53 protein-coding genes (2 of these 53 only partly in view) are annotated in these 57,365 nt (G+C 70.0%); 28 read left to right on the top strand and 25 right to left on the bottom strand.

The features are described from left to right. Positions 1 to 340: the beginning of an LLM class flavin-dependent oxidoreductase gene (locus tag AB0I12_RS04475; protein WP_359924435.1), read on the bottom strand. The gene continues 791 nt to the left of window position 1, outside the view; only the first 340 of its 1,131 coding nucleotides appear in the window; it begins with the start codon at positions 338 to 340; its stop codon lies off the left edge, out of view. Positions 341 to 357: 17 nt separating this feature from the next. On the opposite strand from AB0I12_RS04475, the gene AB0I12_RS04470 reads away from it, so the two are divergent. Next, positions 358 to 1,113, top strand: coding sequence for a 4'-phosphopantetheinyl transferase superfamily protein (locus AB0I12_RS04470; RefSeq protein ID WP_359924433.1), 756 nt, complete (start codon positions 358 to 360; stop codon positions 1,111 to 1,113). A 2-nt stretch (positions 1,114 to 1,115) separates the two neighbouring features. Here AB0I12_RS04470 and AB0I12_RS04465 read toward each other — a convergent pair whose 3' ends face one another. Both AB0I12_RS04465 and AB0I12_RS04460 read right to left on the bottom strand, forming a co-directional pair. After that, positions 1,116 to 2,030 (bottom strand): SDR family NAD(P)-dependent oxidoreductase, encoded by a 915-nt coding sequence (locus AB0I12_RS04465; protein WP_359924431.1) that lies wholly within the window; start codon positions 2,028 to 2,030, stop codon positions 1,116 to 1,118. 38 nt (positions 2,031 to 2,068) lie between these two features. Continuing rightward, positions 2,069 to 2,293: a helix-turn-helix transcriptional regulator gene (locus AB0I12_RS04460; protein ID WP_359925126.1), complete on the bottom strand. Its 225-nt coding sequence runs from the start codon at positions 2,291 to 2,293 to the stop codon at positions 2,069 to 2,071. A 68-nt stretch (positions 2,294 to 2,361) separates the two neighbouring features. On the opposite strand from AB0I12_RS04460, the gene AB0I12_RS04455 reads away from it, so the two are divergent. Continuing rightward, complete coding sequence (locus tag AB0I12_RS04455; protein WP_359924429.1) at positions 2,362 to 2,508, top strand: hypothetical protein; 147 nt, start codon at positions 2,362 to 2,364, stop codon at positions 2,506 to 2,508. Here the strand turns inward: AB0I12_RS04455 and AB0I12_RS04450 are convergent. From AB0I12_RS04450 to AB0I12_RS04440, 3 genes are all read right to left on the bottom strand, one after another. After that, on the bottom strand, positions 2,495 to 3,898 hold the full coding sequence (locus AB0I12_RS04450; RefSeq protein ID WP_359924427.1) for a PLP-dependent aminotransferase family protein: 1,404 nt from the start codon (positions 3,896 to 3,898) through the stop codon (positions 2,495 to 2,497). The genes AB0I12_RS04455 and AB0I12_RS04450 overlap by 14 nt on opposite strands. A gap of 63 nt (positions 3,899 to 3,961) precedes the next feature. Then, positions 3,962 to 4,954 (bottom strand): aldo/keto reductase, encoded by a 993-nt coding sequence (locus tag AB0I12_RS04445; RefSeq protein ID WP_359924424.1) that lies wholly within the window; start codon positions 4,952 to 4,954, stop codon positions 3,962 to 3,964. 103 nt (positions 4,955 to 5,057) lie between these two features. After that, complete coding sequence (locus AB0I12_RS04440; protein WP_359924421.1) at positions 5,058 to 5,264, bottom strand: ATP-binding protein; 207 nt, start codon at positions 5,262 to 5,264, stop codon at positions 5,058 to 5,060. Here AB0I12_RS04440 and AB0I12_RS04435 point away from each other — a divergent pair. Then, the gene (locus tag AB0I12_RS04435; RefSeq protein ID WP_359924418.1) at positions 5,244 to 6,890 is read left to right on the top strand and encodes a YfhO family protein; all 1,647 of its coding nucleotides are present in this window, start codon (positions 5,244 to 5,246) and stop codon (positions 6,888 to 6,890) included. The genes AB0I12_RS04440 and AB0I12_RS04435 overlap by 21 nt on opposite strands. Here the strand turns inward: AB0I12_RS04435 and AB0I12_RS04430 are convergent. Next, positions 6,842 to 10,333 carry an indolepyruvate ferredoxin oxidoreductase family protein gene (locus AB0I12_RS04430; RefSeq protein WP_359924415.1) on the bottom strand — a complete coding sequence of 1,164 codons (3,492 nt, stop codon included), beginning with the start codon at positions 10,331 to 10,333 and terminating at the stop codon, positions 6,842 to 6,844. The genes AB0I12_RS04435 and AB0I12_RS04430 overlap by 49 nt on opposite strands. A 157-nt stretch (positions 10,334 to 10,490) precedes the next feature. Between AB0I12_RS04430 and AB0I12_RS04425 the strand changes: the two genes are divergently transcribed. After that, complete coding sequence (locus AB0I12_RS04425) at positions 10,491 to 10,940, top strand: Lrp/AsnC family transcriptional regulator (protein WP_359924412.1); 450 nt, start codon at positions 10,491 to 10,493, stop codon at positions 10,938 to 10,940. Positions 10,941 to 10,962: 22 nt separating this feature from the next. Here the strand turns inward: AB0I12_RS04425 and AB0I12_RS04420 are convergent, their stop codons facing one another. Beyond that, a complete protein-coding gene (locus tag AB0I12_RS04420) occupies positions 10,963 to 11,547 on the bottom strand; it encodes an HD domain-containing protein (protein ID WP_359924409.1) in 585 nt (194 codons plus the stop codon). 175 nt (positions 11,548 to 11,722) lie between these two features. Between AB0I12_RS04420 and AB0I12_RS04415 the strand changes: the two genes are divergently transcribed. The 3 genes from AB0I12_RS04415 to AB0I12_RS04405 all read left to right on the top strand — a co-directional run bounded on the left by AB0I12_RS04415 (position 11,723) and on the right by AB0I12_RS04405 (position 13,767). Beyond that, positions 11,723 to 12,631: an NADP-dependent oxidoreductase gene (locus AB0I12_RS04415; protein ID WP_359924406.1), complete on the top strand. Its 909-nt coding sequence runs from the start codon at positions 11,723 to 11,725 to the stop codon at positions 12,629 to 12,631. Between the two features lie 89 nt (positions 12,632 to 12,720). Further along, positions 12,721 to 12,945, top strand: coding sequence for a hypothetical protein (locus AB0I12_RS04410; RefSeq protein ID WP_359924403.1), 225 nt, complete (start codon positions 12,721 to 12,723; stop codon positions 12,943 to 12,945). A 102-nt stretch (positions 12,946 to 13,047) separates the two neighbouring features. After that, positions 13,048 to 13,767: a GAF and ANTAR domain-containing protein gene (locus AB0I12_RS04405; RefSeq protein ID WP_359924400.1), complete on the top strand. Its 720-nt coding sequence runs from the start codon at positions 13,048 to 13,050 to the stop codon at positions 13,765 to 13,767. On the opposite strand, the gene AB0I12_RS04400 is transcribed toward AB0I12_RS04405, so the two are convergent. The 3 genes from AB0I12_RS04400 to AB0I12_RS04390 all read right to left on the bottom strand — a co-directional run bounded on the left by AB0I12_RS04400 (position 13,768) and on the right by AB0I12_RS04390 (position 18,205). Continuing rightward, complete coding sequence (locus AB0I12_RS04400; protein ID WP_359924397.1) at positions 13,768 to 14,556, bottom strand: SDR family oxidoreductase; 789 nt, start codon at positions 14,554 to 14,556, stop codon at positions 13,768 to 13,770. Beyond that, the gene (locus AB0I12_RS04395; protein WP_359924394.1) at positions 14,553 to 15,344 is read right to left on the bottom strand and encodes an alpha/beta hydrolase; all 792 of its coding nucleotides are present in this window, start codon (positions 15,342 to 15,344) and stop codon (positions 14,553 to 14,555) included. The genes AB0I12_RS04400 and AB0I12_RS04395 overlap by 4 nt, the downstream gene beginning before the upstream one ends. 80 nt (positions 15,345 to 15,424) lie before the next feature. Then, entirely contained in the window at positions 15,425 to 18,205 is a 2,781-nt protein-coding gene (locus AB0I12_RS04390) for an AAA family ATPase (RefSeq protein WP_359924391.1), read from the bottom strand. A 79-nt stretch (positions 18,206 to 18,284) separates the two neighbouring features. Here AB0I12_RS04390 and AB0I12_RS04385 point away from each other — a divergent pair, with 79 nt between their 5' ends. Genes AB0I12_RS04385 through AB0I12_RS04375 form a run of 3 tightly spaced genes read left to right on the top strand, consistent with a single transcriptional unit; the run spans position 18,285 to position 20,811 of the window. Continuing rightward, positions 18,285 to 18,959 (top strand): response regulator transcription factor, encoded by a 675-nt coding sequence (locus tag AB0I12_RS04385; protein WP_359924388.1) that lies wholly within the window; start codon positions 18,285 to 18,287, stop codon positions 18,957 to 18,959. 39 nt (positions 18,960 to 18,998) lie between these two features. Then, positions 18,999 to 20,408, top strand: a complete 1,410-nt coding sequence (locus tag AB0I12_RS04380) for a CHASE3 domain-containing protein (protein ID WP_359924385.1) — start codon at positions 18,999 to 19,001, stop codon at positions 20,406 to 20,408. A gap of 40 nt (positions 20,409 to 20,448) precedes the next feature. Beyond that, a complete protein-coding gene (locus AB0I12_RS04375) occupies positions 20,449 to 20,811 on the top strand; it encodes a response regulator (RefSeq protein ID WP_359924382.1) in 363 nt (120 codons plus the stop codon). Between the two features lie 49 nt (positions 20,812 to 20,860). Here AB0I12_RS04375 and AB0I12_RS04370 read toward each other — a convergent pair whose 3' ends face one another. The 4 genes from AB0I12_RS04370 to AB0I12_RS04355 all read right to left on the bottom strand — a co-directional run bounded on the left by AB0I12_RS04370 (position 20,861) and on the right by AB0I12_RS04355 (position 25,713). Further along, positions 20,861 to 22,138, bottom strand: coding sequence for an ABC transporter permease (locus tag AB0I12_RS04370; protein WP_359924379.1), 1,278 nt, complete (start codon positions 22,136 to 22,138; stop codon positions 20,861 to 20,863). Then, positions 22,135 to 22,917 (bottom strand): ATP-binding cassette domain-containing protein, encoded by a 783-nt coding sequence (locus AB0I12_RS04365; protein WP_359924376.1) that lies wholly within the window; start codon positions 22,915 to 22,917, stop codon positions 22,135 to 22,137. The genes AB0I12_RS04370 and AB0I12_RS04365 overlap by 4 nt, the downstream gene beginning before the upstream one ends. 21 nt (positions 22,918 to 22,938) lie before the next feature. Continuing rightward, positions 22,939 to 24,033, bottom strand: coding sequence for a substrate-binding domain-containing protein (locus AB0I12_RS04360; protein ID WP_359924373.1), 1,095 nt, complete (start codon positions 24,031 to 24,033; stop codon positions 22,939 to 22,941). A 189-nt stretch (positions 24,034 to 24,222) separates the two neighbouring features. After that, a complete protein-coding gene (locus tag AB0I12_RS04355; RefSeq protein WP_359924371.1) occupies positions 24,223 to 25,713 on the bottom strand; it encodes a carboxylesterase family protein in 1,491 nt (496 codons plus the stop codon). Between the two features lie 192 nt (positions 25,714 to 25,905). Between AB0I12_RS04355 and AB0I12_RS04350 the strand changes: the two genes are divergently transcribed. Next, positions 25,906 to 26,664: a peptidoglycan-binding domain-containing protein gene (locus tag AB0I12_RS04350; RefSeq protein WP_359924369.1), complete on the top strand. Its 759-nt coding sequence runs from the start codon at positions 25,906 to 25,908 to the stop codon at positions 26,662 to 26,664. On the opposite strand, the gene AB0I12_RS04345 is transcribed toward AB0I12_RS04350, so the two are convergent. Further along, positions 26,657 to 27,412 (bottom strand): alpha/beta hydrolase, encoded by a 756-nt coding sequence (locus AB0I12_RS04345; protein ID WP_359924366.1) that lies wholly within the window; start codon positions 27,410 to 27,412, stop codon positions 26,657 to 26,659. The genes AB0I12_RS04350 and AB0I12_RS04345 overlap by 8 nt on opposite strands. Before the next feature lie 83 nt (positions 27,413 to 27,495). On the opposite strand from AB0I12_RS04345, the gene AB0I12_RS04340 reads away from it, so the two are divergent. After that, positions 27,496 to 28,545: a LacI family DNA-binding transcriptional regulator gene (locus AB0I12_RS04340; RefSeq protein ID WP_359924363.1), complete on the top strand. Its 1,050-nt coding sequence runs from the start codon at positions 27,496 to 27,498 to the stop codon at positions 28,543 to 28,545. After that, complete coding sequence (locus tag AB0I12_RS04335) at positions 28,542 to 29,651, top strand: LacI family DNA-binding transcriptional regulator (protein ID WP_359924360.1); 1,110 nt, start codon at positions 28,542 to 28,544, stop codon at positions 29,649 to 29,651. Before AB0I12_RS04340 ends, AB0I12_RS04335 begins: the two co-directional genes overlap by 4 nt. On the opposite strand, the gene AB0I12_RS04330 is transcribed toward AB0I12_RS04335, so the two are convergent. From AB0I12_RS04330 to AB0I12_RS04310, 5 genes are all read right to left on the bottom strand, one after another. After that, positions 29,619 to 30,149: a LacI family DNA-binding transcriptional regulator gene (locus AB0I12_RS04330; RefSeq protein WP_359924358.1), complete on the bottom strand. Its 531-nt coding sequence runs from the start codon at positions 30,147 to 30,149 to the stop codon at positions 29,619 to 29,621. The two genes, AB0I12_RS04335 and AB0I12_RS04330, sit on opposite strands and share 33 nt — an antisense overlap. Before the next feature lie 6 nt (positions 30,150 to 30,155). Then, positions 30,156 to 31,712, bottom strand: a complete 1,557-nt coding sequence (locus AB0I12_RS04325; protein WP_359924356.1) for a DUF3502 domain-containing protein — start codon at positions 31,710 to 31,712, stop codon at positions 30,156 to 30,158. A 43-nt stretch (positions 31,713 to 31,755) separates the two neighbouring features. After that, positions 31,756 to 32,676 (bottom strand): carbohydrate ABC transporter permease, encoded by a 921-nt coding sequence (locus tag AB0I12_RS04320; protein WP_359924353.1) that lies wholly within the window; start codon positions 32,674 to 32,676, stop codon positions 31,756 to 31,758. Further along, complete coding sequence (locus AB0I12_RS04315) at positions 32,673 to 33,611, bottom strand: ABC transporter permease subunit (protein WP_359924351.1); 939 nt, start codon at positions 33,609 to 33,611, stop codon at positions 32,673 to 32,675. Before AB0I12_RS04315 ends, AB0I12_RS04320 begins: the two co-directional genes overlap by 4 nt. A gap of 109 nt (positions 33,612 to 33,720) precedes the next feature. Further along, positions 33,721 to 34,713 (bottom strand): hydroxyacid dehydrogenase, encoded by a 993-nt coding sequence (locus tag AB0I12_RS04310; protein ID WP_359924349.1) that lies wholly within the window; start codon positions 34,711 to 34,713, stop codon positions 33,721 to 33,723. Positions 34,714 to 34,903: 190 nt separating this feature from the next. On the opposite strand from AB0I12_RS04310, the gene AB0I12_RS04305 reads away from it, so the two are divergent. The 5 genes from AB0I12_RS04305 to AB0I12_RS04285 are packed head-to-tail and all read left to right on the top strand — an operon-like array spanning position 34,904 to position 45,686. Further along, entirely contained in the window at positions 34,904 to 38,374 is a 3,471-nt protein-coding gene (locus tag AB0I12_RS04305) for a putative Ig domain-containing protein (protein WP_359924346.1), read from the top strand. Positions 38,375 to 38,389: 15 nt separating this feature from the next. Beyond that, the gene (locus tag AB0I12_RS04300) at positions 38,390 to 41,650 is read left to right on the top strand and encodes an alginate lyase family protein (protein WP_359924343.1); all 3,261 of its coding nucleotides are present in this window, start codon (positions 38,390 to 38,392) and stop codon (positions 41,648 to 41,650) included. A gap of 26 nt (positions 41,651 to 41,676) precedes the next feature. Further along, positions 41,677 to 43,431, top strand: coding sequence for a glycosyl hydrolase family 28 protein (locus AB0I12_RS04295; protein WP_359924340.1), 1,755 nt, complete (start codon positions 41,677 to 41,679; stop codon positions 43,429 to 43,431). A 27-nt stretch (positions 43,432 to 43,458) separates the two neighbouring features. Continuing rightward, complete coding sequence (locus AB0I12_RS04290; protein ID WP_359924338.1) at positions 43,459 to 44,667, top strand: alginate lyase family protein; 1,209 nt, start codon at positions 43,459 to 43,461, stop codon at positions 44,665 to 44,667. A gap of 32 nt (positions 44,668 to 44,699) precedes the next feature. Then, a complete protein-coding gene (locus AB0I12_RS04285; RefSeq protein WP_359924336.1) occupies positions 44,700 to 45,686 on the top strand; it encodes an NAD-dependent epimerase/dehydratase family protein in 987 nt (328 codons plus the stop codon). 18 nt (positions 45,687 to 45,704) lie between these two features. Here the strand turns inward: AB0I12_RS04285 and AB0I12_RS04280 are convergent, their stop codons facing one another. Then, positions 45,705 to 47,351 carry a DUF4091 domain-containing protein gene (locus tag AB0I12_RS04280; protein WP_359924333.1) on the bottom strand — a complete coding sequence of 549 codons (1,647 nt, stop codon included), beginning with the start codon at positions 47,349 to 47,351 and terminating at the stop codon, positions 45,705 to 45,707. Between the two features lie 168 nt (positions 47,352 to 47,519). Between AB0I12_RS04280 and AB0I12_RS04275 the strand changes: the two genes are divergently transcribed. From AB0I12_RS04275 to AB0I12_RS04250, 6 genes are all read left to right on the top strand, one after another. After that, positions 47,520 to 48,095 (top strand): hemerythrin domain-containing protein, encoded by a 576-nt coding sequence (locus AB0I12_RS04275; RefSeq protein ID WP_359924330.1) that lies wholly within the window; start codon positions 47,520 to 47,522, stop codon positions 48,093 to 48,095. 122 nt (positions 48,096 to 48,217) lie between these two features. Continuing rightward, complete coding sequence (locus tag AB0I12_RS04270) at positions 48,218 to 48,859, top strand: GAF and ANTAR domain-containing protein (protein WP_359925123.1); 642 nt, start codon at positions 48,218 to 48,220, stop codon at positions 48,857 to 48,859. Positions 48,860 to 48,885: 26 nt separating this feature from the next. Further along, a complete protein-coding gene (locus AB0I12_RS04265; RefSeq protein WP_359924327.1) occupies positions 48,886 to 49,785 on the top strand; it encodes a PfkB family carbohydrate kinase in 900 nt (299 codons plus the stop codon). Next, a complete protein-coding gene (locus AB0I12_RS04260; protein ID WP_359924324.1) occupies positions 49,778 to 50,677 on the top strand; it encodes a pseudouridine-5'-phosphate glycosidase in 900 nt (299 codons plus the stop codon). The genes AB0I12_RS04265 and AB0I12_RS04260 overlap by 8 nt, the downstream gene beginning before the upstream one ends. Before the next feature lie 88 nt (positions 50,678 to 50,765). Next, the gene (locus tag AB0I12_RS04255; RefSeq protein WP_359924322.1) at positions 50,766 to 51,245 is read left to right on the top strand and encodes a DUF6328 family protein; all 480 of its coding nucleotides are present in this window, start codon (positions 50,766 to 50,768) and stop codon (positions 51,243 to 51,245) included. 15 nt (positions 51,246 to 51,260) lie between these two features. After that, positions 51,261 to 51,938, top strand: coding sequence for a GAF and ANTAR domain-containing protein (locus AB0I12_RS04250; protein WP_359924320.1), 678 nt, complete (start codon positions 51,261 to 51,263; stop codon positions 51,936 to 51,938). Between the two features lie 170 nt (positions 51,939 to 52,108). Here AB0I12_RS04250 and AB0I12_RS04245 read toward each other — a convergent pair whose 3' ends face one another. Then, positions 52,109 to 52,252, bottom strand: coding sequence for a GPGG-motif small membrane protein (locus tag AB0I12_RS04245; RefSeq protein ID WP_355692203.1), 144 nt, complete (start codon positions 52,250 to 52,252; stop codon positions 52,109 to 52,111). A 125-nt stretch (positions 52,253 to 52,377) separates the two neighbouring features. On the opposite strand from AB0I12_RS04245, the gene AB0I12_RS04240 reads away from it, so the two are divergent. The 4 genes from AB0I12_RS04240 to AB0I12_RS04225 all read left to right on the top strand — a co-directional run bounded on the left by AB0I12_RS04240 (position 52,378) and on the right by AB0I12_RS04225 (position 56,165). After that, on the top strand, positions 52,378 to 53,685 hold the full coding sequence (locus tag AB0I12_RS04240) for a cytochrome P450 (RefSeq protein WP_359924316.1): 1,308 nt from the start codon (positions 52,378 to 52,380) through the stop codon (positions 53,683 to 53,685). Between the two features lie 10 nt (positions 53,686 to 53,695). Then, on the top strand, positions 53,696 to 54,688 hold the full coding sequence (locus AB0I12_RS04235; RefSeq protein WP_359924313.1) for an SDR family oxidoreductase: 993 nt from the start codon (positions 53,696 to 53,698) through the stop codon (positions 54,686 to 54,688). 63 nt (positions 54,689 to 54,751) lie between these two features. After that, positions 54,752 to 55,729, top strand: coding sequence for a TIGR03557 family F420-dependent LLM class oxidoreductase (locus AB0I12_RS04230; RefSeq protein ID WP_359924310.1), 978 nt, complete (start codon positions 54,752 to 54,754; stop codon positions 55,727 to 55,729). Beyond that, positions 55,722 to 56,165, top strand: a complete 444-nt coding sequence (locus AB0I12_RS04225; RefSeq protein ID WP_359924307.1) for an SRPBCC family protein — start codon at positions 55,722 to 55,724, stop codon at positions 56,163 to 56,165. Before AB0I12_RS04230 ends, AB0I12_RS04225 begins: the two co-directional genes overlap by 8 nt. On the opposite strand, the gene AB0I12_RS04220 is transcribed toward AB0I12_RS04225, so the two are convergent. Next, complete coding sequence (locus AB0I12_RS04220) at positions 56,122 to 56,976, bottom strand: amidohydrolase family protein (protein ID WP_359924304.1); 855 nt, start codon at positions 56,974 to 56,976, stop codon at positions 56,122 to 56,124. The genes AB0I12_RS04225 and AB0I12_RS04220 overlap by 44 nt on opposite strands. After that, positions 56,973 to 57,365 carry the 3' portion of a MaoC/PaaZ C-terminal domain-containing protein gene (locus AB0I12_RS04215; protein WP_359924301.1) on the bottom strand. It continues 63 nt past the right edge of the window, so 393 of the gene's 456 nt are visible here — the last part of the coding sequence; its start codon lies beyond the right edge, outside the window — the gene reads right to left on this strand; its stop codon occupies positions 56,973 to 56,975. The genes AB0I12_RS04220 and AB0I12_RS04215 overlap by 4 nt, the downstream gene beginning before the upstream one ends.

Below are 57,365 nucleotides of genomic sequence, written 5' to 3'. Positions count from 1 at the left end.
GTCCGCCGGACATCCGCTGCAGCGTCGCGGCCATCTGCGCCAGCAACGTCGGGCTGACCAGCCCGGTCCGGAACGCGACCATCAGTCCCAGGCGCTCGGTCGCCTGGCTCACTGCGGCGGCGACGAGCCAGGGATCCTCACAGAACAGGCCGAACGGAATGAGCGCGCCGTCGAAGCCCACCTGGTCGGCGGCCCGGGCCACATCCACCAGGTAGCGGATGTCCGGATCACGTCGCTGGTGACCGACCGGGCCCTGCCCGTTCGCGCCGGCGGCCGAGGGACGGGCGACTTCACGCCCGTCTCCGTGGGACGGGATGAACCAATGCAAACGGATGGACACCCGTTTACGTTATGGCGGTGTCGTCCGATGCGGGTACCGCGCTCAACCGCTCCCGAGGCGACGGCCAGGTCGACGTTCACTGGCTCGACGTACACGACCAGTCGGACGCGTGCGCGCTGTCGATGACCTGCCTGCTCGACGCGAACGAGAAGGTCCGGTTGGCGGGCTTCCGGCACGCCGCGGACGCGAAGCGCTACCTGTTCGGAGCGGTCATGGTCCGCCAGCTCGCGGGCCGGCGACTGGGGATCCCGGGCTCGCAGCTCACTGTCGATCGGCGCTGCCCGAGCTGCGATCGCCACCACGGGCGGCCGTCCGTGCGCGGATCGGACCTCCGGATCTCGGTCACTCATTCGGGCGACCTGGTCGGAGTCGCATTGTCGCTGCGCGATCGGGTCGGCCTCGACGTCGAGCAGGTCGGTGCACGCATCGACCCCGCGCAGCTCGCAGCACGGATCCTGCATCCTGACGACGCTACCGTCCTGCGCTCGGCAGAGCTCTCCGACGACCAACTCCGGGACGCCTTCTTCGACCATTGGACTGCGAAGGAAGCCGCGCTCAAGGCCGTCGGCTCCGGCCTACGGATCGATCCGCGGGCGGTCGCGATCAGCGCGCATCCAGACAGCGGCATCCGGACGGCTTCGGTGCCCGGGCATCGGCAGCTGCACCTGCGCCGCTGGGCACCCAAACCTGGTCACCTCGCCACGGTTGCCACCGAACCGTCGGCCGAGGTGCACCACCATGTGATCCACCAGCTCGCCTTGGAGGTCACCTGAGGTCAGGCGGGGTCCGGCCGTACACCGGTCAGCTCGGCAGTGCGGTCCCAGAGGCGGGCTCGGAGGTTCTCGTTCTGGGCTCGTGGGTCGATGCGGGCCGGGCCGACGCCGCGGAAGAACTCGCCGAACTTCCGTGGGCCGTAGTAGTCACCGCCCCGGACGTCGGGTGCGGTCGCGGCGTACAGCAAGGGCAATGTGCCCTCGGGTACGGACTGGGACAGAGCCTTCGTCACTACATTCAACGGTCGTGCGAACGCGCCGAGGCCCTGGTTGCGGGCGCCGGCGGCGCCCATCTCCGTGCCGGTGAATCCGGGGTGCGCGGCGACGCTGAGCACCGGGGAACCCTCGGCGTGCAGGCGCTTCTGGAGCTCCGGTGCGAACATCAGCCCGGCCAGCTTGGACTGCGAGTACGCGTGCGCCATCCGGAACCGCCGGTGCTCGAAGTCGGGGTCCTCGACGTCGAAACCCTTGCCGCGCTGGGCGATGCTGGACACGGTCAGGACGCGGGCCGACTTCCCGGCGCGGAGTGCGGGCATCAGCAGCCAGGTCAGCGCGGCATGGCCCAGGTAGTTGGTGGCGAAGATCGATTCGTGTCCCTGGGCGGTACGCCGGAGCCGGCCCGCCGGGATGCCCGCGTTGTTGATCAGCAGGTCGACGCGCTCTCCGGTACGGTCCCGGATCTCCGCGGCGGCTGTTCGCACCGAGTCCAGGTCCGCGAGGTCCGACAGCACGAGCTCGCCACCGACTGCCGCCGCGGCGCGCTCACCGCGCTCGCGGGACCTGCAGGCGAGGATCACCCGGGCTCCTTTGGCCGCGAGCACAGTCGCCGCGCGCAACCCCAGACCCGAGTTCGCGCCGGTGACCACCACCGTCCGGCCTTCTTGGTCGAGGATGTCGGCGTCGCCCCACGTCAGCATCGCTGCATGCTAGCGCCGGCAAGGCCCACCCAGTTGCTCTAGGCAGACGTGGCCGCGCCCTCGGCCAGTCTGGTCGCGATCTCTCTTCGAGAGGCGATGCCGAGTTTCGAGAAGACCTTGCGCAGGTGCCAGTCGATGGTGTGCGGACTGAGGAACAGCCTTGCGGCGATCTCGTGATTGGTCAGGCCGTCGCCGGCGAGGCGGGCGATCTGGGACTCCTGAGCGGTGAGTGCCGTCCGCCGCGCGACGGTGGGCTCGCGGATGGTCGCGCCCGTCGCCTGCAGTTCGCGGCGCGCGCGCTCGGCGAACGCGTCGGCGCCGAAGTGGCTGAGTGCGGCGGTGCGGCAGATCGCCCACCGCGCCCGGCGGCGTCGTCGCGCTGCGGATCGAGGACCGGCAGGTCACCGGCGTCTACTACGTCCGCAACCCGGAGAAGCTGTCCCGGCTCGAGCGGGAGACCGCGCTCACCTTGCGGTGAGGGATTCGAAGGCCGTCGCCAGGCTTCGGATGGCCGGGGCGACCTCGTTGTCGGCGATGTTGCCGTAGCCGAGGACTATGCCGTCGTCGCTGCCGTTGGCGTGAATGCGGTACGCGGCGAGCGGGACGATCCGGGTGCCGGCGTCGCGGGCGGCGATCGTGAGCCGGGCAGTGTCGAGGCTCGCGGGATGGGTCAGCGTCAGATGCAGGCCGGCCGCTGCCCCGCCGATCGTCCACGTCGGCAACTCCCGGCGTACCGCGGCCAGAAGCTGATCCCGGCGGCGCTTGTAGCGGCGCTGCATGGCGCGCAGATGACGGTCGTACGCACCGGCCGCCATCAGTTCCGCGAATGTCGCCTGGTCGAGCGTCGACGGTCCGTGGCCGGACGATCGTTCCAGCAGCTCCCGCCAGCGTCCCTGGGCGACGAGCCAGCCGATCCCGATCGCGGGGCTCAGCGTCTTGCTGACCGAGCCGAGCAGTACGACGTGCTCCGGCGCCATCCCCTGCAGCGTGCCGACCGGGCTGCGGTCGTACCGGAACTCGGCGTCGTAGTCGTCCTCCAGGATCACGCCGCCGTTCCGCCGCGCCCACTCGATCAGCTCCAGCCGTCGCTGCGGCGCGAGGACGACGCCGGTCGGGAACTGATGGGCCGCGGTGACGAGCACGGCGCGCAGATCGTCCCGCCGGGCGAGTCGCTCGACGTCGAGACCGTGCTGATCGACCGGCACCGGCTCGGTCCGCACACCTGCCGACTCGATCACGGCACGCAGGCGCGTCCAGCCCGGGTCCTCGACGGCGATCCGGTCGATGCCCATCGCGCGCAGGCCCGCGCAGAGTTGGCGGACGCTCGCGCTGACACCACTGCGGATGACGACGTCGTCGGCCGTCACGACCGCTCCGCGACTGCGCTGCAGGTAGTCGGACATCAGCTCGCGCAACGGCAGATACCCCTGCTCGTCCGGATACCCGAGGCCGGCGGTCGGTACCGTCCGCGCGGCCGCCCGCGCCGCCTCCGCCCACCGCGTGCGCGGGAACGCGCGCAGGTCGGGTGCGCCCGGCGACAGATCGAACCTGTACGTCGGCACGCCGGCCGTGGTCGTACGGCGAACCGGCGGCCGGCTGGAGCCGGACCAGCTGACCCAGGTCCCGGACCCGACTCGCGTGGCCAGGTAGCCCTCGGTCACGAGCTGGCCGTACGCCTGGGTGACGGCCCACCGCGAGCAGCCGAGCTGCGCTGCCAGCTCACGGCTGGGCGGCAACACCGTGCCGCTCGACACGCGTCCCGATCGGACGGCCTCCCGCAACGCGCGCTCGACCTGCTGGTGGAGCTTGCCGAGACCGTCCAGGGTCAGGACCACAGTCCAGGCCGCGCGCGTGGACTGCCTCGCCATGACCACAGATCCTAGTCACGACGTCCGAGGGCCGGTACGGCGCGTCGCCGCACCGGCCCCAGGTCAGCGCTGGAAGTTGCGGAGCAGGTCGTACGGGTAGACCGGCTGCTTCTCGCTGACTGCCGTCAGGCGGTCGAGCTGCTCCTCGGTGAGGGACCAGCCGACGGCGCCGATGTTGTCGACGTAGTGCTCGAGCGTGCGCGGTCCGATGATCGGAGCGGTGACAGGCTCGGTCTCGATCAGCCACCGCAGCGCGATCTGAGACACGCTCCGACCGGTCGCGGCCGCGATGTCGTGCAGCGCGTCGAGAACGCTCCAGGTCCGCTCGTTGTCGTAGTAGTCCCACGCCTCCAGCAGCCCACGCTCCGCCGCGGCCGCCACCCGGCTGTCCGCCGGCGGCGCCTCCATGCCGCGATGGAACCGGCCCGCCAGCCACCCCGCGCGCAACGGGCTCCACGGCATGACACCGAGACCTTCGTTGCGGCAGATCGCCAGGAGCTCCCACTCGGCCTCACGGTCGAGCAGGTTGTACAGCGGCTGCAAAGCGCTGTACCGGTTCGGCCCCGCGAGGTCGATGGCCTTCTGCAGCTGCCAGCCGGTGACATTGCTCGCTCCGAGGTACCGGACCTTGCCCGACGTGACGAGGGTGTCGAGCGTCGCCAGCGTCTCCTCGATCGGCGTCGCCGTGTCCCAGACATGGGTGTAGTACAGGTCGATGTAGTCGGTGCCGAGGCGCCGCAGGCTCGCTTCGACGGCGGACAGGATGTGCTTGCGGCTCAGCCCGTCGTCGTTCGGTCCGTCGCCCATCGCGCCGTACACCTTGGTCGCGATCACGAACGCGTCGCGGTCCCGGCCCTTGAGCCAGCGGCCGAGAACCGCCTCGGACTCCCCCGCGTTGTACACGTCGGCCGTGTCGACGAAGGTGCCGCCGGCGTCGGCGAACTCGTCGAGGATCCGGACGCTGGTCTGCTCGTCCGTCGGTCCGCCGAAGTGCATCGCGCCGAGGCAGACCTCACTGACCTTCAGTCCCGTCCTACCCAGATTGCGGTACTCCATGTATCGATCCAGTTCCTTTGCACCGTTGGTCACTCGCACAGCCAATCTAGGTGCGGGTCCGGCGGTATCCACGCCCAATCGGCCCGCGGAATCGCGGACCAATTCAGCCCGCGACCATGCTCAGCGTGAACCGGGAGCCGCCGGACTCCGGCGCGGAGGCGGTGAGCGTGCCGTGGTGGCGATGGGCGATCTCCCGCGCGATGGCCAGGCCGAGCCCGGCTCCCCCGGCATCGCGGGTGCGGGCCTCGTCCAGGCGGGTGAACCGCTCGTCGCGCGGCCCAGCCCGGATGTGGTCTTCCAGCCGGTCCACCCGCTCACCTTCCTCGCCCGGCTGCTGCCCGGCAGCGAAGGAGTCGGCACGACCCCGGGACTCGCGGTCGGCACGGTCATGCTGCTGCTGGCGGTCAGCCTGCCGTTCAACCGGCTCGTCCCGGCCCGCGAACGGATCGTGTGGACCGCCACCATCGTGCTCACGATGCTCAGCCTGCAGATCCGGATCACCCACGAGATCTGGCACGGCTTCGACGCGCCGAACGGCAGTCCGTACCGGCAGGCGTTCGTCGTGGCCGGATTGCTGGTCATCGTCGGCTGGATCTCCTGGTCCGCCGGGATCCGCACCGTACTGACGGTCGCTGCCCCGATGGGCGCTGTGCTGGTGCTGTACGTCTTGTCCTGGGACGTCCGCAGTACGACGCGGGCCACGCATCTCGTCGTACCAGTGCTGGTCGTCGTCGCGCTCGGGGCGTGGTTCCTGAGCCGGTCGCCGCGATGGGTACGGCGCGGAGCGGCGGCGGTGCTCGTCGCCGCCGTGTTCGTGGAGGTCTCGTTGTCGTCGGTGGCGATCGACGAGCGGCGGAGCAAGATCCTGAGCGCGAAGGCGCCGTGGGGCGCGGAGCACACCGCGCTGCGCTCGCTGGTCACCTCGGCGGCGGACTGGCCGACGTACCGAACGGCGCCCGGCGCAGAGCAGACCGTCAACGATCCGATGCTGATCGGCGGACAGGGGCCGCAGTACTACTCGAGCACGATGCCCGACCGGGTGTCGCAACAGCTGCTCGATCTCGGGTTCGGGTACAGCTCGTACGGACGGGCGCTGGTCGACCCGCGGAACCCGGTCGTCGACGCGATCTTCGCGATCCGGTCGCGCGTCGTGGGCCGGCTGGAGAGGTACGACGTACCGCCGCTGGTCACCGTTCGACCGGCGACGGCCTGGTCGTCGAGCGATCCCGGGCCGTTCGGTGCGCAGGAGTCGGCGCTCGGCGCGGACGTCTACACCGTGCCGCGTGTGCGCACCGAGAACGGACACGTGCTGCTCGCGTCCTGCGCACCCGGCTCGGAGATCTGGTTCGCGGCGCCGGAGTTCGTCGGCTCGGTCCTGGTCGCCGGCCGCGGCTGGGTCGTCAACCTGTCCGCGAAGGTGAAGTCCCCCGGCGTCTACGCGGGCGCGCCGATGCTCCGGGTCGGCACCGTGGGCGCGGACGGCGTCGCCGCCGTACCCATCCGCCTCAGCCCCCGCGCGACACTCCCCTCATCCCCCATCGGCTGCCTCGACCGATCGCGCCTCGCCACCGCCGTCCACACTCTCACTCCACCCAGCCCGCCGGCAGTCGACGTCAGCGGCCACGCAATCCGCATCCGCCTCCACCCGAGCGATACCTCTGCCTCGCTCGTCATCGCAACCATCCGAATCGAGGGCTGGCGCTGCTCCGTCGACAACGGCCCCGCCCATACCCCCGACAACCGAGCAGGCCTCCTCGCCGTACCCCTACCGGCAGGCGCGTCCACGGTCTCCTGCACCTACCACCCGCCCGGCCTGATCCCAGGCCTGGCAAGCGGCGCGCTCACCGTACTGGTCCTCGTGGCAGCCGCCGCACTGTCCCTAGTCCGTCATACCGCGGGTGGAGCGACGTCCAGTTCGCGGAGGGCGGTGGCGTAGCGGTCGACGTTGCGGAGTTTGACGGACTCGTAGCCTCGGACGAGGTCTGGGAGTTCGGCGAGCTGTACTGCGCGGTCGTACGACGTGGGGCTGAGGTCGGCGGCCAGGCCGGTCATCAGGGTGCGGTAGTGGTCGCGCAGGGTACGCTCGACCTTGCGGAGGTGCGCGTAGCCGAAGAGGTCCGCGCGGGTGCCGCGGAGTGACTTGAGCCTGGCGAGGACGCGCAGCGTGCCGTGCGACTTGGGGCCGAACGAGATCTTCTTCTTGCGGCCCAGCGCACGCAGCACGGGCGGGTGCAGCTTGAACGACATCACCCCGCCCGGGAAGGACTCGCCGGTGGAGTCGAGGAACGCCGGGTCGGTGAGAAGCCGCGCGACCTCGTACTCGTCCTTGTACGCCGTCAGCTTGAACAGGTTGCGGGCGACCGCCTCGCTGAGCCGCGTCTCCGTGGTGACGGCTCTCTCGGCGGCAGCGATCCGCGCCACGAAGTCGACGTACGAGTCCGCGAGCGTCACGTTCTGGTAGGCGACCAAGTCGGCGGCGCGCCGCGCGACGAGGCGCAGCACCTCGCCCTCGAGCCCGGAGGCCGCGACCGACGCAGGTACGTCGGGACTAGCGACCGCGGCCGACTGCTTCCCGGCGGCGCGGAACGCGGCCGGGTCGGCGACCGCCACACGCCCCCAGGTGAAAGCGGCGATGTTCGCGGCAACCGCGGTGCCGTTGATCTTGATGGCTTCCTCGATCGCCGCGGCCGGCAGACGGAGAGCACCGGTCTGGTAGGCGGCGCCGACGAGCAGGAAGTTCGCCGCGATCGTGTTGCCGAAGATCCGGTCCGCGGCCTCGAGCGCGTCGAAGTCGAACGTCTCCGCGCTCGCGGTCCGGACCCGCTCCAGCAGCCCGGCCTCGTCGGGGTGCTGGACGGCAGGGTCGTACACCATCGCGCCGGTCGCGGTGCGGCTGGTCGAGACCACGGTCCGGCTCACAGCACCGTTGCCGTAGGCAAGGTTCCGGTCCTCCGCGAGGGTCAGCAGGTCGAACCCGAGCAGGCAGTCCGCGGACCCGGGAGTGAGCCGGTTGGCCGGCTCGAGCTCGCCGTCGGCGAACCGCAGATGACCGGTGACAGGGCCGGCCTTCTGGCTCAGCCCGGTCTGGTCGAGCGACTCGACGGCGTACCCGGCGCGATGCGCGGCGGTCGCGAGCACCTGGTTGACCGTGACGATGCCGGTGCCGCCGATGCCGGCCAGGAAGACGTTCTGGGTACCGGCGACGCGGTCCTCGGCGCCGCTCGGCGCGACCGGCGGCGGCGCCGGAAACGCCGCCTTCTTCCGGGCTGCCGTCCGGGTGGACCGCGGCGCCGTCTCGACGACCACGAACGACGGGCAGTCGCCGTCGAGGCAGCTGTAGTCGGTATTGCAGGAGGTCTGCTCGATGCGGGTCTTGCGACCGTACTCGGTCTCGACCGGCTGCACCGACAGGCAGTTGCTCTTCACACCGCAGTCGCCACAGCCCTCGCACACGGCCTCGTTGATGACGACGCGCTGCGTGCGCGCCGGCAGGCTGCCGCGCTTGCGCTGCCGCCGTGCGTCGGCGGCGCAGTGCTGGTCGTAGATCAGCACCGTGACGCCGGGGGTTTCGCGCAGCATCCGCTGGGCTTCGTCGAGACGGTCACGGCTCCACAGCAGCGTGCCGGGCGCGAGGTCGCGACGACGGTGCCGTTCCGGCTCGTCGGCGCAGACCACGATCTTCCGCACGCCCTCGACGGACAGCTTGTGGGTCAGCTGCGGCACGCTGAGCGCGCCCTCGGCGTCCTGCGCGCCGGTCATCGCGACGACGTCGTTGTAGAGCACCTTGTAGGTGATGTTCACGCCGGCGGCGATGCAGGCCTGGACGGCGAGCTGCCCGGAGTGGAAGAAGGTGCCGTCGCCGACGTTCTGGAAGATGTGGCCGGCGTCGGTGAACCACGCCTGGCCGATCCACTGGGCTCCCTCACCGCCCATCTGGGTGACGCCGGTGACGGCGCTGTCCTGCCGGTCGGAGATCGTCACCATGGCGTGGCAGCCGATCCCGCCGCCGCCCATCGACCCCTCGGGAAGCGCGGTCGAGCGGTTGTGCGGGCAGCCGCTGCAGAAGTACGCCGAGCGGCTGGTCGAGAGCAACGGCAGCGAGATCCGCCGCGGCGGGGGCGGCGTGACAGCGACCAGGTCCTGCAGCAGGGACCGCAGCGGCGCGAGCAGCCGGCCCGCCGTGAGCTCACCGTCGGCGGGAATCAGCAGCCGGCCGGCGGTGTCGCGTTTGCCGACGATCTGCGGCGCGTCCGGCGTACCGTAGAGGATCTCCCGAATCTGGGTCTCGACGAACGCGGTCTTGTCCTCGACCACGACGATCCGGTCCAGACCCTCGGCGAACGAGCGCACGGTGCCGGGCGCGACAGGGCTCATCAGCCCGAGCCGCAGCACCCGGACGCCCGCCCGCGCGAGCGCCTCGTCCGTGATGCCGAGGTCCTTCATCGCCTGCCGCATCGAGTCGTAGCAGCTGCCGGAGGCAACGAATCCGACTCGGGCGTGCGCCGGGTCGACGTCGACCACGTCGAGGCCGTTCTCGACGGCGTACGCGCGCACCAGCTCGGTGCGCGGCCCGACCAGGTCCGCCTCGGCACGCACGATCGCGTCGGGCCGGACGACCATCGGGCGCTGCTCGTACCGGTAGGGCTTGCCGTCCCACTCGATCGCGGGGACGACCGGCAGTACGTCGCCCGCGGCGGCGTCGACCGCCCAGGCGCCGTCGGCGACGTCCGCGACGATCTTCAGCGCGACGACGCAGCCGGTCACCCGCGACAGCTCGATCGCATGCAGGCCGAGCGTCACGATCTCGGCCGCGTTGCGCGGGAAGAGGACCGGGATCCCCAGCGCAGCCAAGGACCGCTCGCTGACCGCCGGTACGGTCGACGACTTCGAGGCAGGGTCGTCACCGACCAGGAGCACGGCGCCGCCGCGCGGGTTCACGCCGTACATGTTGGCGTGCCGCAGCGCGTCGGTCGCGCGGTCCACACCGGGGCCCTTGCCGTACCAGAAGCCGGTGACGCCGTCGTGGGTGCCGGTGCCGAGCGGCAGGTCGATCTGGCTGCCCCACACCGAGGTCGCGGCGAGTTCCTCGTTGAGCCCAGGCACGAACCGGATGTCGTTCTCGTCGAGCACGTCCCGCAGGCCCGCCAGCAGCCGGTCGAGGCCGCCGAGCGGGCTGCCCTGGTAGCCGGAGACGAACGAGGCGGTCCGCAGCCCACGGCGCCGGTCGAGCGCGCGGTGCTCGACCAGGAGTCGCGCGATCGCCTGGACGCCGGTCAGCAGCGTCGGCGGACCGGCGTGCCGAAACCGGTCGTCGAGGTCGTACGGCGGAGCAGCGGCGAGTCGCTCCGCGCTGATCTCGGCGGGGGCGATGGCGGTCATCGGCTCTCCAGGGGTCCGCGGCAGTTCCCCAGAGCGTGCGGGCTGGGTGGGCCGAGTCACAAGAGTTGTCGTCGAGTTTGGCGACGATCCGCAATCCTGGCCGCGACGATCGCCGTCCAGACGCAACAAAGGACGCCTCAGGAGTAGAGTTCGTTGCGTGCCTGAGCAAGCCAGCCTGGACGACACCGATCGCGCGATCCTCGACCTGCTGCGCGACAACGCCCGCCGCCCGCTGCGCGAGATCGCGACCGCGGTCGGCCTCACCGTCGCGCCCGTCCAGCGCCGGATCACCCGGCTGGAGAAACTCGGCGTCATCGAGCGCTACACGGTGCAGATCAACCACGGCCGGATCGCGGGCGGCATCGAGGCGATGACCGAGCTGCACTTCGCCGACGACCTCGACCTCGCGCAGATCATGGAGTTCGTCGCCCAGGTCCCCGAGGTCAAGGAGGTCCTCACCCTGGCCGGTGACCCGGACGCGCTGGTCCGCATCCAGGTCGAGGGCGTGGAGGATCTGCGCCGCGTCGTCAGCTCACTACGCTCCGCCGAAGCGATCGCCGGCACCAAGACGCTTGTCGTCCTCGAGCAATGGACCCGCCGGGGCTGAGGAACTCGCCGGACGGCTGCGGTCAGCGGTCGAGAGGGTTCGCCGCCATCCGGTCCACGAGGCCGGAGTGTACGGCGCGGGCCGCGGAGCTGTCGGGCTTGCGGTCCGCCTGCGCCCGGAAGCAGGCGAGGAACTCGGCGGCGAGCCCCGAGCGCGGGAACTGCTCGAGGACCTCGGCGCGGAAGGCCGGGGTGAAGTCGTCGAGGTCCCTGCCCACGATGTCGACCGCCGCGGCCCGCGACAGCAGATGTCCCTCGACGTCCGCAGCCGGGTCCACCTCCGGCCACATGTGCCGGACGATGACTTCCCCCAGGCGTTCGCGGCGCTCGTCCGGCCACCCCGCACCGGCCGCGAACACCCGCGCGACGTGCCCGCTGGTCTCCTCGAAGGAGACGGTGTGGCTGTCGAACACCGGCGCCAGGCTGACGTCGTGGAACATCGCCGCGACGAACAGCAGCTCGGCGTCGTACCGCAGGCCGTGCTCATCGCCGTACGTCGCTCCCCAGAGGTAGACGCGGTGCGAGTGACTGAGCATGGCGGCGGACAGGTAGGTGCCGGCCACGTCGAGGGCCGCCGAAGAGGCAGCAGTGTCGGGAATCGTGATCATGCCTCGACGGTACGGCGCGAAAGGCCCGCGCGGCTGGTCCATTCCGACGGCGGGATGCTGGGCCACCGGCCGCCGAAATGGCCCATCGACACAGGCCGCGAATGGCGTCCCCGCAGCGGTCCACCAGCGCGTAGCGTCGAAAGTGAACCAGCAGCTGTCTACCCCGAGGATCATCATGCGTGCCATCACCGTTCGGGACCCCGAGGCCGAGGACTTCGGGCTGTCCCTCACCGAGCTCCCCCATCCCCATGCCGCCGAGAACGACGTCGTCGTGCAGGTCCACGCCGCGAGCTTCATCCGCACCGAACCGCAGTGGCCGTCGACCTGGGTCGACCGCGCCGGTCGCGACCGCACGCCGAGCGTCGTCGGCCACGAACTGTCCGGCGTGGTCGTCGAGCTCGGCTACGGTACGACGGGCCTCTCGATCGGTCAGCGGGTCTTCGGGCTGACCGACTGGGCCCGCAACGGAACGCTCGCCGAGTACACCGCCGTCGAGGCCCGCAACCTGGCGCCACTCCCCGCCGACGTCGACCACGTCACCGCGGCCGCCCTGCCGATGCCCGGTCTGACGGCCTGGCAGGCCCTCTACGACCACGCTCACCTGCAGACGGGTCAGACCGTCCTCATCCACGGAACCGGCGGTTCCGTCGGCTCACTCGCCGTACAGCTCGCCCGTGAGACCGGCGCCCACATCATCGGCACCGGCCGGGCCGCCGACCGGAAGCTCGCCGAGAGCCTGGGCGCCCACGAGTTCGTCGACCTGGACAACGACCGCCTCGAGGACGCCGGTGAGGTGGACGTGGTGTTCGACGTGATCGGCGGCGAGATCCTCAACCGCTCCACCGCACTGTTGCGGCCGGGCGGCACACTCGTGACCGTCGCCGAGCCGCCGACCGTCCAACCCCGCGACGGCAGGGCGATCTTCTTCGTCGTCGAGCCCGATCGTGCACAGACGGCCCAGCTGGCCGCCCGGTTGCGCGACGGCCGGCTCGTCCCCCTCGTGACCGCGGTCCGCGACCTGGCCGACGTCCCGGCCACGTTCGGCAGCCGCGGCAAGACGATCGTCAAGGTCACCGCGGACTGAAGGATTGCGATTGCGGGCCCGTCCCCCTCCCCTGTGCTGCGACGGACCCGCAATCGGATTGTGGGTTGCGGTCACGCGACGGCGGACCGATGCCGGCGACGGCAGGCCAGCACCGTGAGAATCCGGCGTTTGCGCTCGATCACGGCCGTCAGCTGCTCGCGGTTGGCCTGTCGGCGCGCCGTCCGCAACTCGTCCTCGACGGCCTGCAGGGCATGCAGCAGTTCACGAACGGTACGGGGATCGGAATCGCGCATGACGGCCTCGGCAAGCTCGAAGAATTCGGCGCCCGGCTGTCTGAGGCTGAACCACTATGACCGGACGAACGTGTTCTGGGCAAGCCCCGTCCGGAAGATTCTTTTCCTGCTGGACGACCCCGGACGGTCGGTGCTATCCAGAAATGGTCCGAGGGAATTGCCATGACCGATTCCGGCTCGCCGCCGAACACCAGGCACGACCAGCTCGCCCGCGACCTCAGCGAACTGGCTCGTGACCTGCACCGCGCCGACGCGCCGGACGACGTACTGCGGGAGGCGGTGCAGGCGGCGCTCGAGCTGGTGCCCGGCGCCCAGGACGGCTCGATGACCACGATCGTGGTCGGCAAACTCGTGTCCCACAAGGCCGAGTCCGGCACCCTGCCGATGCGCGTCGACGCCCTGGTGTCGGAGCTCGGCGAAGGCCCGTGCCTGGACGCGCTGCGCGATCACAAGGCGGTGGTTCGCGTCGACGACATGCGCACCGAGTCCCGGTGGCCGCAACTGGCCCCACGGGCCGCCGAACTGGGCGCGCTCAGTGTGCTGACGTTCCCGCTGTTCTCCAGGGACGACAACCTCTGTTCGCTCAACCTGTACGCCGGCACCGCGCACGCGTTCTCCGAGGAGTCCGAGCAGATCGGCTGCCTGATCGCCGTCCACGCCGCGGTGGCCTACGCGGGCGCCCAGCGCACGGAGAACCTCCTGGCCGCCCTGGAGACCCGCGACCAGATCGGCCAGGCGGTCGGCCTGCTGATGGAGCGCTACTCGATCACCTCCGAGCGCGCCTTCAGCACCCTGGTCCGCTTCAGCCGCCAGACCAACCGCAAACTCCGCGACGTAGCTGCTGAACTCATCTTCGACGCCGAGGCCGGCGCCCACCGGTAGTCAGATCGTGGTGACCATGCCACCGTCGATCAGCACGTCACAGCCGGTCATGTTGCCTCCGGCTCCGGAGGCGAGGACCAGCACCAGCTGCGCCACCTCCTCCGGACGAGTGAATCGTCCGGTCGGTGTACCGGCGACTGCCGCGTCCCGGACCGCGGTGGGATCGAGTCCCTGGGCCCGGCCGACGGTCTCCGCGACGCCGCCGGGGCCCAGCCAGAGCGCGGTTTCGACCGGTCCCGGACTGATGGTGTTCACCCGGACACCAGCGGGCCCGAGCTCCTTGGACAGCGACTTGGAGAAGCTGCGCAGCGCGGCCTTCGCCGCGCTGTAGTCGATGACGCCGGGATCGGGCAGCGTGGCGTTCACCGAGCAGATCGTGACGATGGCGGACGGCGCACTCGCCACCAGGTGCGGCACCGCGGCCCGCGTCGCACGCACTGCCGACAGCAGGTTCACTTCCAGCGCCCACTGCCACTCCGCGTCCGTGACCGCGAGGAAACCCTCGGTGCGCGGGCGTACCCCGCCCACGTTGTTCACGAGCACGTCGACGCCACCGAATCGCGCCACGGCCGCACCCACCAGAGCCTCGCATCCGGCCGCGGTGGTGAGATCGCCCAGCACGACCTCGACCTCACCGTCCTTGGCCAACGCATCCAGTTCCGGCGAACCGCCGAGCGCGCCGGCGGCGACCCGCATGCCCTCGCCGAGCAGCGCCTGCGTGACCGCAAGACCGATGCCCTTGCTCGCGCCGGTCACCACTGCCGTCCGGCCGGCCAGGTCGAGCTTCACAGGGACTGCTCCTTCAGCCAGGCCAAGCACGCCGTGGCGATATCGGACCAGCCGGAGTCGACGACGAGCGAGTGGCCGCGGTCCGGGAAGGTCCGCAGGTCGGTGACGGCGTCGGAGTGGCGGTACTGCTTGAGCGTCGCGCGGGTCACCGACTCGGGGACGGTGTGGTCCTTCCCGCTGGCGATCAGCAGCAGCGGCCCGCGCTTCTGGTTGCCGGTGTCGACCTTGGCCGGCGAGTGCGGGTTGAAGTTCGCCGACGCCGCCTCGAACAGCGGCCGGCCGGGCGCCGGAATGGTCCAGCGCTCGAACAGCAGGTCGGACTCCTCCCGCGAGACCGCGTTGCCGAACGCGAACCGGAACTGCTCGGCGGTCAGCGAGACGGCCCGGTGCTTGTTGGCCGGGTTCTTGAACACCGGCAGCGTGGCCCGCAGCGCGGACAGCGGGACGGGCAGCACACCCTTGATCTGGGCGGCGTCGATCGCGATCGCCGCCCTGGCGCGGTCCTGCCCGAGCAGCTTCTGTGCGACCATGCCGCCGAACGAGTGCCCGATCAGGATCGGCGGCTCGGGCAGCTCCTCGATGACGGCGGCGAAATGCGCCACGACGTCGTCGATGCCGTGATCGCCGATCGCCTCCGGGTCGCGCCGGGACGCCTCGACGGTCGGGCCGTCGCCGGGCCAGCCCGGCGCCGCGGGCTCGTACCCTTCGGTGCGGAATCGCGTGAGCCACGCGTCCCACGACGTCGCGTGCAGCCAGAGTCCGTGGATGAAGAGCACCGGTGTTCCCACAGTCGTCCTCCTGGTCGGTCCCGAGGTGCTGGACACACCGCGTTGGAACCGACGTTAGGACGTCCGGGCCGCGGCCGTCTTCAGTCGAATGACTGTGCCTGCCTCAGCACGTGCTCCGGAGCACCGGTGAGTACGCCGGCGAGCTGCTGGCGGCTGGTGATGCCGAGCTTCGGAAAGATCCGGTAGAGGTGCGAGCCGATCGTCCGGTGCGACAGGAAGAGTCGCTGGGCGATGTCCCGGTTGGACAGTCCCCGGGCGGCGAGCTCGGCGATCTGCGCCTCCTGCGGCGACAGCTGCTCCCGGCCACTCGACGTCGGCTGCCAGCCACGCTCTCCCGTCGCCCTCAGCTCCTGGTCGGCGCGAAGCGCCCACGGTTTGGCACCCAGCGCGTCGAAGGCGCCGCGCGCCGCCCGGAGCGGATCGCGGGATTCGGTCACCCGCCGCCGGCGGCGCAGCCAGGAGCCGTACGCCAACTGCAGGCGGGCCTGATGCCACGGGAACGGCCGGCTCGCACCGTCCAGCGCGCCCCGAAACAACTCCTCGGCCGATGCGTCGTCGGCCAGAACCGCGCGGGAGTACTCCAGAGCGATCGTCGTACCGACGGCCGGAGTGCCTCGCGCCGCCCGTTCGACGGTGCCAGCCAACGACCTCGCCTCGTCCCGGCGACCGGCCCGTACGGCGGCCTCGGCGAGGTAGCTGACCGTCCACAATTGCTGAACGCGCTGATAGGCGGCGTCGGTCGGTACGAACACGCGGAGCATCTCGCCGTACGCCTGCTCGGCACGCTCCGCGCCGAGTTCGCCGAGCCCGCGGACCAACTGAGCCCCCGCGAGCAGGGACGAGCTCGCGTTCGGCAGTTGCAGAGCGGTGCGCTCGGCGTCGGCGAGCAGGGCGTGCCGGGGGTTCCAGCCGCCGCCGATCGCGTCGATCAGTGCCGCCGCGATCCGGGCAGTACCGGCCCACACCCGCTGGCCGGTCTCGTCGGCCAGGCGCATGCTCTCGGCGGCGGACCGCGACGCGTCGAAGACGCCCAGGTTGATCTCGGCCCAGGCGCGGATCGCGAGTGCCTCGGCGAGCAGGCTCAGCCGCCCGTCCGCGCGCAGCTCGTGCACGGCCACCGACAGGAACGACTCCGCGCGCACGAAGTCACCGGCGCCGAAGGCCGCGATGCCGAGCAGGGCCGCGGGTTCCGCGCGGCCACCGCCGTCCGCGGGCCACAGTTCGAGCTGCTCGATGATCGGCGCGCTCGATTCCAGCGACTCCGCGAGACCGAGCACCGCCAGCAGCCTGGGGTCACCGGCAGCCAGCGGAACCTCCCGCGCGGCGCCGACGATCTCCCGCCGCACCGACTCGCCCGGATCGCGCCACCAGACCCTGCGGGCGGCCCCGAACAGCAACTGCATGGCGAGTTCGACGTCGTCCTCGGCGGTCGCCTGCCGGGCCAGATCGACCAGGTGGCGGACCTCCGCCGGATCGCTCGTGGCGCCGTCGTGGAAGACACCCATCAGCCAGGTGAGGCGGGACCGATCTCGCGGTCGAAGTGCCATCCGCGTCACCCGGGCCTTGATCTGTTCGACCTGGGTGAACCTGCCGAGTTCATAGCCCAGTTCCGCCGCACCCAGCAGCCGGGCCGCCTGGTCCTGGGGATCGGGGCTCAGAGCGGCCGCCCGCTCGAGCCGCGCCAGCGCCGTGGCGTACGCCCCGCGCCGGCGGGCTTCGCCGGCCGCCCGCTCGAGCTCTGCGGCGATGGGTTCGTCGCGGCCGGCCACCGCGCCGGCCCGATGCCAGATCGCGCGGTCGGGCTCGGCGGACAGAGCGATCGCGAGGGCGGCGTGTGCTCGCGTACGGCGGTCCGCGGACATCACCTGGCGCAGTGCCGACCCCATCAACGGGTGCCCGATGGCGTACGTCGACTCGGCGATCGTGAGAAAGCCGAGCTCGACGGCCGGTAGCGCCGTACCGCGGTCGACGGCGACGCCGGACAGGATCGCCGCCGCGGCCAGGACCTGCTCGATGTCGTCGCCGTCATCCAGCGCGGCCACGTCGAGGACCGCGCGAGCGGGCGGTTCCAGTTCGTCGGCACGGGCTGCGAAGGCGCGCTCCAGGCGAGCCGTCATCGGCAGGTCGTCGTCCACCTCGGTCCACGCGTACATCCCGGACTGCCAAGCGGCGCCGAACTCGACCAGCGCCAGGGGATTACCCGCGGCGTGGCCGAGAACCCGATCGCGCAGCCCTGGCGCCAGATCGGGAGCTCGCGACCGCAGCAACACCTGCGCGTCCGCGTCCGGCAAGGCGCCCAGCTCGATCCAGCTGACGGTCTGCTCGTCGCCGAGAAGCTGCGATGCGGAGCGAGAGGTACACAGCAGCACCACCCGCTCCGCCGCGACACGACGGGCCACGAAGGCGAGCGTGTCCACACTGGGCCGGTCCATCCAGTGCAGGTCGTCGAGGCTCATCAGCACCGGCGCCTGCCCGGCGCACTCCACCAGGAGCTCCAGGACCGCGAGCGACGTGAAGAACGGGTTCACCTGGCCTGCTTCGACCATTCCGAAACAGGCCAGCAAGGAGTCGCGCTGCTGGGCCGGGAGAGTGTCCACGTGCGACAGAACCGGGCGCAGCAGTTGATGCAGACCGGCGTAGGGCAGGTGGGTCTCGGACTGGTTGCCGTGCGCGCGCAGAACTGTGAAGCCCCGGGACTCCGCGTGCTCGGCGACGCGCGCCTGCACCACGCTCTTGCCCACTCCCGGCTCGCCGCTCAGTCCGATCGCGAAACCGCCGGCCTCCACCTCGTCGAGCCTGGCCGTCAGCCGACCCAGGATCTGGTCGCGTCCGAACAACTGTTCGTCGTCGGTCGCGGCCATGAGTAGAGCATGAGTCCCCCGCTGCGATCCGTCCAATCATCTGCTCGGGCGCCGGGTGCCCGGGGCTACACTCGCCGCCATGAGCGGGACGCGGGTGGCGATTGCGGACGACGACGTCCTGCTACGGGAAGGGATCGCGAGTCTGCTGGCAGCGTCGGGATTCGACGTGGTCGGGCAGGCCGGAAACAGCCCGGAGCTGCTGGACCTGGTCCGCAGCCGGCGTCCGGAGCTGGTCGTCGTGGACATCCGGATGCCGCCCGGCCACGCGACCGAAGGGCTCGAGGCCGCCGAGGTGATCCGTCGCGAGCGCCCGAAGACCGCCGTCCTGCTGTTGTCGGCGTACGTGGACGTCGAGCAGGCCGTGCAGCTGATGGCCGCCGGTCACGGAATCGGGTATCTGCTCAAGCGCCGGGTCACCGACGTCGAGGAGTTCCTCGACAGCGTACGGCGGGTCGCGAACGGGGGCTCCGTCGTCGATCCCGCACTGGTGCAGGAGCTGGTCGACGTCCGGCGCCGCCACGACCCGCTCGCCTCCCTCAGCGACCGGGAACGTGAGGTGCTGGCGCTGGTCGCCGAGGGCCGCTCCAACGCCGGCGTCGCCCGGCGCCTGTGGGTCACCGAGGGCACCGTCGAGAAACACGTCCGCAGCATCCTCACCAAGCTCGACCTGCCGGAGACCGACGACGACCACCGTCGCGTCCGGGCGGTCCTGGCCTACCTCCAGGGCGACCGTCGTACGGCGGACGACCGGTGACGGAGCTGTTCGCACCGGCGACCTCGGGGTGACCGGCCGATGACCGGCGGGGTCTCGCGTCGCGTGATCGTCGCCAGTGCGCTGCTGGTGCTGCTCGTCGGCGCCGGGTTCGCCGTGTTGCTGCTGTCGGTCCAGGATCTGCGCGACTCGGAGCGCCAGGCTCGGCAGGCGGCGGCGGTGCTCGCGGCCGCGAACCAGGTCGAGCGCTCGGTCGTCGACCTGGAGACCGGCCAGCAGGCGTTCGCCATCACCGGCGAGGAGCAGTTCCTCGCGCCGTGGCAGACCGCGCGGTCCCAGCTTCCGGACCGGCTCGCGGCGCTGGAACGCGTGGTCGCGGACGAGCCGGCGCAACGCGCCAGCGCCGAGGAGATCAGCCGCAGCGCGACGTCGTACCTCCGCGACTACTCGGAGCCGCTGGTCGCAGCGATGCGCGGTCGTCCTGTCTCGACGCCGTCGCAGGCCGCGACCACGGAGGGCCAGCGCCGGGTCGACGCGATCAGGACCGTCCTCGACGGGTTGATCACGACCGAGCGAGGTCTCTCGGCCGCCGCGCAGGCCCGGTCCGACGCCGCAGCCGGCCGGGCGGTCATCGCGGCCGCGACCGGGCTCGTCGGATCGGTGCTGCTCATCCTGGGATTCACCTGGTACCTGTCCCGCGCCGTCGTCCGCCCGGTGCTGATCACCGCCGCCATGGCCGACCGGCTCGCGGCGGGCGACCTCGCCGTTCGGGTGCCCGAAGACGGAGTCGGCGAGATCGGCGGTCTGGAGCGCACCTTCAACAGCATGGCCGCCTCGCTCGACCAGGCCCGTACCGATCTGGCGTCCTCGCGAGCCCGCCTCGTGGCGTCGGCCGACGAGACCAGGCGGCGGATCGAGCGCGACCTGCACGACGGCATCCAGCAACGACTGGTGACTCTGGCCCTTGAACTGCGCACGGTCCAGGCCGGCCTGACCGGCGACCAGGTCGACCTGCGGACCCGGCTCGACGAGATCACGGACGACCTCGGCAGCACCCTCGACGAACTGCGGGAGATCTCCCACGGCATCCACCCGGCGATCCTGTCCGACGGCGGCATCGGTCCCGCGGTGAGGATGCTGGCCCGCCGGTCCGCGATCCCGGTCGAGGCGGAGGTCACCGTCACGGAGCGCCTCCCACCGGCTGTCGAGTCGGCCGCCTACTACGTCGTCTCCGAAGCACTCACCAACGCCGCGAAACACGCGGATGCTTCCGTCGTGTACGTCGACGTACGGCTGCTCGACGGCTCGTTGCGGCTCGCCGTCCGCGACGACGGAGCCGGTGGGGCCGACCCGGCGAACGGATCCGGCCTGATCGGGCTCACCGACCGCGTCCAGGCGCTCGGCGGCACGCTCACCGTCGACAGCCCGGCCGGCCAGGGCACCACCCTGCAGATCACGTTGCCGGTAGCCCCTGAGGAGATCTCCAGCTAGCAGGAATGCCACCGCGGCCGGACCCTGCGACCCTGGTGGCATGCTGCGTTGCGCGATCGTCGACGACAACCGGCGTTTCCTCGACGCCGCACGCGGACTCCTGGAACGCGAAGGCGTCGCGGTCGTCGGTACGGCGACGAGCGGCGCCGGCGCCGTCGACCTGGTCGAGGACTCGCACCCGGACGTGGTCCTGGTGGACATCGACCTCGGCGCGGAGAGCGGCTTCGACATCGTCGCCCGGCTGCACCGGCTGAGCCCGCCGCCCCGGGTGATCCTGATCTCGACGTACGCCGAGCAGGACTACGCCGAGCTGATCGACGCGAGTGCGGCGATCGGCTTCGTGCCGAAGACGCGCCTGTCGGCGGTTGCCATCGGCAATCTTCTCCGGCGCGCCACGCACTGAGGCCGCCGGGTCGGTGACGACCCGGCGGCCTTGGTGTTTCCCGGCCGGCCTATCTGCGGGCGCGGCGGACGACGGCGTCGAAGCCGGCCGCCAGCAGCAGGACCGCGCCGGTGACCACCCATTCGTAGCCGGCCGAGTTCGCGCCCTGGATCAGGTCGCTCATACCGTTGATGATGACCGCGACGACGAGACCACCCAGGACGGCGTCGATCACGCGGCCGCGCCCGCCGAACAGCGACGTACCGCCGATGACCGCGGCGCCCACCGCCAGCAGCAGCGTGTTGCCCGCGCCGGCGTTCGACTGGACGGACTGCAGCAACGAGGCCGCGACGACACCGGAGACCGCGGCCATCCCGGAACAGATCACGAACACCGAGATGCGGATGCGGGACACGACCACCCCCGCGCGTCGTGAAGCCTCCTCGTTGCCGCCGACGGCGTACACGTGCCGGCCGTAGCGGGTCCGGCTGAGGACGAGGTGCCACACCGCGAACAGCACCACCAGCAGGACGACGACCCACGGCATCCCCTGCGCCTTGTTGGTGAAGAACGCGTTGGTCGTGACGTTGCGGTTGACGCCCATCTCGAAGGTGAACGCCGCCCCGAGTGCGGCCACCACGGCGACCTTGACCGCGATCACGGCGTACGGCGTGCCCGGGAGCCCGGCCCGCCGGGCGGTCCGTGCGTCGGCCAGTTTGAGCGCGGCGTACCCGATCACGAACACCGCCAGCAGCGTCCAGCCGAGCCAGAGCGGCAGGAAGCTGTTCTCCAGGCCGATCAGTGGCGAGCCGGCCGGGAGCGTCACCGATCCCTGGCCGCCGACGATGATGAGCGTGACGCCCTGGAAGGCCAGGAAGGTGGCCAGCGTGATGACGAACGACGGGATGCCGATCCGCGCCCGCAGCCAGCCTGTGCCGAAACCGACCAGCATGCCGACCGCGAGCCCGGCGACCGCCGCGATCCACCACGCGACCCCGTGCCGCAGGATCAGGATCGCCGTGATCGCCGAGCACAGCCCTCCCGTCGTACCGGCGGAGAGATCGATCTCGCCGAGCAGCAGGACGAACACCAGGCCCATGGCCATCACGATGATCGGCGCGGCCTGGATCACCAGCGCCTCGAGGTTGTAGGCGCTGAGGAATCCCTGGTGCACGATGGCGAAGAACGCCGTGATGACGACCAGACCCACGAGTGCGGGAACGGCGCCCAGCTCGCCGCCCCGCAGCCGCGCGACATAGCCCCTCGCGTAGGCGCCGACACCTGATGAGCCGGCCGGCGACTCGTGGCGCTGCTCCGCGCCGCCGTGTTCCAGCAGTTGCGCGTTCACAGCGTCGCTCCCGCCTGCGTGGGCGACAGACCCAGCGCGCCCGATCGACCGGTCGTGATCAGCTCGACCACCTGCGTCTGGGTCACCTCCGCGCGCCTGACCTGCGCTGCCGTCCGGCCGAGGAACAGGACGGCGATGGAGTCGGCGACCCGCAGTACGTCGTTCATGTTGTGCGACACCAGGATCACCGCCACGCCCTGCTCCGCGAGCCGGCGGACGAGATCGAGCACCTGCGCGGTCTGGGCGACGCCGAGTGCGGCGGTCGGCTCGTCGAGGATCACGATCTTCGACTGCCACAGCACCGCCTTGGCGATCGCCACGGTCTGCCGCTGGCCGCCCGACAGGCTCGCCACCAGCTGGCGCGCCGACCGGATCGTGGTCACCGACAACGAGTCCAGTGCCTGACGGGCCAGCGTCTCCATCGAGTTCTCGTCGAGCGTGTGCAGCCGCGTGAGGTGCTCGCGGCCGAGGAACATGTTGCCGACGACGTCGAGGTTGTCGCACAACGCGAGGTCCTGGTGCACGATCTCGACGCCGAGCCGCGCGGCGTCGCGCGGCTCGGCGACGCTGTGCGCCGTACCGTCGAAGAGCAGCTCCCCCGCGTCGATCCGGTGGATGCCGCCGATGCACTTCACCAGCGTCGACTTGCCGGCGCCGTTGTCGCCGACCAGGGCCGTCACCTCGCCCGCCTTCGCGACGAGGTTCACCGACGACAGCGCCTGGACCGGTCCGAACGCCTTGTCGACGCCCCGGAGCTCGAGAGTAGGAACAGTAGTCATTCCAGTAGTCATGCCGTCCCCCTACGGTGTGTGGATGCCGTTGGCGGCGCACAGCTGCTGCAGCGCCGGCGTCGGGCAGACGGACGCGGCGGTCTCGTACCCGTCGGTGACCGGGAGCGCTACGTTCGCCTTGGTGATGACGGTCGGGTTCGCCAGGTACGACGGGATCTCACGGCCGGTCGTCGGGTCCTTGGTCGTCGTGGGAGCGGTCGGCTTCTGACCCGCCAGGATCTGGGCCGCCAGCTTGATCGCCACGTCCGCCTCACCGGCGACCGGCTTGTAGATGGTGAAGGCTTGGGTGCCGGCCATGATGTTGTCGAGACCGCCGGCGGTGGCGTCCTGCCCGGAGACCGCGACCTTGCCCGCCAGGCCCTGAGCCTTCAGGACGTTGATGACCGACTGCGCCATCGTGTCGTTGGCCACCATCACCGCGTTGATGTCGGGGTGCTGTCCGAGCATCGTGGTGAACACCGTCTGCGCGGTGGCGGCGTCCCAGTTGCCGGTCTGGTCGGCCAGCTTCTTCCAGCCTGGTTGCTTCGACAGCACCGAGTTGTAGCCCTCAGCGAAGAGCGTCGCGTTGTTGTCGGTGGGTGCGCCGTCGATCTCGACGTAGTTGACCGAGCTCTTGCCCTTCACCTGCGGTGCCTGCGTCAGTGCGGTGCCCTGGTCCTCGCCGACCTTCACGTTGTCGTACGAGACGTAGTACGACGCGCTGCCGCCCTGGGTCAGCCGGTCGTAGTCGATGGTCACAACGTTGTGCTGCTGGGCGAGGGACTCGATCGCCTTGCCCGAGCCGGAGTCGAGGTTCACGACCAGCAGGACGCCCACGCCGGCGTTGATCAGCGCCTGCGCCTGGGCCTGCTGCGTGGTGGCGCTGCCGTTGGCGTTGTCGATGTAGCAGGTGAGCTTGTTCGCCGCGCACTGCTGCTTCAGTTCGGTGGGATCGGCCGACACCCAGCGCGGCGACGACGCCGTGTCGGGGAGCAGGATCCCTACCTTCGTGTTCGCCGGCGCGGCGCTGCCGGTCGACGTGCTGTTGTTGCCACAGGCGGTCAGTGTGGCCATCAGCGCCAGGACCGTTCCGGCCAGCGCTACCGCCCTCCTTGGTGTTCGCATCGGTGCGTCCTTTGATCGTGCGAGATGGAGCCCGTCGTACTCCGAGAGCCGCAGTACTCCGTCAGCATGCGTTCGAAGGGCGGGTGAATTCGTCGCTGCAGGCACCCAACTCCGGCTTCCAGCTAGCCGGGTACGCGACCGGCCCACCGAGCGAGGACCCCCCTGCCAGCGGTAAGAGCGGGATTGCAGTCAGCGGGAGCCGATCGGCTCGAGCGCCGCGAACTCGTGCTTCCGCCAGAGCAGGCGGGAGGCTTCCTCCGGGTACGCCGTGACGGTCGACGGCGCATCGAAGAGCCGCGTCAGGCGACGGTCGACGTCGTACGCCGGCCACCCCGGATCGCCGTGCGTGGCGAACGCGGTCCACGCCGAACGGAACTGCGCGGACAGGTCGATCGCCTCCGCGGACTGCGGATCGCCGATGAGCATCGCCGGCTGACCGCTGGTGAGATTGCCGAACACCAGCGGTACGTCGAGTCCGTGGCAGGCACCGAGGGCCAGTGCCTGCCAGGTCAGTTCGTACAGATGCGCCCGGCCGCCACCGGCGACCTGCGCCTCGGCCAGTTGCAGGCTCGGCATCCGGAACAGCCAGTCCGCGTTGACCAGTTCGTACAGCTCTTCGTCGGAGGCGGCCGGGTACGCGTCGCGGTACCGGTGAGGCTCTGGCGCGAGCATCCGCAGGGCAGTCTCGGTCTGCTCGCGGGTGACCTGGCCGAGGACGCCGTCGATCAGGCTGAACAGCCGATGCTCGTCACGGGTGTGCCCGGCCAGCAACTCGATGTCGCGCGCGGCGCCGGCGGCCAGCGCCTGCCACGGCGCCACCGGAAGAACGTTGCCATCGACAACTGGTGCGAACGGGATCGGCCGGTGGGTGATCGATCCCCACCGCTCCCGCCACGCGGCCATCTTCGGCAGGATCGCATCGCCGGCCTCGGGCAGTCGGGCGGGAGGTATCGCGGACAGCGCCTGCGCTGTCGGCCGGACACCCCACTCGCCGGCCAGAGCGACGGCGATCTCACCTGCCAGCTCGGCGGAGAAGAACGTGCCCGGCACACTCTGCGCGATCGCCCGGCGGAACAGCCCCGCGGCGCGCGGCATCGCGAGCAGCGCCGCGACCGAGCCGCCGCCGGCCGACTCCCCGAAGATCGTCACCCGATCCGGATCGCCGCCGAACACGCCGATGGTGTCCTGCACCCAGCGCAGCGCGGCCACCTGGTCGAGCAGTCCCCGGTTGGCCGGCGCTCCGTCGAGCTGCGTGAACCCCTCGATCCCGAGGCGGTAGTTGACGGTGACGACGACGACACCGTTCGCGACGAGGTGCGTGGCGTCGTACTCCGGAAGGCTCGAATTGCCCAGTGCATAGCCGCCACCGGGGATCCACACCATGACCGGGAGCCGGGCCGCGAGATCCGGCGTCCACACGTTCAAAGTCAGCCAGTCGTCACCGGCGGCAGCCTGAGCCGATCCCAGCAGACCGGACTGCGGTGGCGGCGGACCGTACGTCGTCGCCGGCCGGACGCCGTCCCACGCGCGCACCGGTTCAGGCGCCTGGAATCGAAGCCGGCCGACCGGCGGCGCGGCGTACGGGATGCCGCGGAACACCAGCAGCCCGTCCGCACTGCTGCCGCGCAGCACACCGCTCGCCGTACGTACCTCCCGGCCACTACTCGCCTCACCGGCCACCTGCCGAGCATCACGCCACCTGTCCACCGAGAGCAAACCAATAAGCAGGGTGGCGCTCTGCCTCGTAAAGACCTTGCCAGTGGGCGGTGGCGGGCGTTCACTGAAATGGACATGTTCGCGGACCCGGGGGGTCGGGGGCGGCGCCGCGGGTTCGAGGCCGGGTGGGACCGGCCTTGAGGGGGGAGGAAGACCGTGCCGAATGCATTTCTGGACAAGGTTTCGCTGGGCAGGGACTCGTCGGGACGACCGTTGGTGGTCAATCGCCGCACGATGGCGATGCTCGAGGCCGCCGAGCGCAAACTCGGGCGCAAACTCGTGATCGTGCAGGGATCGTTCCTGGCCGGGAAGGCCGCGAAGCGCTCCGGCCCGACGCACAACCGGGCCGGCGTGATCGACATCCGCACCAAGGACCAGACGCCCGCACAGCAGGCGCAGACGCTGCTCGAGCTGCGCAAGATCTCGTTCGCGGCGTTCCACCGGACGACGAAGCAGGGCTTCGCCGACCACATCCACGCCGTGGCGATCGGCGATCCCGGCCTCGACCCGTCCGCCGCTCGGCAGGTGGAGGCGTACAAGAACGGCCGGGACGGGCTGAAGGGCAACGGACCGCTCGACGGGCCACGGGTGAAGATCACGGTGTTCCCGTTGACGATGCCGGCGAGCATCGCCCCAGCCGTGCGCGCCGCACGACCTGTCGTGCATCTGGCGTCGGTGCAGGCGCAGTTCCGGGCCGGCGGCACCAAAGCACTGCCTGACGTGAAGACCATCCAGCTGGCACTCAACGCCCGGCTCAAGCTGACCCTGCTCGTCGACGGCAAGGCCGGCAAGTTCACCCGGGAGGCCTACAAGAAGCACCAGAAGGCGATCGGCAGCGCGCCCAAGTTCATCGACGGCATCCCCGGCCCGAAGGACCTCACCAACCTCGGTCTCGGCCGCTTCCAGGTCATCTGAGCAACAGATCCTGGTGCCAGCTGTCGACCAGACGGACGAACGCGTCCGGACGGTCGTGGTGCAGGAAGTGGCTGGTGCCGGGCCAGACGACGACGCGGGATCCAGGAGGAAGGGCACACGTCAGGTCCCACGCCGCCATCGACGGTGTCGGCCGGATGCACAACACCGGCTGCGTCAGTCGCGCGACCGTCCTCGCGGCGGCCGGGCGAGCACCGAACGCACCTGGATCGGTGTACATCCCGGCATAACTGGCAGCCAGAACCTGACCCGGCGTACGCGACAACTGTTCGCGTACGCCGGTCGGCAGTGGGCCCAGCTGCCGTACGGCGGCGGCCGCGCCGTCGCGCCGGAGCTCGGCCAGCCGCCGGTGGAACGTCGCGGCCTCGGCCTCGTCAGCGCCGTACGCCGGATCGACGACCACCAGCGCGCGAACGAGGTCGGGATGATCCAGGGCCAGCCGTACGACGATCTGGCCGCCCATCGAATGACCGACCGCGACCACCGGCGCGAGCCCCGATGCGCGCACCAGTGCGGCCAGATCCCCGGCGTAGTCCGCGGGCCGGTAGCCGTCGGCCGGGACCGGCGACCGCCCGTGCCCGCGCAGGTCGACCGTCATCACCCGCCGGCCGGCGAACCGGACGGGCTGCCACGCGCGGCCGTCCCCGCCCCACCCGTGCACCAGCAGCATCGCGTCGCGGTCGTCGCCGCCGGTGACGACACTGTGCAGGGTTTCGACATCGGGCTGCATGAATGGCAGCATAGTTAACGTTTTCTATCCCCAGCTGTCCACTGCCGCGGCAGAAAGTTTCGATCCGGGAGGAGCACGTCCAGGTGGCCCGAACGACCTCCGGCCGACGGCCGACCGTCAAGGACGTCGCCGCGTCCGCCGGCGTCAGCGCCACCACCGTCTCCCGGGTTCTCGGCGGCACCTACCCGGTGAGCGCCTCCACCCGGAACCGGGTGCTGCGGGCGGTGCGCGACCTCGACTACGTCATCAACGCCCAGGCCCGCGCTCTCGTCGGCGGTTCGACCCGCACGGTCGCGTTCATCGTCCGCGACCTGGTCGGCCCGCTGTTCGCCTACATCGGTCAGGGCGTCGAGCTGCAGGCGACCGCCGAGGGCCGGGTCTGCCTGGTCTGCACCCATCACGGCGACCCCGATCGCGAGCTCGAACTCATCGAGCTGATGCGCCAGCAGGGCGCCGAGGCGGTCGTCCTGGTCGGCGGCGGGCTGCGGACCGAGGCGCACGTCCGCCGGATGGCCGAGATCGCGCACTCGCTCGACCGCGCCGGGTCGCGCCTGGTGCTGTGCGGCCGACCGCCGATCGGCGCGGACGTCCCGGCGACCGTCGTCGAGTACGACAACGAGGGCGGCGCGTTCGCGGTCACCGACTACCTGATCTCGCTGGGCCACCGCCGGATCGCGTTCGTCGGCGCCGGTGAGCGCGAGCACACCACGACCGGGGCGCGGCTCAACGGGTTCCTCGACGCCCACGCCACCCGCGGACTCGAGGTCGACCAGGAACTGGTTGTCAGCGGCAACTACGATCGCGAGTCCGGCTATCGGCAGACCAAGATGCTGCTGGACCGGCGTGCGGGGATGACGGCTGTCGTCGCCGTCACGGACGTGGTGGCCAGCGGCGTGCTGGCCGCGCTCCGGGACGCCGGAGTCCGCGTCCCGGAGGACGTCTCGGTCGTCGGGTACGACGACATCCCGCTCAGCGGCGACCTCGACCTGACGACCGTGCACCTCCCCCACGAGGAACTCGGCCGGGCCGCCGTACGGCTCGCGCTGCACCGCGACGAGTACGCGCTCGACCAGCACCTGAAGCTCGGCACGCATGTCGTCATCCGGTCGTCCACCGCGAAGAGGGAGTCATGACAGAGTCAACGCCGGGGCGCCGCCGGCCCTCCACCGGCCCGACGCTCGCCGACGTCGCGGCCCACGCAGGCCTCTCCCCCGCGACCGTCTCCCGCGTCCTGGCCGACAACTACCCCGTCTCCCGGTCGGCACGGCAACGCGTCATGAACGCGGTGCGGGAGCTGAACTACTCCGCGAACACGCACGCGCGAGCGCTCGCCGCGGGAGCCCGGTCGAAGACGATCGCGTTCATCCTCGCCGACGTCCGCGGGCAGTCTTTCGCCGATGCCGCCCACGGTGTCGAGCAGGAGGCCGCCAAGCAGGGCTGGCTGAGTCTGATCGGCACCACGCAGGGCGATCCGGACCGGGAGCTCGCCCTCGTCCAACTGATGCGCGAACAGCGGGCCGGTGCGGTCGTGCTGATCGGCGGCATCATGGAGGACGCCGCCGACTACCGGCAGAAGCTGACCGAGCTGGCCCGGTCGCTGCACGCGGCCGGATCGCTGCTCGTGCTGTGCGGACGCCCCTCGCTCGGCGACGACGTGCCCGCCGCGGTGATCGAGTACGACAACGAGAACGGCGCCTACGCGCTGACGAGTCATCTGCTGTCACAGGGCCATCGGCGCATCTTGTTCCTCGCCGGACCGGAGCGGCAGAGCACCAGCAACGAGCGGCTCGCCGGGCATCGCAGGGCGCTGTCCGACTTCGGCGTACCGGACGCACCCGAGCTCGTGGAGCACGGCGTCTTCACCCGCGCGTCCGGCTACCAGTCGATGCGCCGCGTCGTAGCCGCCGGCACCGACTTCACCGCCGTGTTCGCGGCCACCGACGTCGTGGCCGCCGGGGTGTACGCTGCCGCGGCCGAGCACGGGCTGACGATCCCCGGCGACCTGTCCGTCGTCGGGTACGACGACGTCGAGCTCGCCCAGGACCTGCGCCCCCGGCTGACCACGGTGCACGTGCCGTACGAGGATCTCGGGCGGACGGCCGCGCAGATCGCCGTCGACGACCAGCACCTGCAGCCGGGCTGGACGGGCGACCACCGGCTGTTCAAGACCCACGTGGTGATCCGGAGCTCGGTCACCCGGCCGGAATCACCCCGCCAGGTCGACGGGAACCGCGGCTGATCCGTCCAGGACGACGGCCAGTGCCGGCCCGACCGCGTCCTCGGTGTCGGGCCCGACCTGCACGCACGGGATGTCGTGCGCCGTGAGATAGCCGAGTTGCGCGGCGGTGAACTCGGCGCCCAGCCCGATGACGCCGCGCGTGCCGCGCGCGAACACCTGCTCCAGCCAAGCCCTCGGCACCGGCGATCCCGGCGCGACCGTCGTGACCACGACGGCCAGCCCGGGCTCCCGGACCCGCTCGGCGAGGCCGGCGAGAACCTCGCCGGCCCAGCTCCGCTCACGATCCGCGACGACGACGTCGACCAGCGCCGACTCCTCCCGCCGTACGCCGGCCGCGGCCTTCTCCACCGGGTACCCGAACCGCCGCAGCGCCTCGCGCACCCGGGCCCGCGTCGCCGGCGCGACGTCCGGATAGGCCCGGAGCACCTTCGACACCGTCGACACCGAGACGCCGGCCTCCCGGGCGACGACCGCGAGCTTCCTCCGTGGGGCGGTCATCGACGCTCACTGACCCTTGAGGTACGCGTTCGCCTGCTTCTCGAGCTCCGCCTGGAGATCGGCCAGACCGGCCTTCTCGACCGCCTTCTTCAGCGCGTCGAGGCCCTTGTCCACGTCGACCGCGCCGATCCACAGCGGGTTGCCGTACTGCGTCATCGCCGCGCTCACCTGGCTGTCCTGCCGCTTCACCGGCGTCACGTCCGGGACGAACGACGCGTACGGGTCGACCGTGAAGTTGTTGTAGTCCTGCGCCCAGTCGAACCACGCCTCCTCGGTCGGCGTGATGCCCTTGATCTTCAACTCGAGCTTCTGCCGCCAGCACAGGGCGTACCCGGGGAAGCCGTACTGCGAGAGCTGTTCGAACTTGTCCTCGCCGACCGGCTTCCAGTCCGTGCCCTCGATGCCGTAGCTGATCAGGTCGTGGTTCTCCTTGATCGAGACCCAGTCCTCGAGCTGCATCGCCCGCTCGTTGCTCTTGCCCTTGACGTTCAGGACGACGAAGTTGTCGGCCTGGAACGTCTGGTTCGGTTTCGCTCTCTTGCCGCCGGCCAGCGGCATGACGTTCGCGATCTGCGCGGCCGGCACCGCCTTGCGGAGCGGGGTCAGCGACTGCGACGACAAGCCGTCGGTCATCGCCCACCGGGTCGCGATCCGGCCGGACTCGAACTGGGTGCCGATCGTCGAGGAGTCGACGTTCAGCGCGTCTTTGTTGATGATGCCGTCCAGGTAGTACTTGCGGACCCGCCGCAGGGCGTCGACGACCCCGGGCGCCTCCCAGAACGGGATCGGGTGCGCCGAGCCGGTCGTCTTCCCGTCCTGCGCCAGGTAGAACGGGAACGAGCCGCCGCTGAACGACTGCACGCTGACGTGCGGGTTCTCCCAGTCGTGCTGGTTCAGCCAGCCGACCGGCGCGAACGCGACGAGCAGCTTGGGCATGTTCGAGGAGATGCCGACCGGCGTGACCTTCTCCTTCTGCTTGACGTCGTACCAGTACTTCTCCAGCTGGTCGAACGTCGTGATCTCGCCGATGCCGAGCTTGTCGGCGAGGTCCTGGCGGACGGTGAAGTGGTGGAACCGGGCGGCAGAGTTCACCTGCGGGATCCCGTACAGCTTGCCGGACCACTTGTTCTGCTCGAGCAGCTGCGGATCGAGCGTCTTGCTCAGGTTCGGGTACTTGCCGATCAGGTCGCCGACCGGGACCAGCGACTTGCTCGCGACCAGCTGGAGCATGTTCAGCCAGCGGGCCTGCAGGGCGGTGTCGAAGGTGTCGCCCGCGGTGAACTTGAGCAGCGACTGCTGCTGGTAGTTCGACCAGGCGACGAACTGCGGCGCGATGGTGAAGCCGAGGTCGTTCTTCAGCTTCTCGTTGACCTTGGCCAGGACGGTGTCCCAGCCCGGCTTCGCGTCCCCGGGGAGCAGTACGGTCAGCGTGTCGGCGCTGTTCTTGGTACCGGACGACGAGTCGCCGCAGCCGTTCAAGCCGAGCAGGGCCGCGATGGACAGGCCGCCGCTCGCGGCCAGGAAGCCGCGCCTGCTGAGGCCGGCTGGAGATGTGGCGGGCACGATGCCTCCAGAAAAGTAGTGCCTGAGGTGGGGGAGGGAGCCGTCAGCCCTTCGTGGCTCCGAGGGTGATGCCTTTGACGAAGTAGCGCTGCGCGAACGGGTACGCGAGCAGGATCGGGCCGATGGTCACGACCGTCAGGGCGAGCCGGAGCTGGTAGACCGGCGTCGATTGCTCCGCGGCCGTCGGCAGCATCTGCGAGAACGACACGTTCGAGATCAGGTTCTGCAGCAACAGCGGGAGCGGGTACTTGTGGATGTCCGACATGAACAGCAGCGCGGTGAACCATTCGTTCCAGTAGTGGACCGCGTAGAACAGGCCGACCACCGCGAGGATCGGCTTCGACAGCGGCAGCCCGATCCGGAAGAAGATCTGCATCTCCCCCGCCCCGTCGACCCGCGCCGAGTCGAGGATCTCCTCCGGCAGCTGACGGAACGCCGAGACCTGGATGAACACCAGAAACGGTGCCACCAGCAACGGGAGGATGACGGCGAAGTAGCTGTTCTGGAGCTTCAGGTATTGCGTGACGAGCAGATAGAGCGGTACGAGTCCGCCGCTGAACAGCATCGGGATGTAGGCGAACACCGACAGCGGCCTGCTGATGTACGGCAGCCGGCGCGCGATCACCCAGCTCAGTCCGGACGTGCAGGCGAGCGCCAGCGCCGTACCGACGAGCGTGATGAACACGCTCGCGGCGTACGCGCTCAGCAGCGTCGGGCCGGTGAAGATCAGGTCGTACGCCGCGGTGGAGAACGGTCGCGGGACGACGCTGTAGCCGGTCGTCGCGAGCGTCTGCTCGTCGGTGAACGACCCCGACACGATCATCCAGAACGGCACCAGGCAGACGATCATGAACGCGGTCACGCCGATGACGCTGAACACGGTGAACGCCTCCGGCCGCCGCCGCCGGCGGGTCGCCGTCCGGGCGGACGTCTTGGCGAGGCTCGAGGTCAGGGCAGTGGTCACAGCAGGCTCGTTTCCTTCGAGTACTTGCGCTGGATCAGCACCGCCGTCGCGACCAGGACGAACCCGACGACCGACTGGAACAGGCCGATCGCGGCCGTGGTGCCGAAGTCGCCGATCTGGCGCAGCGAGCGGAAGACGTAGGTGTCGATGACGTCGGTGGTCGGGAACAACGTGCCGTTGTCGCCGACGATCGCGTAGATCGTGCCGAAGTCGCCGTAGAAGATCCGGCCGACGCCGAGCACGAGCAGCACCGCGGCCGTCGGCTTGAGCAGCGGCAGCGTGATCCGCAGCGCCATCTGCGCCCGGCTCGCGCCGTCGATCTGACCGGCCTCGTAGACATCCTCGGGGATGGACGTGATCGCGGCCAGGAAGATGACGCTCAGATAGCCGCCGAGCTGCCAGACCTTCACCACCGTGAGGATCCACGGCCACGGCCCGGGCTCGGTGTACCAGCTGACGGTCGGCAGGCCGAAGCCTGCCAGCGCGTCGTTCACCGCGCCGCCGGATCCGGCCGGGCCGGACAGCAGCACCTGGAGCATGATCGCGATCACGACCGGCGACACGAAGTACGGGAAGAAGATCGTGGACTGGGCGACGCGCTTGAAGTACCGGCCGCGCAGCTCGTTGAGCATGATCGCGAGCGTCACGCCGGCCGCCAGCGTCGCGGCCAGGAACAGCACGTTCAGCAGCAGCGTGTTCACCAGGATCCGCTGGGCGTCACCGGAGCTGAAGAAGTACCGGAAGTTGTCCAGGCCGTTCCACGCGCTGCCGAAGATGCCCTTGCTGATGTCGAACTCCTTGAAGGCCACCACCAGGCCGGCCATCGGCGCGTAGCTGAACACCAGGAAGAACGCCACGGCGGGCAGCGCCAGCACCGCGAGCCACAGATTGCCCCGCAGAGTCGCACGACGGCGATCTCTCGTCCGGTCGGACACGGCGATCTCCTTTCTCGAATAGAAAGCGCTTTCCATCTGGCCGTGACCGTAGCTGCGGCGATCGAAGGGTGTCAAGGCCTGGGCGGCGTAGGCATCGTTGTCCTGCCGGTCACGCGCCGCGGTCGAGGTCGGCGAGCCCGACCGGGTGCCGCAGCGGTTCGCCGGCCAGGAACCGCGCCAGCTCGTCCGCGACACAGGCGCCGAGCCGGGCCAGCTCGTTGCCGTGCGATCCGGCGACGTGCGGCGTCACGAAGGCGTTCGGCAGCCCGAACAGCGGCGAGTCGGCCGGCAGCGGTTCGGGGTCGGTGACGTCGAGGACCGCCGAGAGGCGCCCGGAGCGCAACTCCGCGATCAGCGCGTCGGTGTCGACGAGCTGCCCGCGGGCGGTGTTGACGAGCGTGGCGCCGTCCGGCATCAGGGCGAGCTCCGCGCGGCCGAGCATCCGGTACGTCTCGGCCGTCGCCGGTGCGTGCACGCTGACCACGTCGCTCGAGGCGAGCAGCGTCCGCAGGTCGACGAGGGGTACGTCGAGATCGTCCGCGTACGGGTCGTACACCACCAGCTCGACGTCGAACGGCCGCAACAGGTCGATCACCTGACGGCCGATCCGCGACGCGCCGATGATGCCCACGGTGCGCTGGTAGTTCCCGACGCCGGGATGGATGAACCCCAGCTCGAAGAAGCGTTCCCGGCGATAGCGTTCCCGGAACCCGAACGCGCCCTTGCCGGCCAGCAGGATCGCGGCGAGCGCGAACTCGGCGACCGGTACGGCGTTGGCGGCGGCCGCCGACGAGACCGCGATGCCGCGGTCCCACACCTGCGGGGACAGGTGGCCCTTCACGCTGCCGGCCGCGTGCAGCACGGCACGCAGCTTCGGCATCGCATCGAGCGCCGGCCCGTCGATCGCCGGGCAGCCCCAGCCGGTGATCAGGATCTCCACGTCCGCCAGCCGTGACCCCAGCCGCGGGTCGTCGAAACAGTCCACGATCAGCGCCGGGTCGAACGCGACCAGTTTGCCGACCCGGCGGCGGACGGGGTCCGGGAACAGCGACGGCCAGTGCACTGCGGACATGGCGATGACGGCCGCCGGTCGATCGGACACGGGTACCTCCAGGAGTCTGAGCGCATCGAGAGCGCTTTCTGAAGCACGCAGGAATCTGTGCCTCAGCGTCGCATAGCAAACGTTGTCTTTGAGGTTCGGAAAATTTCGGACCGGGCTGCGTTCTTGGCCGCGGCCGACGGCGATGCCAGGCTCCCGATCGCGCCGAGACCGACGACCTGGGAGTGCAGCGATGGCTGATCCGGACCGAGTTCCCCCGCCCCGACCGACCCGATTCCGCGGCAGCCTGCTGGTCGCTACGGCGGTGATCGCGGTCCTCTGCGGCCTGCTCGGCACGCCGTCCGCTGAGGCGCGCGCAGAGTCGTATCCGCTGCCCACCATCGAACGAGTGACGTCGGCCGCCGGGTTCGTGCATCCCGGTATCGCGGTCAGCGCGTCCGCGCTCGAACGGGCCCGCGCACAGGTGCAGCAGGGCGCCGAACCATGGGCGTCGTACTACGCCGCGATGGTCGCGACGTCGTACGCGTCGGCGGCGTTCAGCTCGAGGAACGCCGGCCCGGGCACCGACCAGCCGGCGAACGCCGCGTTCAACTCCCAGGGCGTGCAGTCGCTGTTCATCGACGACGCGTTCCGCGCGTACACGCAGGCGATCCAGTACGTCGTCACCGGCGACCCGGCGTACCGCGAGAACGGGCTGCGGCTGGTCCGGATCTGGAGTCACATGGATCCGGCCAAATACGCCTACTACCCGGACGCGCACATCCACAGCGGACCGCCGCTGATGCGGATGCTCGCGGCGGCGGAGATCCTGCGGTTCACGAGCGTGAACCCCGGGACGACCGGCTACGACCTGCGCTGGAACGCCGAGGACACCGCGAACCTGACCGCGAACCTGATCGAGCCGATGACGCAGACGTTCCTGTACCGCAACCGCAACTTCATGAACCAGCACAGCTACTCGCTCGTCGGCGCGATCGCCGGCTACATCTTCACCGACAACCTCCCCCGCTACCGCGAGGCGGTCGAGTGGTTCTCGGTCAACGCCACCAACCCGGACGACGACACCAACGGCGCCCTCAGCAAGGTGATGCCCGTCATCGCCGCGAACGACCCGCGCAATCCGTACCGCCGCACGTTCGTCCAGCTCCAGGAGATGGGCCGCGACCAGGCGCACGCGTGGGACGACGTGACGATGCTGACCCAGCTGGCCCGGGTGATCGACGTCCAGGGAACCCGCCTCGATCCGGTCCGCGGCACGCCGTCGACGCGGCGCGACGCGGTCTCGCCGTACGTCTTCGGCGGCTACCGGCTGCTGCGTGGGTCCGAGCAGTTCTTCGCGTTCATGACGGGCAAGGACGTCCCGTGGATCGACACCACCCAGCGCGGCGGTGTGCTCTCGCAGGCCTATCGCGGGCGGCTGTTCGACCCGACGAACGAGCTGTACCACCTCTACAAGGACCTGCTCGGGCCGGCGATCTCCACGCTCGCGCCGAGTATCACCGAGTTCGCGACCACCCAGGAGGGCGGCCCTCGGTTCTTCTGGGGCACGTCGCCGTACAACTACTGGAACAGCAACCCGGACTTCAACCCCGACGCCTGGCTGTCCTTCCCCGCCTCGGCCGCCTTGCCGCCGGTGCAGCAGGACGCGTTGGTGCAGGCCGAGACCCGCACCGTGCCGGTCACGCCCGGGACCTCGGTACGGCAGGAGGACGGGCGCACGTTCGTCCGGATGAAGACTCGAGCCACCCTCGCCGTTCGCACCTTGATGTACGCCGACCGGACCGGGTACAGCCCCGTCGGTGTCCTGATCCGGACGAACGGTACTGCGACGCTGCAGATCCGCAAGGAACGACCACTCGCGCCCTACTCGACGGTGACGCTGCCGGACACGCACGGGCAGTGGCGCTACATCACCTACGACATGAGCACCAGCAAGCTCCGGGGCAGCGCCGGCGGCGAGAACCTCGCGTACTACACGATCCTCAGCTCGCCGGGCGTCGACGTGGACGTCGATGCCGTCAACCTGCAGGCCAAGACCCAACTCACGCCGCCGCAGTTCCCGCAAGGCACCGACGTACGCCTGCTCGCCGTCGCCGGTGAGCAGCTGACAGCTCCACTGGCCGCCACGGACCAGGACGCACTGACGTACGCGGCGGGCACGACGCTGCCCGCCGGCGCGAGTCTCGACGCCGGCACCGGGACGCTCACCTGGAAGCCCACGTCGCAGGAGGTCGGCGAACATCAGACCCTCGTGGTGGCGTCCGATGCTGCCACCGATGCCGTACTGCGCGTCCGGCTCACCGTCAGCCCGGATCGGCGTGGCGCCGTCGACGCCGCCCTGGACGGGTACGATCCCGACGCCCAGTACGTCGAGGCGACGAAGAAGGCTCTCGAGCGGGCGAAGGCGGTCGCCGAGTCGCATCTGGACAGTGCGGACGCGGCGACGTTCGCGGCCGATCTGACCGCCGTCCAGGCCGCGGTCGCCGGGCTGGAGAAGCTGACGCCGACCATGGCCGACGACGGGTCGTTCGACTACTACGGACGCGCCACCTCGGCAGCACTCTCCCAGATTGCCCTGGGCAACCTACTCGACGGTGACTTCAACACCTTCTCCGGGGACCTGCGCGCACCTGCAGTCATCGACTACGGGGCCGGCTTCCGGGTCCGGTCCGACGCGTTCGGTCTGCAGGCGCGCTACAACTTCGCCAACCGGTCCCAGGGCGCCAACGTGTACGGCTCGAACGACGGCCGGACCTGGACCCTGCTGACCTCTCGCGAGACCACCGACACGTCCGGCAACGGCTTCGCCCTGGAACGGATCCCGGTCCGCGACGAGGTCAAGAACCAGAGCTTCCGGTTCCTGAAACTTCAGGTCGACCACCCGGGCGTACCGACCGACCCGGCGTACCCCGGGCTGTCGAGCTTCAGCGAGTTCCGGATCTACGGCGAACGCGTCGAGATGAGTACGGCGTTGAACGCGGTCTCGATCGCGTCGAGCAACACCGACCCCAAGGTCGCGCAGAACGGCGACAAGGTGACGCTCACCCTGGCCGCCACCGAGCCGCTGGGCACGGTCACCGCGACCATCGAGGGCGCCGACGCGCAGGTCGACCACACCGATCCGGCACAGTGGACCGCAACCGTGACGCTGCCGGACAACGCGGCGTACGGGCGGGCGCTGCGCTTCACCGTCGACTACACGACGGCCGCCGGACGTGCCGGCGCCACGGTCGTCGACACCACCGACGGCACCGCGCTCCAGCTCTGGAACACCGCAGTTCGTACAGTCGCCGTCGATCCGAGCTGGGTGACCGCGTCCAGCCCGGCCTTCCCCGGCGTCGGCACGCCGGAGGCGAACGGCCGGCGGATGTTCGACGGCGACCTCACCACCTTCACCGACACCACCAGCGGCAACGGCTGGGTCACTGTCACCCCGCCCGCCGGCACGTCCCTCGACTTCGACACCGTCCGGGTGCACCCGCGGAGCAACTTCCCGGCCCGCGCCAACGGCGACCTCGTGCAGGGGTCCTCGGACGGCGGCGCCACCTGGACGACGCTCGCCACCATCACCGGCATCACCGACGGGAACCAGTGGTACGCCTTCCCGCTCGCGGCGCCCACCTCGCAGCCGATGCTCCGGATCTACGACGGCCACGGCGGCTTCACCAATCTCGCCGAGGTCCAGCTCCTCGACGCCCCCTGACCGGAGGAATCCAGCGTGAACCCACGACCCAGCCGCCGGACCGTCCTGCTCGCGACCGGCGGATCGCTCCTCGCCACCCAACTCTGTTTCGAAACGGCCTCCGCGGCGACCACCGGATTCGCCCATCCAGGGCTCCTGCACAGCGCGGCGGACCTGGACCGGATGCGCGCCGCGGTCAACGGCCGCCAGGCCCCGCAGTACGACGGTTTCCTGGCGCTCGCCGCGCATCCCAGATCGTCGTACGACTACGTGGTCCGCAACACCGGTCACATCACCTCCTGGGGTCGCGGTCCGGCCAACTTCATGGCGGAGGCGGTCAGCGATTCGTGCGCGGCGTACCAGAACGCGCTGATGTGGGCCGTCACCGGCGACGTCCGGTACGGAGACAAGGCGCGCGACATCCTCGACGCCTGGGCCGGGAGCCTCGAGGCGATCACCGGCGCCGACGGGCAGCTCGGCTCCGGCCTGCAGGGTTTCAAGTTCGTCAACGCGGCCGAGTTGCTCCGTCACACCGGCTACACCGGCTGGCCGGCAGCGGCCGTGGACAGGTGCCGCGAGTCGTTCCGCAAGGTCTGGTACCGCTCGTTCGCCGGCAACGCGCTGTTCGCGAACGGCAACTGGGACGTCGCCGCGCTACAAACGATCATCGCGATCGCGGTGTTCTGCGACGACCGGGTGATGTTCGAGAACGCCGTCCGGTACGCCGTCGCCGGTGCGGGGAACGGGCGGATCGAGCACATCGTGGTCGAGGCGACCGGTCAGGGCCAGGAGAGCGGACGCAGTCAGGCCTACGCACAACTCGCACTCGGCCTGCTGGCCGACACGGCTGCGGTCGCCTGGAACCAGGGAGTCGATCTCTTCGGTCACGCCGAGGACCGCCTGCTGAGAGGTTTCGAGTACACCGCCCGCTACAACCTCGGCGACGACAGCGTGCCGTTCACGGCCGACCTCGACCGCACCGGGAAGTACATCAAGACAGTCATTGCCACCGGCAACCGCGGTCAGTTCCAGCCGATCTACGAGCTTGCCTACGGCCACTACGCCGGACGTCGCGGACTGCCCACGCCGTACCTCGAACAAGTCGTGTTCCGCAACGGCAGCCGCTTCGTCGAAGGAACCAACGACGACCATCCCGGCTGGGGCACGCTCACCCATGCCAACCCGCAGATTCCGCAGACCGCGCCGAGCCGCCCGCCCGGGACGCCGTACGGCGTCACCGCGCAGACCGGTCCGGCCGGCGTCGTACTGCGCTGGGCCCGCTCCGTCGATCCGCTGAGCTGTACGGACGCGGCGAGCTACACCGTCAAGCGTGCGACCGGCGACTCGTTCGCGACGATCGCGACCGGGCTGACGGACACGGTGTTCACGGACAGCACAGTGCGACCGGGCCGGACGTACTACTACCTCGTCGAGGCAACGAATGCGGCGGGCACCAGCGCGGCCTCGCTGCCGGTCGCGGCGGAGCGATCGCCGTGGATCAGCATGGACATCGGGCCGGTCCGGCGCCCCGGCAGGACGGATTTCGACGGCCGTACCTTCGTGCTCGAGGCCGGCGGCTCCGACATCGGCGGGACGCGGGACAGCTTCCGGTTCGCTTCCGTGCCGATGACCGGCGACGGCGTCGTGACGGCGCGCGTCGTCGCGCCGGTGAGCTCGCAGTACGCGAGCGTCGGCGTGATGCTGCGGCGTTCGCTCGAGCCCGGATCGGCGCACGCATCCATGCTGATCAAGGGTCTCCCGCTGCACACGTGGAGCGGGGTGTGGACGGTCAGGCCTGATACCGACGCCCCGACCACGGGTACCGGCAGCACGCTGGTCCCGCTTTCCCAGCAAAGCGCGATCACGGTCGGCGCCGGGTTCCCGATCTCGAACCTCGGCTCCCTGCCACAGTCCGCGACACCGCTCGAGGCGCCGTACGTCGAGGCGGCGAGCGACGGCTACCGGCTGCGCAGACCGTACTGGGTCCGGGTCGTCCGCAAGGGCACCACCTTCACCGGCCTCATCTCCCCCGACGGCACGACCTGGACCGAAGTCGGCTCGTCGAAGCTCCAACTCGGCGCCACCCTGTACGTCGGAATCGCCGTATGCTCCGCGCTCGACGCGACCTACACCGAGACGACAACCGCCGCCTTCGACAACGTCACCGTGCCGGGCTGGTCGGTCCGTCGGCCGGACAGGCTCACCGGCCCGCTGACCGCACGCAGCGCGTCGAGTGCGATCGAGCTCGCCTGGACCGATCTGGACGTCGCGGCCTCCTACACGATCCACCGCAGCGCAGGCGGCCGGTACCAGACGATCGCGCGCGACGTCACCGGATTCGGTGTCGAGACCCGCTACCGCGACGCGACCGGCGTACCGGGAACGACCTATCGCTACGTGGTCACGAAGACCAACGTCGCGGGATCCGGCGAACGGTCGGCGGAAGCCGGTGCGACGATGCCGACCCAGGCCGCGCCCGAGATCACCAGCGCGACCGTCGCGTACGCCAACGCGGGCCGACCGTTCCGGTACCGGATCGTGGCGACGAACGATCCCGCGTCCTACTCCGCGACCGCACTCCCCCGCGGACTCTCGCTCGATCCGCGCACCGGCGTCATCTCGGGAACACCCGTTGAACAAGGACTTTTCACGATCACCATCGGGGCGGGTCCGTCGACCGCACGGGTCGCGCTGACCGTCGCCGCGCCGCCGCCCGAGCCGTGGGCGTACCGCGACATCGGTGACTACGTGCTCGACGAGCGCGAACTCGCGACCTACAGCGCCGTCGCGATCCGGACGCCCGGCATCACCAGTCATGCCGACGGGACGTTCACCGTCCGCGGCGCCGGCTCGGACCTCAACGTGATCAACCAGGGCATGACCGCGCAGTACGCGTCCGTGCTGCTCACCGGCGACCACACCATCACCGCGCGCATCGTGAGCACCGACCCCGGCGGCCGGGTCGGACTGATCATGGCCAAGTCGCTGTCGCCGTTCGACCAGCAGGCCGGTGCGATCGTGTCCGGCGACAAGACGCAGTTCGTACGACGCCTGCGCGTGGCGACCGGTCTCGCCACCACCGAGGTCGCCGGCGCGGCGGTCTGGCTGCGGCTCCGCCGAGCCGGCGAGACGTTCGCCGCCGAGACCTCTCTCGACGGCACCACTTGGACGCCGCTCAGTGAGCCCGCCGCGATCGCCGGCTTCGGCGACGCGCCCTATCACGCCGGTCTGGCGGTCGTGTCCCGCAATCCCTTCGTCCTCAACACCACCGTGTTCGACAACGTGTCGATCAGCTAGCCGATCAGCCAAGGAGCGCCCCGCCGATGAACTCAGACATCACCCGACGCCGGCTGCTGCAAGCCACCGGCGCGACCATCGCCGCCGGTTACGTCACCACGCAGGCGAGCACAGCGACCGCCACTGCCGCCGTACCGGCTGTGGTCACGTACCCGATCCCGGACGGGATCGCGCAGGCCACCACGTTCGAGGTCAAGGTCCGCACCCCGCGCGGCCGGTGGCAGCCGGTGGCGACGTACTCGGTCAACCTCAAGCAGATCAACGCCACCACCGGCGCGGGGCAGGTGCTGAAGTCCTCGCTCGCGTACTTCGACATCGACGGAGCGGTCGAGGTGATGGTCAGGTACACCAAAGGCACTGTCGAGACCGCGCGGATCCGGCCGCTGTCGTACGGCATCGAACCGCGGATCGAGGACGACACGGTCCGGTTCACGCTGACCGGGCCGCGCAAGATCGTGGTCGAGGTGAACGGCGAGATCTTCGACTGCCTGCACCTGCTCGCCCGGCCGGTCGAGACCGCCGCGCCGGCTCCGGACGACCCGGACGTCATCTACTTCGGCCCGGGCGTGCACACGACCGCCACCGGTCAGCTGATGGTCCCGAGCGGCAAGACCGTCTATCTGGCCGGCGGCGCCGTACTGAAGACGTCGGTGATCTTCAGCAACGTCACCGACGGCCGGTTGCGCGGGCGCGGCGTCATCTACGGCACCAACGGCGGCGGCTGCACCATCGTGGGTTCGAAGAACATCAGCGTCGACGGCATCTCGATGCTCAACCTGGCGACCGGGTACGCCATCACCGCCGGCATGTCCGACCAGGTGTCGATCACCGACTTCGGCTACTTCAGCGCCGGGCAGTGGGGTGACGGGATCGACATCTTCTCCAGCAGCGAGGTGCTGATCGACCGCTCGTTCCTGCGCTGCTCCGACGACTGCGTGGCGCTCTACACGCACCGCTGGGACTACTACGGTGACACCCGCAACGTCACCGTCGCGAACTCCAGCCTGTGGGCGGACGTCGCGCATCCGGTCAACGTCGGGACGCACGGCAACACCGACGACCCCGAGATGCTGGAGAACCTCACGATCAGCAACGTCGACATCCTCGACCATCGCGAACCGCAGAAGTGGTACCAGGGCTGCATCGCGCTCAACCCCGGCGACAGCAACCTGGTCCGGAACGTCCGGATCGAGAACGTCCGGGTCGAGGACTTCCGCTGGGGACAGTTCCTGCACCTGCGCGTCGCTTACAACAAGTCGTACAACACCTCGCCGGGCCGCGGCATCGAGGGCGTGTACGTCAAGGACCTCACTTACACCGGCCGGAACGCCGAGACCGCGATGATGCTCGGGTACGACGAGTCGCGCGGCATCAAGGACATCACGTTCCAGAACCTCGTCGTGAACGGCACCGTGATGGCGTCGACGATGCGCAAACCCGGCTGGTTCACGGTCGCCGACATGGCGAACATGCACGTCAACGAACACGTCACCAACCTGCGCTGGCTGGACGCAGCCACGGCACCGACGACGGCACCGCCGGCGATCACGACCCCGGACACCGCAGCGGTCACGGCCGGCGCACCCGTCGTACTCACGATCACCGCAACCGGCTTCCCGACCGGCTTCGGCGCCCAGGGCCTGCCCGCCGGACTGACCGTCGACGCGGTCACGGGCGTCGTCTCGGGAACTCCGGCCGGCCCCGGCGTCCACAACGTGACGCTGACCGTCACGAACGTCGCGGGGACCACCACCAAGAGCCTCATCCTGACCGTTTCCTGACACCACCGCCCCGAAGGAAGGAGAAGGATGAAACACAGGGAGATCGATCGACGAACCTTGCTCACCGCCGCTGGAGGTGCGGCCGTCGCCGGGCTGGCCGCCACCGCCTTCGCCCGAAGCGCCGACGCGGCGCCGGCCACCTTCACCCACCCCGGTGGGTTGCACAACTGGGGCGACCTGAACCGGGCGAAGGTCCGGGTCGCGGCCGGTGACGACCCCTGGCTGTCGGGCTGGAACCGGCTGACCGCCAACGCGCACGCCCAGTCCACCTGGCAACCGAATCCGCAGGCGACCATCGTCCGCGGCGGCACCGGCGAGAACTACGGCATCCTCTACAACGACATCCACGCCGCGTACCAGAACGCGCTGCGCTGGTGGGTCCAAGGCTCGACCGCGCACGGCGACTGTGCGCGCAACATCCTGAACGCCTGGTCGGCCACGCTCACGACCGTGACAGGTAACGCAGACCGGTTCCTGGCGGCCGGCATCTACGGGTACCAGTTCGCGACCGTGGCCGAGCTGATGCGCGGCTACGCCGGCTTCGACCTGGCCCGGTTCAAGACCATGATGCTGAACGTCTTCTACCCGCTGAACAACTCGTTCCTGCTGAACCACAACGACGCGTGCATCACCAACTACTGGGCCAACTGGGACCTGTGCTCGATGAACTCGATCCTTGCCATCGGCATCCTCTGCGACGACGCCGCGAAGTACGACCAGGCGGTGAACTACTTCAAGAACGGCGCCGGCAACGGCTCGATCCGGCACGCGATCCCGTTCGTCTACGACGACCAGGGCCTCGCGCAGTGGCAGGAATCCGGGCGGGACCAGGGCCACACGCTGATGGGCATCGGCCAACTGGGCGCCTTCTGCGAGATGGCGTGGAACCAGGGCGAGGACCTGTACGGGTACGACGACAACCGTTTCCTGAAGGCCGCGCAGTACGTCGCGAAGTACAACCTCGGCGAGGACGTACCGTTCACCAAGTACACCTGGGGCACCGGGCAGAACTGCGCCTACCAGGAGCACACCGTGATCTCGAGCGCGAGCCGCGGTCAGATCCGGCCGGTCTGGGAGGTCCTGCACTACCACTACACCCGGCGGAAGTACCTCTCCGTGCCGTACATCTCGGCGATGGCCGCGCAGGTCCGTCCCGAGGGCGGTGGCGGCGACTACGGATCCACGAGCGGCGGGTTCGATCAGACCGGCTTCGGCACCCTGGCGTACGCCAAGTAGATGGCGAGTAGATAGCGAGTAGATTGCGAGGTATGAGTAGCCTGCGTGTGCTGTTCCTCGGCGGGACCGGAATCATCAGCTCGGCCTGTTCGTGGCGAGCGATCGAATCAGGCCTCGACCTGACGATCGTCAACCGCGGCAAGACCGCCGGCCGTCCGGTCCCGCCCGAGGCGCAGGTGATCACCGCCGACCTCGACGCCCCGGCGACGCTGACCCAGATCGCCGCGCAGGACTTCGACGTGGTGGTCGACTGGATCGCGTTCACGCCCGATCACGTGCGTGCCCGGACCGACGCGCTGCGCGGGCACGTCGGCCAGTACGTCTTCATCAGCTCGGCATCGGCGTACCAGACGCCGCCGGCCCGGTTGCCGATCACCGAGTCGACGCCGCTGCGGAACCCCTTCTGGCAGTACTCGCGCAACAAGATCGCCTGCGAGGACCTGCTCACCGCGCTGTACCGCGACGAGGGCTACCCGGTGACGGTCATCCGGCCGTCGCACACGTACGACCGCACCCTGGTTCCCTTCGACGGCGGCTGGACGATCGTCGAGCGGATGCGCCGTGGGCAGCCGGTCGTCGTCCACGGCGACGGCACCTCGCTGTGGACCCTGACGCACCACCGCGACTTCGCTCGCGGTCTGGTCCCGCTGCTCGGCCATCCCCGCACCCTCGGCGACACCTTCCAGATCACGTCCGACGACGTCCTGACCTGGGACCAGATCGCGCACGCCCTGGCCGCCGCGGCCGGTACGACGGCACAGATCGTGCACGTCCCCTCGGACGCCATCGCTGCGGTCCATCCAGGCTGGGGCGACGGATTGCTCGGCGACAAGACCCACTCGGCGGTCTTCGACAACAGCAAGCTGCGCAGTGTCGTCCCCGACTACGTCGCCACCATCCCGTTCGAGACCGGCGCCCGCGAGATCGTCGCCTGGTACGACGAGGACCCGGCTCGCCGCCGCCTCGACCCGGCCGTCGACGAGGCGATGGACACCCTCATCACCCGCTACCGTCCCTAGACCGCGTAACCCCCTGCGCTAGGGCGTTGTCAGCGCCGCGGTCATGCGCCGGCGGGCTTCGTAGTAGTGGTTCGGGTCGAGGACCGGGCGGTCGAAGCGCAAGGTCCGGTCGGGGTCGACGATGTCCTGCGCGGCGGCGCTGCCCTGGCAGGCGCGGACTGCCTGGAGCGCGCGGTGGTCCCACATCGCCTGGGCGAAGACGCGGTGCCGGAGCGACGGCCAGGGGGTGCCGTCCGGGCCGGGGTAGACGGCGAACGGATCGCCCGACGGGAACGCACCACCGGCCGAGGTGTCCGCGAACGGGTCGATCCGGCGCAGCGCGTGCCAGGTGTACCAGAAGTTGAATCCCCAGTGCAGGAAGCCGTCCACTCCCGATGCGAAGAGCTGGTGCCCGATCGCCCGGTTGCGCGCCGAGGGCATCCCGACGAAGCGGTTCGCGACATCGCGATCCTGGCTGACGCAGTAGTACACCCACAGACGTTCCGGTCGCTCGGCCAGGAACGGTTCGACGTGATCGGTGGCGACGACGGGTACGGCGACGGCGCCGGACGTGTAGAACGAGTGCTCGCTGAGCGCGTCGACGACCGTCCAGCCCTTCAGCAGATCGGAGACCACTGCCTTGGCCGCGAGGTAGCTGGCGAGTCCTTCCGCACCCGACGGCTCGTCCGAGACGTGGAAGACCACATGCTCGCGGTCCCACTCCTCGTCCAGCACAGCTTGCAGCGCCGGTAGCAGCGCTTCCATCAGTTCGCGGTACCGCGCGTCGGTGGCCGGGACGTCCCAGCCGAAGGCGCGCTCCTCGTTCACCACGATGCCAGGCGTGGCGTTCGCGCCCCACTGGGTGAACAGATGCGCGACCTCGACCCCGGTGATCCCGGTACGCCGGCACAGGTCGAGCCACCGGCGCAGCCGCTCGAACCCGAAGCGGTACCCGTCGTCGGTCGTGGTGATCTCGATCAACTGCACCACGGTGCGGTACGTGCCGATCGCGGTGTCGAGCGGCGGCGTCCAGACCGGCGCGAGCAATGACGTCGCGCCCATCTCCGCCGCCGAGGCCATGAACCGCTCGACGACGGCCCAGTGCTCTTCGCTGAAGACTTCGAGGCCGTAATGATCCGCGAGCGCGTCGACGTGCATCCAGTGGCTGGACACGATGTCGAGCGGCGGCAACTGGATCCCGGTGAGCTCGACGGTGACGGGAGCGCGGTGCAGCTCGGAGCCGTCGGGCGCGTCCACCACGATCGTGAGCTCGTGGACGCCGGCCCGCGCCGGATCGGTCGCCGTGACGTCGAACCAGAGCGCTCCCCAGCTGCCGAACCGCACCGGGACCTCGCCGTTCGGCAGCGGGCGCAGCACGTCCGGGTAGAGACCGGGTTCGTCGTACTCGTACCCGTCGTCGTGTCCCGGGAGGGCGACGAACGAGCACGGCACGAGCTCCACGCACGACACGGCGACCAGGTCGGCCGCCGCTCCCTCGACCCGCACCCGCAGCGGGCTCGGGTTGCGGAACGCCGGGTCGAGCGGCGGGCGGTACGCCAGCTGGAAGGACGCCGGCTCACCGAGGAACGCCTGGAACCGGGTCTGCGCGGACACCGGACGCGGCTCCCGGACCGGGTGCACCTTGGCCAGCGCATCGCAGAGCACGAACTCCCACTTCGCGGTCACTCCGGACCACTCCTCTCCCGATCCTGCGTATTCGTGGCACCAATGATGCAGATTCACGCAGCAACGCACAACGCCCGGTCCGTCCACCGAACCGGCGGCGCGTTTGCGGACCGAGCGCCGGGGCACCGCTCGTACACGTCGAGTTCGACCAGATCACGAGGAGATGACATGGCTACCGTCTCCCCCGGAGACCGCAAGGACCTGATCGGTCTGATCGTCAGCGACCACCGAGCGGCCGAGCGGCTCTTCGCCGAGCTGATCGCCGGCGCGGGCGACGCGCAGCATCGCCGGGACCTGGCAGACCATCTGACGACCGAACTGGTCCGGCACTCGGTGGCCGAGGAGCTGTACCTGTACCCGGCGGCCCGCCGGGCGCTGCCCGACGGGGACCAGGTCGCCGACCGCGGGATCGAGGAGCACGCCGACATCGAGCGGATCCTCAAGGACCTGGAAGGCGTGGACCCGGCCGATCGCACCTTCGACGAACTGATCGGAAGGCTGTACGTCGACGTCCAGGACCACGTCGCGCAGGAGGAACGCGAGGTGCTCCCGCGCGTGCAGGACGCATGCGATGCCGACGAACTGCGGGAGCTCGGCGAGCTCGTTGCTCGCACCAACGCGGCGGCACCCACCCGGCCGCATCCGTCCGCCCCGGACACCCCACCGCAGGACCTCGTTCTGGCTCCGGGCACCGGGATGATCGACAAGCTCCGCGACGCCCTGACCGGCGGGGACGCTCGATGAGTTCAGATGCTCATCTCCTGTGGTCGTGGACAACGGCGATGCATCATGAACACGTGGACGAGATCAGCGGGACGAACGCCGGTGACGCCACCCTGACCGCGGCGACCTTCGCGCAACTGGCGATGGAGATGCACGAGGCGGGGGGTGTGGAGGAGACCGTCCAGGCGGTCGTCGACTTCGCTCTGCACGCCCTGCACTGCGACTACGCAGGCGTGGCGCTGCGCACTGCCGACGGCCGGCCGGAAGTTCCGGCAGTCACTGATCCGGTGGTGGCCGAGATCTACAACTTCCAGCTGGCGGGTGCGGAGGGCGCGCTCGTGCAGTGCATGCGCGACCGGTCGATTATTCGGGTGCCGGACACGGTGCAGGAGCTCCGCTGGCCCGAGTGGTCCGCGAAGGTCCGCGAGCTCGGCGTCCACAGCGTTCTCGACGTACCGCTGTGGGCCGGCGGCGGCACGGTCGGCGTCCTGGGCCTGTACAGCAAGCAGACGAATGCGTTCGGCGCGGACGAGGAGGCGATCGCCTACATCCTGGCCCGCCACGCGGCGGTGGCCGTCGCGACCGCCCGGCGCGAGGAGAACCTGTCGGTCGCCGTCGACGCCCGCAAGCTGGTCGGCCAGGCGATGGGCATCCTGATGGAGCGCTACAACCTGACCGGCGACGAGGCCTTCCAGGTCCTCAGACGCTACTCCCAAGACACCAACACCAAGCTCCGCGAGGTCGCCCAGCAACTCGTCGACAACCGCCGCCTGCCCCGGACGTGAGGTCCGAGGCGGCTGTGGGGCGAGGGATGTTGGTGTGTGTCGGGGATCTTGTCGAGGATGTTGTGGTGTGGACGGCTGGGCCGGCGCGGGTGGGGACCGACAATGTGGCGCGGGTGTGTCGGGCGCGTGGTGGGGCGGCGGCGAATGTTGCTGCGTTCGCGGGCAGCTTGGGGACGTCGGTGCGGTTCGTGGGGCGGGTGGGCGACGATCTCGTCGGCAACGCGCTGATCCAGGATTTGATCGCCGCGGGCGTCGACGCGAAGGTCCAGCAGGAAGGGCGGACCGGGACCATCGTCATTCTCGTGGACCCGCGCGGGGAGCGGACGATGTACCCGGATCGCGGGGCTGCGGCGGAGCTGGCCGATGTCCCGGACGATTGGCTGTCCGGTGCCGGCGCGATCCACCTCTCGGCGTACTCCCTCGTGGGCCCTTCGCTGTCGGTCCTCCGCCGCGCCTCGGAGCTAGCCCGGGCCGACGGTGCGGTGCTGACGGTCGACGCGTCCTCGGCCGCCCTCATCGACGCGATCGGTCCGGACCGGTTCCGCGACCTGATCAGATCGCTGCGGCCGACGTACCTGTTCGCGAACGGGATCGAGGCCGACGTCGGCTCCCTGCGCGACCTCGCATCCTCCGGTACGACGGTTGTGGTCAAGAACGGCGTCGAACCCACCGAGCTCCACTTCGGGGGCGGCCGCACGGCAAGCGTGCCCGTGCCGCGGGTCGGTGAGGTGCGGGACACCACCGGCGCCGGTGACGCGTTCGCCGCGGCATTCGTCACCGCCGTCCTCGTTGACGCCGACATGGTCGACGTGGTCGACGCCGTCGCGGCAGGTCATACGCTGGCTCAGCGGGTCCTCGCCGAACCGGGCGCGACCCTGTCCATTGTGTCCGCGAAGGCCGAGAAGAACGGAACCACAGGTGATTGAACCCATCCTGTCCGACGACGTGGCGCAAGCACTGTCGGGCGGGCGCGCGGTCGTGGCGCTCGAGTCGACGATTTTCTCGAACCTCGGCCTGCCCGCCCCGGCGAACGCCGACGCGCTCGAACAGTGCAAGCAGGCCGTCGCCACCCACGGCGCCGTGCCCGCCGTCACGGCGATCCTCGACGGCCGGCCACACCTCGGGCTGTCGCCGGACGAGGAGAAGCGGGTGCTCAACGGCACCCGCAAGGTCGCCGAACGCGATCTCGCGGTGGCGCAAGCTCAGGGCTGGGACGTCGGCGTCACCACGGTGTCGGCCACCGTGGCTCTGGCCCACGTCGCCGGGATCTCGGTGTTCGCGACCGGCGGTATCGGCGGCGTCCATCGCGGATCCGAACTGACCGGCGACGTCTCGGCCGATCTCGATGCCCTCGCCAACCATCCGGTCGTCACCGTCTGCGCGGGCGCCAAGGCGTTCCTCGACCTGCCGCAGACGCTGGAGTACCTCGAGACCGCGGGCGTCCCGGTCCTCGGCTGGCAGCACGACTGGTTCCCTGCGTTCTACACGCGGTCGAGCGGCCTGCCGGTGCCGCACCGCGTCGACGACGAGCGTACGGTCTGCGACGTCCTGCGCTTCCGGTCGAGGCAGGACACCGGCGTACTGCTGACCGTTCCGATCCCCGTCGAGGACGAGATCCCGGCGGCCCGCATCGACGCCCAGATGAAAGCCGCGTTGGAGGCCAGCGCCCAGGCCGGAATCACCGGCCCCGCCGTCACGCCGTACGTCCTCGCGAGGATCGAGAAAGAGACCGACGGCCAGAGCATCCCGGCCAACCTCGCGCTGGCCCGCAACAACGCCGCAGTCGCGGCCCGAATCGCCGTCGCTCTCGCTAGATAGTCCCATCGCGCCCCGTCTTGGCCTGCGCGGCAAGCCACCGGGGCGCAATCGCGTGTGGTGGACGGTCTCAGTGGGTACCGGCTGGCTCGTGACGTACGTGCGGGACGACGAGGGTTCCGGTGAGCGCCTCGATCGGCACTGGAACGAGCTGCTGCAGGAGTTGCGGCTCGCTCAGACCGGGACGCAGATCCTGTTCGCCTTCTTGCTGGGGATCGCGTTCCAGAATCAGTTTCACTCGGCGGACGCCTTCACGCACGCGGTGTATGCGGGCACCCTGGTCGCGTCCGCGCTGGCGGCGGCGTTCTTCCTGGCGCCGGTCGCATTGCACCGGGTGCTGTACGGGCGTGGTTTGCGTGATCGTCTGGTCACCGTCACCGACCGACTGGCGCGCGGCGGCATGACGCTGCTCCTCGCCTCGATGTCCGGCGGCGTCCTGATCGCGCTGGACGTCGTACTCCCCCGACCCGCTGCGGGCGTTATGGTCGGTGGTGTGCTGATCGTGTTCCTGGCGTTGTGGCTCGCGCTGCCGGCGTACGTCAGGCACAAGGGACCGGAGAAGCCCAACTGAACCCACGGAGACGCAGTGGATCGCGCGGCGGTGCTCGGACGACTCGGCAGGCTGCTTGCTGCCACTGATCGACGAGAGCAGTTCGCCACCCGCCTGTGTGACGCGAGCCGGCGGCTCGTCGGCGGCCGGGGCGGCTCGATCAGTGTGAACAGCGACGACACCGAGGCCCGGTTGACGCTGGCCGCGACCGACGAGGTGGCGGCCGAGCTCGAGAGCCTGCAGGACATTCTCGGCGAAGGGCCGTGCCGGGAGGCGTACCGGCAGGACGAGGCGATCGTGACGGACCTGGACGATGCCGTCAGCACCTTGTGGCCGGAGTTCAGCCGCTCGGCCCTCGAGTCGGCGGGCGAAGTCACCCTGCACTGCTTCCCGATGCGTGCGGCGAGCCGTCCGTTCGGTGTCTACGCCGTTTACTCGTACGACGAACTCAGCGAGCCGGACGACGTCGTACAGTTCCTGGCCGACGTCATCGGAACCGCCGTACTGCGGGAGGCGTCCGCCCCCGGGACGGACGACATCTGGTCGGGCCGGTCGGTCATTTATCAGGCCACCGGCATGGTGTCGGTGCAACTGCAGGTATCACCCGTCGACGCACTCGCCATGCTGCGCGCCCACGCGTTCGCCCACGACACCACCTTGAACGAGATCGCGGAGCACGTCGTGGCCCGCCGCATCGACTTCCGCACCCGCTGACCACGATCGACGGGCGAGTACGACCACCCCGACAGCCAGCGGGCCCTCGGGCAGATCCACCAGCGGGCCCTCGAGCAGATCCATGAGCTGCTCGACGGCGGGCACGGCTGAACGGCAGCCGCGTCACCCCCACGACCAACTCCGTGGGGGTGACGCCGCGCCGGCTTCGGTCAGGTGAACAGGCTGACGCCACCCGGGCCGACCAGCAGGCCGATGACGATGAGCGCCGCGCCCCACAACATCTGACCGCGGAACAGCGACACGATTCCGGACACGACGAGGATCACAGCGATGATCCACAGAACAAACTCCATGGCCCTTCCCTTTCCGACACCGGGCACGCCCGGCAGTTGAAATCCCCGTGCGACCTTTCGGTGCCCGCGCGATCCGGGCGCAAACCTGACCGTTTCGGTGGCGGACCGGCGGACACCGGAGTGGCATGCCGACACTCCTGCCGACCGCCTCCGCGCCGGACAGCGGCCGGATCCTGCGCGACGTCCTGGGACCTGTCGTGGCCCAAGGGGCGATCCTGCGCAGACCTGCTCTGGGCGCGCTCGCCGAGCGGCTGCGCGTCGACGATCGGGCACTGCGCTGTGTCCGCCGCCTGCGTCGTACGTACGGTGACGGACCCGTGCTGTTCCGCATCCCCGGCCGTACGCTCGCGCTCGTTCTCGCCGCGGACGACGTCCACCGACTGCTCGCGCAGACACCTGATCCGTTCGCCGCTGCGACCGACGAGAAAGTCGACGCGCTGAAGCATTTCCAGCCGCACGCGGTCCTGGTGACCGATCCCCCGCTCCGCGCCGCGCGCCGGGAGCTGAACGAACAGGCGCTCGACAGCCACAGCCCTGTGCACCGCCACGGCCATCGCTTCGTCGAGGTGGTCCGCGAGGAGCTGTCCGACCTGCACGCGACTCTCGGCTGGAACGAGTTCCGTGAGGTCTGGTCGCGGATCGTACGCCGGATCGTGCTCGGCGACGGCGCCCGCGACGACGTGCAGCTCACCGCGCACCTCGACCGGCTCCGCGCCGACGCGAACTGGGCCCAGTTCGGTCCGAGCCACGACGAGCAGCGCTCGCGGTTCCTCGCCTCGCTGTCGCAGTACGTCGACAAGGCGGAACCCGGCAGTCTCGTCGGAGGGCTCGACCGCCCGCGCGGCACGCTCGACCCCGCGGGCCAGGTGCCGCACTGGCTGTTCGCGTTCGACGCCGCCGGCATCGCGCTGTGGCGGCTGCTCGCCGTTCTCGGCACTCATCCGTCGGCTCTCCGGACGATCGTCTCCGAGGCCCGCCACCCGGAGGCTTCGCCGCTGCTGGCCGAGGCCGGAGCCGCGCTGCAGGAATCCCTCAGGCTCTGGCCGACCACGTTGGTCGTGCTGCGGCAGTCGTCGGCGGACACCGAGTGGCGGGGACGCTCCGCACCGGCCGGTACCGAGTTCGTGATCGTGAGCTCGGTGTTCCACCGCGACGACGACGCGCTCGACTTCGCGAACCGCTTCGAGCCGAGCGCGTGGCTGGACGGCCGCACCGACGGCGCGTGGCCGATCATCCCGTTCAGCGAAGGTCCGGCCGAGTGCCCCGGGCGCAACGTCGTCCTGCTCACCGCCAGCGCCGCGGTCAGCCACATCGCCGATCGCTACGACCTCGACGTCGATCCCACCACCCGCGCGAAGCTCGGCGGCGAGCTGCCCCGCACGTTCAACCACGCCTGGGTACGGATCGGGTTCTGGCCCCGGGCAACCAACTGAGGAGTCATCGATGGAACAGGTTGTTGTGGTGACCGGGGCGAGCGCAGGCGTCGGCCGGGCGACCGCGGTCGCGTTCGCGCGGCGCGGCGCCAAGATCGCGCTCCTGGCGCGCGGGGAGACCGGCCTGCAGGCCGCCGCGCGGGACGTGACCGAGGCCGGTGGAACGCCGTTGCCGATCCCGGTCGACGTCTCCGACGCCGCCCGGGTCGAGGCCGCCGCAGATCAGGTCGAGAAGGAGCTCGGCCCGATCGACGTCTGGGTGAACGTTGCCTTCACCTCGGTGTTCGCGCCGTTCCTGGAGATCGAGCCGAGCGAGTTCAAGCGCGCCACCGAGGTCACCTACCTCGGGTACGTCTACGGGACCAGGGCGGCGCTCACGCGGATGAAACCGCGCGACCACGGTACGATCGTGCAGATCGGCTCGGCACTGTCCTACCGCGGGATCCCGCTGCAATCGGTGTACTGCGGGGCGAAGCACGCGATCCAGGGCTTCCACGATTCGCTGCGCTGCGAACTGCTGCACGACAAGTCCCGGGTGCGCGTGACCATGGTCCAACTGCCGGCCGTCAACACCCCTCAGTTCTCCTGGGTGCTGTCCAGACTGCCGAAACACCCGCAGCCGGTGCCGCCGATCTTCCAGCCCGAGGTGGCCGCGGACGCGATCCTTTACGCCGCGGACCATCCGCGCCGGCGCGAGTACTGGGTGGGCGCGCCGACCGCCGCGACCTTGATCGCCAACAAGTTCGCGCCGGGCCTGCTGGACCACTACCTCGGCCGGACCGGCTACAAGTCACAGCAGACGAACATGCCCAACGAACAGGCCGCGAACCTGTGGGGTCCGGCCGACGACCGCAGTCGGGACTACGGCGCGCACGGAGCCTTCGACGAGCGCTCGTCGGCGCGCAGCTACCAGATGTGGGCGTCGAGGCATCGCGGCCTGATCGCCGCGGCAGCGGCCGGGGTCACCGCGGCGACCCTGTACTTCGCCCGGGGCCGGCGGTAGCGGAGCTGATTGGAGAACGCCGCATCGGGCACCCGAAAGGTAAGCGACGACGCGGAGGTGCGCGTGAAGATCGGATATTTCCTGTCCAGCGAGGAGTACACGCCGGCGGAGCTGATCGAGCAGGCACGGATGGCCGAGGAGGCCGGGTTCGACGCCTTGTGGATCAGTGACCACTTCCATCCGTGGAACGACGAGCAGGGCGAGAGCGCGTTCGTCTGGTCGACGATCGGCGCGGTCTCCCGGGTGTGCGAGCTGCCGGTGACGACCGCGGTCACCTGTCCGACCGTGCGGATCCATCCGGCCGTGATCGCCCAGGCGGCGGCGACCAGCGCGGTCCTGCTGAACGGGCGGTTCACGCTCGGCGTCGGGACCGGCGAGGCGCTCAACGAGCACATCCTCGGATCGGTCTGGCCGAGTCTCGACGTACGGCTGGAGATGCTCGAGGAAGCGGTCGAGATCATGCGCCGGTTGTGGACCGAGGACGGGTTCGTGAACCACCACGGCAAGCACTACACCGTCGACACCGCGCGGATCTACACCCGGCCGCCGGACCCGCTGCCGATCTACATGTCCGGATTCGGGCCCGAGGCAACCGATGTCGCGGCGCGGATCGCCGACGGGTACATCACGACGTCGCCCGACCGGGACCTGCTCCGGCGGTTCCGCGACCACGGCGGCCTCGACAAGCCGGCGCAGGCCGGGTTCAAGGTGGGTTACGCACCGACCGAGGACGAGGGCGTCGAGCAGGCGCACCGGATCTGGCGCAACTCCGGTCTTCCCGGCGAACTCGCCCAGGTCCTCCCCTCCCCACGGCACTTCGAGCAGGCCAGTGAGCTGGTCACGAAGGAGTCCACCGCGCAGTCGGTCGCCTGCGGGCCGAAGGCCGAGACCCACGTCGAGGCGTTCACGCCGTACGTCGACGCCGGGTTCGACGAGGTGTACGTCGCGAACATGGGCCCGCACAGCGTCGACATGATGAATCTCTACCGCACCGAGGTCCTCCCCGAACTCCGTCTCCGCAAGGAGCAGTCCCATGACTAGCCACCAAGCCTGGACCACCGTCGACGTCGCGCCGAACGTCCTGTTCGACCGGCTGTCCGACCTGGACCATCTCCCCGACTACCTGCCGTGGCTGACCTCGCTGCGGCGTACCGAGGCGATGCCTGTCGAGGCGCAGGGCCCCGAAGCACGCCGGCCGCACCAGGCGGTGCACGAAGAGGTCGACGTCACCGCCGGCGACGATCACCGCGACGGCTGGATCGACGTCCTCGACGAAGACCGCATCCTCCGCTGGCAGATCGAGGGGCCGCACGCCTACCGCGGCGAACTGGCCGTGGACTTCGTCGCCGACGGTACGTCGAAACTCACCGTCCAGCTGGACACCACCGCCGCCACGGACGTCGATCGCGAACTCGAACAGGCCCTGGCCGACATCAAGACGTCGTTCGAACAGCACCCGCCGACGGAACGGTCGTGATCCGGTAGAAGCGCCGGGCGGTGGCGGAGTAGATCTGTTCACGGTCGTCGTCCGAGAGTCCGGACAGCGCCGCGGTCAAGCCCTCGAACACCTGGTCGTAGCCGCCCGCGGCCGTCGAGATCGGCCAGTCGCCGCCGTACATCAGCCGGCCGGGGCCGAAGACGTCGAGGGCCCGGTCGACGAACGGCTGGATCGACTCCCGATCCCCGGGATAGACACCGGAGAGCTTCGCGTGCACCAGCGGGTTCTCCGCTGCAGTCTCGATCAGGCTCCACCACGGTTCGCGGCCGGCCTCGCCGATCGGCGGCTTCGCGAGGTGGTCGATGACGATCCGCAGCCCGGGATGCCGCTCCGACAGCGTCGGGACGTGTTCGAGATGCCGCGGAAGGACGGCGACGTAGTCGAACGTCACGCCCGCGCGCTCGAGGACGCCGAGACCCTCGTCCACGTCGGGCCGTAGGATCCAGTCCGGGTCGGGGATGTCGTGGATGAGGTTGCGGATCCCGACGACGCGAGGATCCTTCCGCAGCTGCGCGAGACGGTCCGCCGCGACGTCCGGCCGGTCGAGCGGCACGTATGCCACGATCGCCGCGACCTCCGGGTGCCGATCCGCCACCTCCAGCATCAGATCGGTGTCGCCGTCGTGGTCGTCCGACTGGACCAGCACGGTCGCATCGACACCGTTGCGGACCAGGTGCGGCCGCAGTTCCTCGAAGGTGAACGTGCGGTTCCACTGCGGCACCTGCGGTCCGAGCCACGCGTACGGCGAGCGGACCAGATCCCACACGTGCTGGTGGGCGTCGATGATCATGCCTGACCTCGCTTGTCGACCAGGTAGAGATGGGTGAGGACGAGCACGGTCTCGCCGCGCTGGTTGGTCACGCTGACCTGCTCGTGAACGTACCCGTGGGTCTCGGGTGTGCGCCGGTGGTCGGACTTCTCGGCGATCACCGCGGTCACCGTGATGGTGTCGCCGATGAACACCGGCTTGATGAACCGGATCTTGTCGTACCCGTAGGACATCGACCGTGGATTGATGTCGCCCGCGGTCATGCCGACGGCGACCGACAGGATCAGTGTGCCGTGCGCGATCCGCTGCCCGGCCGGCTGGGTCGCCATCCACTCGGCGTCCAGGTGGTGCGGGAAGAAGTCACCGGTCTGGCCGGCGTGCAGCACGATGTCGGCCTCGGTGATCGTCCG

Source organism: Kribbella sp. NPDC050459 (assembly GCF_040655315.1).
In the GTDB taxonomy this organism is placed as follows: domain Bacteria; phylum Actinomycetota; class Actinomycetes; order Propionibacteriales; family Kribbellaceae; genus Kribbella.
Note: the sequence above shows the minus strand (reverse complement) of the source record. Positions and strands in the feature narration are given on the sequence as shown.

Bases quoted from the DNA above. Each gene is read 5' to 3' on its own strand.
- AB0I12_RS04465 (WP_359924431.1), bottom strand. From the start codon at position 2,030: ATGCTGACGTGGGGCGACGCCGACATCCTCGACCAAGAAGGCCGGACG.
- AB0I12_RS04450 (WP_359924427.1), bottom strand. From the start codon at position 3,898: ATGGCGAGGCAGTCCACGCGCGCGGCCTGGACTGTGGTCCTGACCCTG.
- AB0I12_RS04445 (WP_359924424.1), bottom strand. From the start codon at position 4,954: ATGGAGTACCGCAATCTGGGTAGGACGGGACTGAAGGTCAGTGAGGTC.
- AB0I12_RS04430 (WP_359924415.1), bottom strand. From the start codon at position 10,333: ATGACCGCCATCGCCCCCGCCGAGATCAGCGCGGAGCGACTCGCCGCT.
- AB0I12_RS04420 (WP_359924409.1), bottom strand. From the start codon at position 11,547: ATGATCACGATTCCCGACACTGCTGCCTCTTCGGCGGCCCTCGACGTG.
- AB0I12_RS04415 (WP_359924406.1), top strand. From the start codon at position 11,723: ATGCGTGCCATCACCGTTCGGGACCCCGAGGCCGAGGACTTCGGGCTG.
- AB0I12_RS04410 (WP_359924403.1), top strand. From the start codon at position 12,721: ATGCCGGCGACGGCAGGCCAGCACCGTGAGAATCCGGCGTTTGCGCTC.
- AB0I12_RS04405 (WP_359924400.1), top strand. From the start codon at position 13,048: ATGACCGATTCCGGCTCGCCGCCGAACACCAGGCACGACCAGCTCGCC.
- AB0I12_RS04390 (WP_359924391.1), bottom strand. From the start codon at position 18,205: ATGGCCGCGACCGACGACGAACAGTTGTTCGGACGCGACCAGATCCTG.
- AB0I12_RS04385 (WP_359924388.1), top strand. From the start codon at position 18,285: ATGAGCGGGACGCGGGTGGCGATTGCGGACGACGACGTCCTGCTACGG.
- AB0I12_RS04380 (WP_359924385.1), top strand. From the start codon at position 18,999: ATGACCGGCGGGGTCTCGCGTCGCGTGATCGTCGCCAGTGCGCTGCTG.
- AB0I12_RS04375 (WP_359924382.1), top strand. From the start codon at position 20,449: ATGCTGCGTTGCGCGATCGTCGACGACAACCGGCGTTTCCTCGACGCC.
- AB0I12_RS04365 (WP_359924376.1), bottom strand. From the start codon at position 22,917: ATGACTACTGTTCCTACTCTCGAGCTCCGGGGCGTCGACAAGGCGTTC.
- AB0I12_RS04360 (WP_359924373.1), bottom strand. From the start codon at position 24,033: ATGCGAACACCAAGGAGGGCGGTAGCGCTGGCCGGAACGGTCCTGGCG.
- AB0I12_RS04345 (WP_359924366.1), bottom strand. From the start codon at position 27,412: ATGCAGCCCGATGTCGAAACCCTGCACAGTGTCGTCACCGGCGGCGAC.
- AB0I12_RS04335 (WP_359924360.1), top strand. From the start codon at position 28,542: ATGACAGAGTCAACGCCGGGGCGCCGCCGGCCCTCCACCGGCCCGACG.
- AB0I12_RS04330 (WP_359924358.1), bottom strand. From the start codon at position 30,149: ATGACCGCCCCACGGAGGAAGCTCGCGGTCGTCGCCCGGGAGGCCGGC.
- AB0I12_RS04305 (WP_359924346.1), top strand. From the start codon at position 34,904: ATGGCTGATCCGGACCGAGTTCCCCCGCCCCGACCGACCCGATTCCGC.
- AB0I12_RS04295 (WP_359924340.1), top strand. From the start codon at position 41,677: ATGAACTCAGACATCACCCGACGCCGGCTGCTGCAAGCCACCGGCGCG.
- AB0I12_RS04290 (WP_359924338.1), top strand. From the start codon at position 43,459: ATGAAACACAGGGAGATCGATCGACGAACCTTGCTCACCGCCGCTGGA.
- AB0I12_RS04285 (WP_359924336.1), top strand. From the start codon at position 44,700: ATGAGTAGCCTGCGTGTGCTGTTCCTCGGCGGGACCGGAATCATCAGC.
- AB0I12_RS04275 (WP_359924330.1), top strand. From the start codon at position 47,520: ATGGCTACCGTCTCCCCCGGAGACCGCAAGGACCTGATCGGTCTGATC.
- AB0I12_RS04270 (WP_359925123.1), top strand. From the start codon at position 48,218: ATGGAGATGCACGAGGCGGGGGGTGTGGAGGAGACCGTCCAGGCGGTC.
- AB0I12_RS04265 (WP_359924327.1), top strand. From the start codon at position 48,886: ATGTTGGTGTGTGTCGGGGATCTTGTCGAGGATGTTGTGGTGTGGACG.
- AB0I12_RS04245 (WP_355692203.1), bottom strand. From the start codon at position 52,252: ATGGAGTTTGTTCTGTGGATCATCGCTGTGATCCTCGTCGTGTCCGGA.
- AB0I12_RS04240 (WP_359924316.1), top strand. From the start codon at position 52,378: ATGCCGACACTCCTGCCGACCGCCTCCGCGCCGGACAGCGGCCGGATC.
- AB0I12_RS04235 (WP_359924313.1), top strand. From the start codon at position 53,696: ATGGAACAGGTTGTTGTGGTGACCGGGGCGAGCGCAGGCGTCGGCCGG.
- AB0I12_RS04225 (WP_359924307.1), top strand. From the start codon at position 55,722: ATGACTAGCCACCAAGCCTGGACCACCGTCGACGTCGCGCCGAACGTC.
- AB0I12_RS04220 (WP_359924304.1), bottom strand. From the start codon at position 56,976: ATGATCATCGACGCCCACCAGCACGTGTGGGATCTGGTCCGCTCGCCG.